The 57,671-nt window shown below is 41.0% G+C and carries 44 protein-coding genes and 2 pseudogenes (1 of these 46 running past the window's edge); 23 read left to right on the forward strand and 23 right to left on the reverse strand.

Features of this window, described 5'->3' with window-relative positions; all coding sequences use genetic code 11:
- Positions 1-32: 32 nt before the first annotated feature.
- Positions 33-887 carry an IS3 family transposase gene (locus tag BMY70_RS18770; protein WP_143072130.1) on the forward strand — a complete coding sequence of 285 codons (855 nt, stop codon included), beginning with the start codon at positions 33-35 and terminating at the stop codon, positions 885-887.
- Between the two features lie 69 nt (positions 888-956).
- Here the strand turns inward: BMY70_RS18770 and BMY70_RS31350 are convergent.
- A pseudogene (locus tag BMY70_RS31350) lies at positions 957-1,277 on the reverse strand (transposase); the annotation flags it as partial.
- Between the two features lie 127 nt (positions 1,278-1,404).
- Here BMY70_RS31350 and BMY70_RS18780 point away from each other — a divergent pair.
- Positions 1,405-1,800 carry an SMI1/KNR4 family protein gene (locus BMY70_RS18780; protein WP_090337851.1) on the forward strand — a complete coding sequence of 132 codons (396 nt, stop codon included), beginning with the start codon at positions 1,405-1,407 and terminating at the stop codon, positions 1,798-1,800.
- A gap of 160 nt (positions 1,801-1,960) precedes the next feature.
- Here the strand turns inward: BMY70_RS18780 and BMY70_RS18785 are convergent, their stop codons facing one another.
- From BMY70_RS18785 to dnaE, 9 genes are all read right to left on the reverse strand, one after another.
- Positions 1,961-2,479, reverse strand: coding sequence for a hypothetical protein (locus BMY70_RS18785; RefSeq protein WP_090337852.1), 519 nt, complete (start codon positions 2,477-2,479; stop codon positions 1,961-1,963).
- A 12-nt stretch (positions 2,480-2,491) separates the two neighbouring features.
- Positions 2,492-3,694 (reverse strand): C10 family peptidase, encoded by a 1,203-nt coding sequence (locus BMY70_RS18790; RefSeq protein WP_090337853.1) that lies wholly within the window; start codon positions 3,692-3,694, stop codon positions 2,492-2,494.
- A gap of 28 nt (positions 3,695-3,722) precedes the next feature.
- A complete protein-coding gene (locus BMY70_RS18795; RefSeq protein WP_090337854.1) occupies positions 3,723-4,334 on the reverse strand; it encodes a hypothetical protein in 612 nt (203 codons plus the stop codon).
- A gap of 295 nt (positions 4,335-4,629) precedes the next feature.
- Positions 4,630-5,022, reverse strand: coding sequence for a hypothetical protein (locus BMY70_RS18800; RefSeq protein WP_090337855.1), 393 nt, complete (start codon positions 5,020-5,022; stop codon positions 4,630-4,632).
- Positions 5,023-5,025: 3 nt separating this feature from the next.
- Positions 5,026-8,310 (reverse strand): DUF6443 domain-containing protein, encoded by a 3,285-nt coding sequence (locus BMY70_RS18805; protein WP_177197069.1) that lies wholly within the window; start codon positions 8,308-8,310, stop codon positions 5,026-5,028.
- Positions 8,311-8,335: 25 nt separating this feature from the next.
- Positions 8,336-12,052: a T9SS type A sorting domain-containing protein gene (locus BMY70_RS18810; protein ID WP_090337857.1), complete on the reverse strand. Its 3,717-nt coding sequence runs from the start codon at positions 12,050-12,052 to the stop codon at positions 8,336-8,338.
- Between the two features lie 419 nt (positions 12,053-12,471).
- Entirely contained in the window at positions 12,472-13,029 is a 558-nt protein-coding gene (locus BMY70_RS18815; RefSeq protein ID WP_090337858.1) for a Crp/Fnr family transcriptional regulator, read from the reverse strand.
- An 854-nt stretch (positions 13,030-13,883) separates the two neighbouring features.
- The gene (locus BMY70_RS18825; RefSeq protein ID WP_090337860.1) at positions 13,884-14,183 is read right to left on the reverse strand and encodes a hypothetical protein; all 300 of its coding nucleotides are present in this window, start codon (positions 14,181-14,183) and stop codon (positions 13,884-13,886) included.
- Between the two features lie 15 nt (positions 14,184-14,198).
- Positions 14,199-16,958, reverse strand: coding sequence for a DNA polymerase III subunit alpha (gene dnaE, locus BMY70_RS18830; protein ID WP_218148648.1), 2,760 nt, complete (start codon positions 16,956-16,958; stop codon positions 14,199-14,201).
- A gap of 275 nt (positions 16,959-17,233) precedes the next feature.
- On the opposite strand from dnaE, the gene BMY70_RS18835 reads away from it, so the two are divergent.
- Positions 17,234-18,031, forward strand: a complete 798-nt coding sequence (locus tag BMY70_RS18835; RefSeq protein ID WP_090337861.1) for an XRE family transcriptional regulator — start codon at positions 17,234-17,236, stop codon at positions 18,029-18,031.
- Positions 18,032-18,987: 956 nt separating this feature from the next.
- On the opposite strand, the gene BMY70_RS18845 is transcribed toward BMY70_RS18835, so the two are convergent.
- Entirely contained in the window at positions 18,988-19,386 is a 399-nt protein-coding gene (locus tag BMY70_RS18845) for a hypothetical protein (protein ID WP_090337863.1), read from the reverse strand.
- The gene (locus BMY70_RS18850; RefSeq protein WP_090337864.1) at positions 19,379-20,695 is read right to left on the reverse strand and encodes a DUF6973 domain-containing protein; all 1,317 of its coding nucleotides are present in this window, start codon (positions 20,693-20,695) and stop codon (positions 19,379-19,381) included. Before BMY70_RS18850 ends, BMY70_RS18845 begins: the two co-directional genes overlap by 8 nt.
- A gap of 261 nt (positions 20,696-20,956) precedes the next feature.
- Between BMY70_RS18850 and BMY70_RS30710 the strand changes: the two are divergent.
- Positions 20,957-21,256, forward strand: a pseudogene (locus BMY70_RS30710) (DUF5712 family protein); the annotation flags it as partial.
- A 269-nt stretch (positions 21,257-21,525) separates the two neighbouring features.
- On the opposite strand, the gene BMY70_RS18855 reads toward BMY70_RS30710, so the two are convergent.
- Positions 21,526-21,750, reverse strand: coding sequence for a hypothetical protein (locus BMY70_RS18855; RefSeq protein WP_090337865.1), 225 nt, complete (start codon positions 21,748-21,750; stop codon positions 21,526-21,528).
- A gap of 777 nt (positions 21,751-22,527) precedes the next feature.
- Between BMY70_RS18855 and BMY70_RS18860 the strand changes: the two genes are divergently transcribed.
- The 8 genes from BMY70_RS18860 (at position 22,528) to BMY70_RS18895 (ending at position 29,351) form a co-directional block, all read left to right on the forward strand.
- Positions 22,528-23,433: an AraC family transcriptional regulator gene (locus BMY70_RS18860; RefSeq protein WP_177197070.1), complete on the forward strand. Its 906-nt coding sequence runs from the start codon at positions 22,528-22,530 to the stop codon at positions 23,431-23,433.
- Positions 23,434-23,905: 472 nt separating this feature from the next.
- The gene (locus tag BMY70_RS31100) at positions 23,906-24,079 is read left to right on the forward strand and encodes a hypothetical protein (RefSeq protein WP_218148649.1); all 174 of its coding nucleotides are present in this window, start codon (positions 23,906-23,908) and stop codon (positions 24,077-24,079) included.
- 222 nt (positions 24,080-24,301) lie between these two features.
- Complete coding sequence (locus BMY70_RS18870; RefSeq protein WP_090337867.1) at positions 24,302-24,697, forward strand: winged helix-turn-helix transcriptional regulator; 396 nt, start codon at positions 24,302-24,304, stop codon at positions 24,695-24,697.
- A gap of 160 nt (positions 24,698-24,857) precedes the next feature.
- Positions 24,858-25,433: a TetR/AcrR family transcriptional regulator gene (locus BMY70_RS18875; protein WP_090337868.1), complete on the forward strand. Its 576-nt coding sequence runs from the start codon at positions 24,858-24,860 to the stop codon at positions 25,431-25,433.
- A gap of 317 nt (positions 25,434-25,750) precedes the next feature.
- On the forward strand, positions 25,751-26,953 hold the full coding sequence (locus BMY70_RS18880) for an MFS transporter (RefSeq protein ID WP_090337869.1): 1,203 nt from the start codon (positions 25,751-25,753) through the stop codon (positions 26,951-26,953).
- 110 nt (positions 26,954-27,063) lie between these two features.
- Positions 27,064-27,900 (forward strand): aldo/keto reductase, encoded by an 837-nt coding sequence (locus BMY70_RS18885; protein WP_090337870.1) that lies wholly within the window; start codon positions 27,064-27,066, stop codon positions 27,898-27,900.
- A gap of 26 nt (positions 27,901-27,926) precedes the next feature.
- Entirely contained in the window at positions 27,927-28,721 is a 795-nt protein-coding gene (locus BMY70_RS18890; RefSeq protein WP_229209682.1) for a 3-oxoacyl-ACP reductase family protein, read from the forward strand.
- Between the two features lie 204 nt (positions 28,722-28,925).
- Complete coding sequence (locus tag BMY70_RS18895; protein ID WP_090337871.1) at positions 28,926-29,351, forward strand: nuclear transport factor 2 family protein; 426 nt, start codon at positions 28,926-28,928, stop codon at positions 29,349-29,351.
- Between the two features lie 351 nt (positions 29,352-29,702).
- On the opposite strand, the gene BMY70_RS18900 is transcribed toward BMY70_RS18895, so the two are convergent.
- A complete protein-coding gene (locus BMY70_RS18900) occupies positions 29,703-29,870 on the reverse strand; it encodes a DUF1348 family protein (protein ID WP_177197071.1) in 168 nt (55 codons plus the stop codon).
- Between the two features lie 283 nt (positions 29,871-30,153).
- On the opposite strand from BMY70_RS18900, the gene BMY70_RS31105 reads away from it, so the two are divergent.
- Positions 30,154-30,303: a hypothetical protein gene (locus BMY70_RS31105; RefSeq protein WP_218148650.1), complete on the forward strand. Its 150-nt coding sequence runs from the start codon at positions 30,154-30,156 to the stop codon at positions 30,301-30,303.
- Between the two features lie 391 nt (positions 30,304-30,694).
- On the opposite strand, the gene BMY70_RS18910 is transcribed toward BMY70_RS31105, so the two are convergent.
- The 6 genes from BMY70_RS18910 to BMY70_RS18935 all read right to left on the reverse strand — a co-directional run bounded on the left by BMY70_RS18910 (position 30,695) and on the right by BMY70_RS18935 (position 39,694).
- A complete protein-coding gene (locus BMY70_RS18910; protein WP_090337873.1) occupies positions 30,695-31,414 on the reverse strand; it encodes a LytR/AlgR family response regulator transcription factor in 720 nt (239 codons plus the stop codon).
- Positions 31,407-32,528, reverse strand: a complete 1,122-nt coding sequence (locus BMY70_RS18915) for a sensor histidine kinase (RefSeq protein ID WP_090337874.1) — start codon at positions 32,526-32,528, stop codon at positions 31,407-31,409. Before BMY70_RS18915 ends, BMY70_RS18910 begins: the two co-directional genes overlap by 8 nt.
- Before the next feature lie 91 nt (positions 32,529-32,619).
- Positions 32,620-33,555: a DUF4249 domain-containing protein gene (locus BMY70_RS18920; protein WP_090337875.1), complete on the reverse strand. Its 936-nt coding sequence runs from the start codon at positions 33,553-33,555 to the stop codon at positions 32,620-32,622.
- Positions 33,556-33,567: 12 nt separating this feature from the next.
- Complete coding sequence (locus BMY70_RS18925; protein WP_229209683.1) at positions 33,568-35,973, reverse strand: TonB-dependent receptor; 2,406 nt, start codon at positions 35,971-35,973, stop codon at positions 33,568-33,570.
- The gene (locus BMY70_RS18930) at positions 35,970-37,220 is read right to left on the reverse strand and encodes a hypothetical protein (RefSeq protein WP_090337876.1); all 1,251 of its coding nucleotides are present in this window, start codon (positions 37,218-37,220) and stop codon (positions 35,970-35,972) included. Before BMY70_RS18930 ends, BMY70_RS18925 begins: the two co-directional genes overlap by 4 nt.
- 731 nt (positions 37,221-37,951) lie before the next feature.
- Positions 37,952-39,694, reverse strand: coding sequence for a serine hydrolase domain-containing protein (locus BMY70_RS18935; RefSeq protein ID WP_177197072.1), 1,743 nt, complete (start codon positions 39,692-39,694; stop codon positions 37,952-37,954).
- A 469-nt stretch (positions 39,695-40,163) separates the two neighbouring features.
- On the opposite strand from BMY70_RS18935, the gene BMY70_RS18940 reads away from it, so the two are divergent.
- Entirely contained in the window at positions 40,164-40,766 is a 603-nt protein-coding gene (locus BMY70_RS18940) for a YdeI/OmpD-associated family protein (RefSeq protein WP_090338305.1), read from the forward strand.
- Positions 40,767-40,807: 41 nt separating this feature from the next.
- Here BMY70_RS18940 and BMY70_RS30955 read toward each other — a convergent pair whose 3' ends face one another.
- Complete coding sequence (locus tag BMY70_RS30955) at positions 40,808-40,951, reverse strand: hypothetical protein (protein WP_177197073.1); 144 nt, start codon at positions 40,949-40,951, stop codon at positions 40,808-40,810.
- A gap of 18 nt (positions 40,952-40,969) precedes the next feature.
- Positions 40,970-41,842 (reverse strand): AraC family transcriptional regulator, encoded by an 873-nt coding sequence (locus BMY70_RS18945; protein ID WP_090337878.1) that lies wholly within the window; start codon positions 41,840-41,842, stop codon positions 40,970-40,972.
- Positions 41,843-42,158: 316 nt separating this feature from the next.
- On the opposite strand from BMY70_RS18945, the gene BMY70_RS18950 reads away from it, so the two are divergent.
- The 6 genes from BMY70_RS18950 (at position 42,159) to BMY70_RS18975 (ending at position 53,203) form a co-directional block, all read left to right on the forward strand.
- Entirely contained in the window at positions 42,159-45,356 is a 3,198-nt protein-coding gene (locus BMY70_RS18950; RefSeq protein WP_229209684.1) for a SusC/RagA family TonB-linked outer membrane protein, read from the forward strand.
- 39 nt (positions 45,357-45,395) lie between these two features.
- Positions 45,396-46,925 carry a RagB/SusD family nutrient uptake outer membrane protein gene (locus BMY70_RS18955; protein ID WP_090337879.1) on the forward strand — a complete coding sequence of 510 codons (1,530 nt, stop codon included), beginning with the start codon at positions 45,396-45,398 and terminating at the stop codon, positions 46,923-46,925.
- 298 nt (positions 46,926-47,223) lie between these two features.
- Positions 47,224-49,731, forward strand: coding sequence for a glycoside hydrolase family 95 protein (locus tag BMY70_RS18960; RefSeq protein WP_090337880.1), 2,508 nt, complete (start codon positions 47,224-47,226; stop codon positions 49,729-49,731).
- A gap of 566 nt (positions 49,732-50,297) precedes the next feature.
- Positions 50,298-51,233: a hypothetical protein gene (locus BMY70_RS18965; protein WP_090337881.1), complete on the forward strand. Its 936-nt coding sequence runs from the start codon at positions 50,298-50,300 to the stop codon at positions 51,231-51,233.
- Between the two features lie 46 nt (positions 51,234-51,279).
- Positions 51,280-51,867 carry an RNA polymerase sigma factor gene (locus BMY70_RS18970; RefSeq protein WP_090337882.1) on the forward strand — a complete coding sequence of 196 codons (588 nt, stop codon included), beginning with the start codon at positions 51,280-51,282 and terminating at the stop codon, positions 51,865-51,867.
- Complete coding sequence (locus BMY70_RS18975) at positions 51,851-53,203, forward strand: hypothetical protein (RefSeq protein ID WP_090337883.1); 1,353 nt, start codon at positions 51,851-51,853, stop codon at positions 53,201-53,203. The genes BMY70_RS18970 and BMY70_RS18975 overlap by 17 nt, the downstream gene beginning before the upstream one ends.
- A gap of 449 nt (positions 53,204-53,652) precedes the next feature.
- Here BMY70_RS18975 and BMY70_RS18980 read toward each other — a convergent pair whose 3' ends face one another.
- Positions 53,653-54,456 carry a DUF4198 domain-containing protein gene (locus BMY70_RS18980; RefSeq protein ID WP_090337884.1) on the reverse strand — a complete coding sequence of 268 codons (804 nt, stop codon included), beginning with the start codon at positions 54,454-54,456 and terminating at the stop codon, positions 53,653-53,655.
- 226 nt (positions 54,457-54,682) lie between these two features.
- Between BMY70_RS18980 and BMY70_RS18985 the strand changes: the two genes are divergently transcribed.
- The 3 genes from BMY70_RS18985 to BMY70_RS18995 all read left to right on the forward strand — a co-directional run.
- Complete coding sequence (locus BMY70_RS18985; RefSeq protein ID WP_090337885.1) at positions 54,683-55,060, forward strand: hypothetical protein; 378 nt, start codon at positions 54,683-54,685, stop codon at positions 55,058-55,060.
- A 139-nt stretch (positions 55,061-55,199) separates the two neighbouring features.
- Positions 55,200-57,569, forward strand: a complete 2,370-nt coding sequence (locus tag BMY70_RS18990) for a TonB-dependent receptor (RefSeq protein WP_090337886.1) — start codon at positions 55,200-55,202, stop codon at positions 57,567-57,569.
- 24 nt (positions 57,570-57,593) lie between these two features.
- On the forward strand, positions 57,594-57,671 hold the beginning of the coding sequence (locus BMY70_RS18995) for a PepSY-associated TM helix domain-containing protein (protein WP_090337887.1). Its footprint extends 1,023 nt past the window's final position; only the first 78 of its 1,101 coding nucleotides appear in the window; the start codon lies at positions 57,594-57,596; its stop codon lies beyond the right edge, outside the window.

Raw genomic sequence — 57,671 nt, forward strand, 5'->3', positions numbered from 1 at the left:
CAGATGCTTCAGGACGTTATTAAAAAAAAATTGTGAAGCCGCCGTATAAGAAGGAAATGGCCAATTGGCTTGTGTCCAACTATCGTGTTTCGATCCAGAGGGCTTGCCGCTGTGTGAAGTTGGTTCGGGCGATGTATTACTATAAGCACCATCGCCGCGACGACACATTACTAACAATGCGAATGAAAGAAATCGCAAATACCAGGGTTAGATACGGATTTCGCAGGATTTTTGTGCTGTTGAAAAGAGAAGGTTTCAGCGACAATCATAAACGAGTATACCGTATCTACAAAGCTTCTGGGCTTAATTTAAGGACAAAAAGGCCACGCAGAAGCCGTAGTGCGGACCACCGTCTTGAACGTCTGGACACTCAAGCCATTAACAAGGTCTGGAGCATGGATTTTGTTCAGGATGCGCTTTTCAATGGAGAAAGATTCCGGGTCTTAACTGTAGTCGATAACTGCAGTAAAATTTGCCACGGTTTGCTGGCTGGAAAATCTTTAAAAGGGATTGATGTTGTTAAGGAATTAAGCCGAATCTGCCTGGTTGAAGGGTGTTTTCCACAGCGAATTCAATGCGATAACGGTAGTGAATTTATTTCGAAGGAAATGGACTTATGGGCGTATTCGAATGGCGTAACGCTCGACTTCTCAAGACCAGGAAAACCAACGGACAACCCATATGTTGAATCATTTAATGGAAAGTTCAGGGATGAATGCCTTTCGGTTAATTGGTTCTTATCTTTGGACGACGTCAGAAGAAAAATCGAAGACTTTCGGTGGGAATATAACCATTTCAGACCGCACAGTACGCTTAACGATTTAACTCCAAAAGAATTTGTTAATTTACATCACGAAACACCCGAAACCCTACTTTCAACCGTCTGAAAACCAGGGAGGACCTCAAAAGTCCGAAATGACAACCTAAAAACTGTCTGAAAAAAGGGGCACATACAAAAGCGTGTCAAAAATCTCGGTCGGGTATAATTGCCTTGTTCGGCTTACAGTAGAGTGCCATGGCAATTGTTCATCGATATCATATCCTAAAAAGTAAAGAATATCCATGCGCATTGAGCAATGCTCAATTAACCGACGGTCCGAAGTGATATTTTCAAGATACCCTGTCAGCATCAATTTAAAGAAGACAACTGGGTCGATGGACGGGTTACCCGTTTTGCCATATAGCTCGCGAGTGTCTTTGTATAAAAACTGTAAATCCAGCGTTTCGCCAAGTCTTCGATAGAAGTTCCCCTTAGAAACGCGTTCTGAAAGTTGAAAGCTGTCAAGCTATATCAGTATAAGACAAAGAGTTTTTCCGAGTAATTTTTCCTTCCTTGCATTCCTGAAGTTACAAAATTTCAGCCTTATAGGGAAATTATTTGTCATCTAGTAACACACATAATTAATGGATTCTTTTCTTGAAAAATACTCCCCAAAAATCGAAAATGAGCCCGCATCATTACAAGATATTGCTCAACTCGAAGCAGAGTTGGGGATACGTCTTCCGTCTGATTTCTCCACTTTCTTGCGCAATGTCAATGGATTTGAAGGGTTTATCGGAAACTCATATGCCATTTTTGCACCCCTCCAAGCAATCTATCAAATGACGCTAGATTATTGCGCGGAATTATATCCATGGGCAGTCTTCATCGGATCAAATGGGGGTCTCGAAATGTTCATTATCGACACCCGTAGCTCTCCATACCAGTTCGGACTATTGCCATTTATTGCCGATGACAGCGACTTTGTCGGTTTTGGTCAAAGCCTTGAACAGTTTTTAGAAATGCTAGCAAATCTGTAAAAGGCAAGCTTTAATAATAGTTGTGCAACAGCCACGGTGGTCTTTTTAGACCAAAATATTGTCTCAAATAGAAGATTTGAAATGATTTAGAACTTATTTTTTATGAAAAAAATTTGAGGCATAGGATTGGTAAGCTTGTTTTTAGTCCAATTTTTACTAATCATTGCTTTGTCAGTTCAAATGAATTTATAACTCCGTTTTTTTCAGAAGTTTCCCAAGCTAATTTACCATTGTATGATGCTTTTTGAACAGCGATATAACCTGGCTTAATATCAAATGAGGCTTGGATTGTATCTGTACTTCCGTCTTCAAATTCAAGGTAGGTAGTCCAGTTGTCATTCGTGGTGCTTTCTGGGGTAGGGCTATTAATGAATATTTGCATATGATAATTGCTGTCAGCCGCAAATTTTTCTATAACATAGCCACTTGGAGCATACATCAGAGACTTGCTGTAAAGCTCTTTCTTTCCATTCAACAAATAATAAATCTTGAATTTTTTTAGAGAATTTGGATTGCTAACATTAAGCATATCAATCCCATTCTTATCTTTAATCATTATATTAAGACTTCCCGAAAAATAACCACCTAACTGTTGAATATTCATCTCGTCCTCATTTTTGTCTGTACAGCTTACAATCCAAATAGCCAGAACTACTGCGTAAAGGAGTATATTTTTCATAATATTTATCGGTTAAGGTCTAATAGATGATACCATTAATAAATTAGTGAAATATATCGATTCGCCCCAAGGATCAAATCCAGTAGAAATTGAATAAAATCCGTTAAAGTAGCCTTCAAAGCCCCAATTCATATATAGCATTGGGGTAAACATTGAACCACAGGGAAGGTATTGGTAAAAACCATCGCAAACCCAAGCATGTGCCCCAAAATTTACTCGTGTCCCCATAAGAAGCACTGGCCGTGCGAAATTTAATATTTCATTTTGGATAGTATTTACATTGTAAGAAGCATAATTGGCAGATGAGTAACCAAAGCCATTGATTAGACCAGGAGCAACATTAGTACTGCTAGCTGTTAGTGTTGCTGTACATTGATAACTCGTAGTGACGCTGTTGGCTGCATCTCTCATCAAACGAGCAGTTTCCGACTGTGTTGCTCCCATTGCTGACCAATTATAGGAATTAGGAAAATGGTGATAATTCATTATTTCTGCCATCGCGGTTGCAACACATCCGGTACGTGCGCGTCCATTTGGTAAACCTGTACACCCGAAGGTTGACTCTAAAGGCATCTGGGAATTCCAGTTAGCTCCTTGTCCCCATGGGGCCGTAAATGGCCCTACATATATTTGAGAATCCTCACATGGGGGATCAACCGGTTCACTGGATGTTTTGGCACCAGCCGATTTTCGTGCTGTTTCGACCCATTTGTTAATGGCATTAGTATTACTTAATCTTTCCCATTCTTTTACAATCCTGGAATCAGCAGCGGCATTGTCAAATCGTGCTTTTTTTATGGATTCACTGTAACTGCTTATCGTTTCTTTAATTCCATTTGGAAGCTCTTTACCAATTGGAAATTCATTGTTATCGGAAAATGCTAATATAGGGAGTGTCTTTTTTTCCGCCGAAACAATTACAAATCCTCCTTCTTTGTAATTAATAACGTAGTACAATGCATTGCCTTGATCATCTTTAAATGGAGTTATATCCCTAATTGTTTTTTCTTTATCTCCAATTCGGGCATTTCTAGCACCATCCTTGTCAGATGCTACCGATGTAAATGCATTGAAATTTCTGGCTACGTTTAAAATTGTTTCGCTTTTGACGGCATCTACTTGTTTTGAATTGTTTAGTGAATCAACTTTTTCCGGTGACTGGCAAGTGATAAAAAACATGGCCAATGCCGGGAAAATCAAATAAATTTTCTTCATAATATAATGTTATAAAAGTGGTAGCTATTTATTTTCGTTCCTCAATATCATATACAAAATATTTACCAGCCTGGCTTCCCTGTACAGAACCGTTGACTCCTAAATTTTTGTTTATTGCTTTAAGTAAATTAGGCACCAAATACTGTTGTAAACCATTGGATAAACGGTAGTGCTTAATGTTATCCTGAGTATCTAAAACTGTTAGGACGGTTTTTTCAGTTATTTCTGCAATGACTTTTGTTGTCTTATAGGTATTGTCTTCCGAATCGGCTTCGTAATCAATATAGATTTGATTTTTTGTTGATTGAATTGGTCCAACCGAAATGAAATCGGGCTGAGATCCGGGTGTTCGAATTTTGGTTTCTGAAAGAATTAAACTGCTACTGTCTATATAAGCGGTAGCATTATAATCAGAAAATGATGCGGCTTTGTTCATTCCTATACTGTACACTTTTTTGTCTTTGGAATCAACTAAATCAAAAGAAAGAAAATCAATCGAGCCAGAATAAATGTTTAACTGCAAATTTTGAACTTCAACCTGTAAGACTACTTTTAAATTTATATCCGGGTTATTCTTTTGGCAATTAAAAAACGTGAAAGATAAAATTAATGCAAGTAGATAATTCCTATATTTTTTCAATTGTTGAGCTGTTTAAGAAAAATTGTATTTCGTTCAATGAATGCAGCACGCCTAATTCAATGAGGCTCTATTTCCATTTTATAGTCTTCCACTGCAATATGTTTGAGGAATTTAGAAACACCATTAAGCGCGCCGAAAACAATGCATTGAGGATAATTTTCATACCCTAGGAAGTTTAATCACAAATTCGAACTAAGAAGCGCCGGGTTTATCCGGCGGTTCTTAAACTCTAAAAAAGACTTAGCACAGGTATCCAATTGGTGATTAGGATTATTTTACCTTACCAATGGGAGGTTCATATCGAAGATGCTAAAATCTCGTCATACTCTAATTCCATATTTGAGATGCGATCTTCAAGTTCCCATTCGTTTTTGCCAATTCTATAACCACCGGCAAGAATATAATATATTTTCGCGTTTGATTTAATCTCATAGATTTTTAATCCACTGCTAGAAGTATACTTGGAAAACTTTTTGGGTATGCGGTCTTTTATTTCATTTATCGAAATCCCTGACAACGACTTTGGAATATCTAAATATTCGACCGCTGAAAATTCAATATCGATATTATAAGGAGCAGATTCGTGCCCATCGACATCTTTATATATCATTGGACTTCGTATTATCAGAAAACTATGACTGACTGTATATGCCCAAATCCTAAAATCTCTATTTAATAGTTCTTTCATATGTCAAAAAGGTTTTGGTATTTCTTGATAACTTCCGTTTATGAATTTGTAAAACTTAGTTCTTTCTAATGCACCTGGTGTATTATAGATGGTGTGCAATTCCCAGTTCGTAATGTTATTAAACGTTACGTGACCGGTGGGGTCAAACTTGCTATATCGATAATGTGAAAAACCTGTTAAGTTAAAATGAAGCTCATTGCTGCCATTTTGTATAGCAGACAAAATTTTATCCTTTTGAAACCCAGAGGAAAAATCTCTATACGTTTGAAATCCTTTGGATTCAGCAAATTTAAATAAATCCTTATCTAGGCCCAAAGCTATTTTTCCTGTTGTTTTGCCCGCTCCTGGGAACGAATCCAAAATTAGTGAAGCCATTCCAATTACTACCTGAGTATTATCTTTTTCAACGTGACCCTGGGCTATATCAGTGATAGCTCCAAAGAATGGAATATATCCGGCTTTTCTTTTTAGGTCTTCTCCATTTTTTACAAGGGAGTTAGTAATTGAATTGAAATTTTCTTGTCTCTTGGTATAAGTTGCGGCTTCCTCGGTAGACTCAGGACTTTTAAAAAATCCCAGATAATCAAGAATAATCTGAACCCAGGATTTTTGCGGATCCTTTGCTGCCATACCGTCAGGATCAATAAACCTAACCGGATTATCAAAACCGTAAACATAGGGGGAAAATCTTCTTGAAATTTCTGCTAGTGGATCTACAGCAGTCCATCTTCCGATTTCTGGCATATACATCCGGGCTCCATAGTCAAGAAAACCTGTTCCATCCTGTAACTCCTTCTCATTATATAGATAACGGTTTGTTGTATTTCTTGAGGCTTGGCTTGTAACAGGATTATCTTTATTGATTTCTAAACCAAACGGGTAAAAATCGGATTTCTGAATTATTTTTCCCGTTTCGTCAAATACTACACGAACATTACCAAGATGATCTTTTACGTAATATTCAAATTTCAAACTTCCATTTCTATAAACTGCCTGCGCATCATTTAATCCTACCCGGTACAGACTATCAACAGCATTTACCCTTTTGTATTCAAACTGGTTGGCGTATTTCAGAGTCATGGCTGCTCCTACATATTTATGTTTGTCTCCGGAAGCATCATAGTCATAAGCCAGTGTTTTACCATTGATCACAACTGTTCTAGGTAGGTTTAGGTAATTATAAGTAATGACAGCACCTCTATTTCCGTCGGTGAGCATATTCCCGTTTGCGTCATAAGTATAACTATACGTGCCGTTTTTTACCCCAGTGTCATTCCCTGAGTTATCTGAAATTGAAAAAAGCTTATTTCCTGTACCGGTATATTGGTAAGTAAGGTTATCGACTGATGCTCCGGATCTGGTTAAGTTTGTAATATTCCCATTTTCATCGTATAAGATGTTACTTTCTTTATTTGGGTATGGAACATTCGCATAACTTATTCCTGTGGAACCTGATAATCGACTTGCTCCGTCATATTCAAAAGTTAAACCTGCGGTGAAGTCACTTTCATCTTTACTTTGCCATTGAACCTTACTTATACTTCCATTCGTATAATTTCCATCATCTTTTTTATATTCCATGCCAAATGCAAATATTGACTTGTCAGGAGAATTTGCAAGAGTTTTATAAACAGTCTTCCCATCAGTTACCCAGCCACGAATGTTGTTGGTATAATCGGTGCGATGTCGATATTTAGTATTATCGGTTGAATGGAACCATTTGCTTTGAATCTGGCCAAGTGTATTATAGCGCTGCGCAATTGTAAATGCTTCTTTTGAAGTCGAATTTAATCCATTGGTAACTTTTTCCTTTACTTCTAAAAGTCGATCTGCGTGATCGTAAGTATAAGTTGCAAGATGTGTATTTGTAACCGAAGCCGATAAAATCTGTTCTGTTTTTTGTTCCGCTACAACTCCGGCCAAATCATAAAGATATTTCATTGAAATCCTCTCTACCGCATTTGACCCGAGATCATATAATTCACGGACACTTTGAATAGTGCGATACTCCGAGTCATAATAAACCACGTTTGTTAACCAATCTCCCATACTTCCGCTGCTTAGCAGAACTCTCGAACGTCCGCCAGTCGAATACGTCTTTGGCGAGGTAACAGGAGTTGTTCCATAACCCGATGCTGTATTATAGCTCATACTGGAACCTTTTGAAAAGGCATAATCATCATAGAAGGTAATTGTACGTAAATTATCAAGTGTAGCGTTTGTTGGAGCGGTTTTGTTTAACGTATATCCCTCAGTCGCGGCATTGTTTCTGATTTCGTGATGCTCAGTGCCAGTGTCTACTGATCCCGCGAGCGTAACTCTATCGCTGCTTAATTGAATTTCACCCGTTATAACGGGGCGGTTCAATGCATCATATTTTGTAAATCCCCAGAATCCACGTGCTGTTTGATTTGCATCGCGGGACATTACAGGACGGTCATATTTATCATATACAATTTCCGTTATACCTGAACCAGGAATTTTTTTAACAATAACCCTTCCCCTGGAATCATAATCATACTGAAACGCGTAGTTGGTAAGATTGGCATCAATCTGGTACTTAGGCTGAAGAACAACACGTAGCCATCCGTTGTCATCGTAGACATAGTAGGTTGAGAGTGTCTGCGAAGGTGAAACAACAACCTGCTTACAAATCATTTGGCCCAGCATGTCTGTGTATTGCCGTACCACTTTTCCATATTCATCCGTATTTTGCAAAACAGTGAGTTGTCCTGGCCCATAACTTCCGTTTGAAGTTAAGGAACTGGAAAAGTCATAACGTTTTATGTTTTCATTTGTGGTATTCACTTTATATTCAAGTGAAGAATTAGCACTCTTGCCGCCGGGAGCCTTTTGACCGGTGAGACGACCAAGCGGTGTTGATTCGTAGAAAGTTTCACTAAATGGCCTGGTTAGATCGTCTGCTTTTAAAAGAGCGGAGTTTGTAGTGTACCAGATAGGAGCAGCTGTCGCGGCATCCTGAAAGGCTCCGTTTGCGGATGCTACATAAGGCAAATATTGCTTTGCTTGCCTTCCGAGGGCGTCATACTCGACAGATTGTATAATATCAGACCCCGTTGGGCTTTGTTTTACGCCCAAAGTTTGGATAATACGGCCAAGTCCATCCATGTACTGTACCTGGATATTCACCTTATCTACTTGGTTGGCATTGGTTCCTGCTTGTTTATAAATCCGTGAAATAATATAATTCTGGCTATTAGTCTGCTGCCCATATACCGATTGCAACAAGGAAACTAAGACCAATATATAGGATGGGATATGTTTCATTTTGATAAAGAAAATGGTGAATAGATTATTGTTTAACCACCCGGTGTGTTGATATACTTCCATCCATATACGTGATTTGAATCATGTATAACCCTGCGGAAATCTTGTTCGCTGCGATCTTTCTTTGCGGGCTTGACTGGTGGACAAGTGTTCCTGTACTATCATATATCTTGATATTCAGAACCGTTGAAATATCATCAATTAATAGATTAATATTTTCCCCGATTGTAATTGGGTTTGGATAAATCGACACCTTAGAATCAGTTCCAAAAATTAAGCTTTGGATACGGCTATATGCAAAAGTGCCATCTGAATCAATCATTTTTATCCGGTAGAGATTTTCTCCGTGGGATTGCGCCCCAATCACTGGTAGGCTATCTGTAAATGAGTATCTCTGAGTACCGTTGTTTTCGCCTTGTGATGGGACTGAACCAAGTTTCAACCACTGTTTACCATTTATACTCCTTTCAATTTCAAACCTGTCACTGTTTGTTTCCATTGTCGTTTTCCAGCTGAGCAATGCAGATTGTTCGTACTTGACAGCATTAAATTCAGTTAAAGTTACCGGAAGCGGAGGTTCTTCTGAAATTAATGCTAATGTGGATGCCGCGATACTGCCAGTTGGAGCTAGTGCTGTACAAGGCACTGCCTGCCCTGCATAATTATAACAGTATGAGACTCTGACATTACCGGACGCGTCATTGTTATGGAGGCTTTTTAACCGGCTGAATATATCATATTCATAATGTATTACTTTGCCGGCTGGATCTGTAATGCTGCTATTGCCGACAAGTGCATTGTAAGTATAAGTTGTCACCATAGCCTGACCCGCCAGGGCAGTTCTTATTTTATTAAGCTCTGTACGTATATTGGCGTCCGTAGCAGTAGCAGCATTATCTAATATAGGTTGTGATATCTGTGACTGCACTGTACTAAAGTCACTCCCTAATACTTTTGCCACAATATATTGCCCTTGGTATCCCCACAGATAAGTTTCTTTAACATCGCCTGGCTTTTGTTGTTCCAAAAGATTCCCCTGATTATCATACTGATTAAAGTTTTGCCTTGTTTCAATAGGATTTGTTCCATTTTTGACCTGTATGTTTTGAGGTACGTAGATACCGGTAAATGGCGCGTAGTAGTTGGTATGAACCAAATTAACCTGAACACCACTAACCGATGTTGTAGTTTCAATTACCGGAGCAATGATGTGTTTATTTGCCATTGCCAGGTTTACTGGGTCTGACGGGTAGTCATGAGGATATTTATTGCTTACCAATACAGTTTGGGCCTTGCTATTTAAAAAGCTTTGGGTTGACATTAATCTGTTTGCGGCATAGGTATAACTTGTCGCTTTAGCTATTGATCCACCTTGATCGTAGTTAGTTACCGTTTTAGTTTTAAGGTATGGATAGTAAACATAAATTAAAGTAGCAGTGTAACGAAGCGAAGGATAATTAACAGAGAATATGGGATTAGGGATAAATTTTATTCTTCTGACATTATTGTTAAAGCGGCCGGCGTCGTCATTGTAATTGTACACCGAATTTTGAACAAGTGTGTTCGTACTATTATACGCCCCTTCGCTCAAAAGCTGCCCTCTTTCTAACTCAAGACTATTCATTTCATCTTCTTTCCAAAATTCTCCTACATTGGAATTATCAGAAACGTAGTTTTCGGCAGGATTATCATGATATCCATTATCGAAATTTTTAAATTTAAAAACTGTGTAACTGCCATCCAGGTTTAGCTCAGTTACTTCCGAATAAGAAATGTGGCTGCCTTTATTGTAGGTTACAGCATTCATAGGGTCTGTACTATATTGCCTGTACGTCATTGTACCTGTGAAATTGGGTTGACTTGACGTTCCAACATATCTTGCGGGGGCAGTTACAGTTCCGCTAAAAAAAGCATAATGAAGGGGTTGAAAACTTAACACTCCACTCGAAGAGCTGCCGCCGGTTGCATAATCTTTTTTGTAATAATATTTTTTTTCGGTGGCTTTATGATTTGCAAAATCATAATCGGAGATCCTTTTTATGCGCAATCCACCAGTGTATTGAATACCGCCCGTATTTTCCAGAATGGATGCAGGCCAATATTTTGCTTCACGGCCATAGTCATTATTTTCATATTCGTATTCGGTATATCCACCGGTTGGATAAGTAATTTTTGTTAAAATTTCTGCTTGTGTATAATTGACATCCGGTTTTCGCGAGTTAAGGTACAATTGCCGTTCCGTTGCACTATTAAAAAGATTATAATAGTATATAGGGTCGGTTGAGCTCATATATAAATCGCCTTTATTATTGTAAAAGCCCCAATCATCGGTTTTAAATGAAAGGTATGCAGGCAATGGTACAGCGGTATTATATCCAAACTGATAAGGTGGCATACTTTCAGTCCCTGCTTTTGTAGTAAGCGTAAGTAGTTTCAGACGGGTTGACGTTGAATTGGTATAACCAAATTCAACGGTCTTTTTTAAGGTACCTGCTGTTGTTGATACTTCTACCTTGTCAAGCTTATTAGGAAATCTTCCGGACAGAGTGGCATCCTTAACTTGTGGATATGCGTAAAAGTAAATTTGACTGTTTAAATCTGTTGGTGAACTACAATTTACCGAGAAATTATAACCTAGCTGCGAACTGGCTGTGCTCCAGGTAAACTTAACTTTACTGGCAGGTGTAATGATTTCATCCAGATAGCAGGGATGGAAAAGTGTACTTTTAATTACTTTTCCTTTCGGAAAATTATCATTGTCTGCCCAGGAATTAGGTGCTATAATGCGGTCACTTACAGATATTTCATTGGTAATATAAAACTTATCTCTAATGTAATTTAAATCAATTTTATATCCGTTTGGAGACAAAATTGAAGTTAAGTACCAGCTAGTAGCAACCGTATTCTGGTTATTAACATCGAATACACCATAGCCCATTCCAGGTCTTGTAAATTCAATGGATGGATCAGTCCCACCAAATGTGTATTTTACACCTTTGCTATCTGTCAGGGTGAACTTATATATAAAATTAGCTTGGGTAATAATATTGCTGTATGGTGTTGTTGTACATCCACTAGGCGTTTGAGTTTCTGCGGGGATGGTGAAACTTTTGCTGACTAGAACCTCTTTTTCCACCAGTATGTCTTCTCCCTGCGCAGTCTTGATCCGAAATCCATCGTTTTGGTCAATATAAAATTTGCCCGAAGTCCCCCCGAAATTATAAGCATATTCATCATATCTTCCATTATTATTAGTAAATATGGTCTGTGTCTTTATATGATTTTGCATTTTTGCATTTGAACTCCAATCAGCATCAGCCGTAGGATTAAAATCGACTGGTATAGGAGTACCGGAAGGGAAATTATTTTGGGTTACACCTCTGGATATACGCGTAATTACACCTCCATTATTTAGTGAAAACCCATTCCCAACAGGTCCAGGAAACACGTCGGGCTTACTTCCGTTAGCGTGATGGTATTGAAGTGAGATATTAACGGATAAGTCCTTAAAAGATACTTGATGAATAGGTACGTTGATATCAGGTGTTCCTGTATATTGGCTAACCGGAGTGTTGCCATATACAAGAACAGATGAAGCCACGGGCGATGAAGTGAGAATACTTTGACTAGCATATTTGTTGTTTTCTACTTTTTGTTGTCCATATAAAAAATATGGGAACAAGAGTAAGAAGCCCGTCAGAATCTGCACGGACAGACTATCTGTCTTAGGGATAAAAATCATTTGATAGAGAATTTGTTAAAAATTTAACGGGTTTAATTTAATTTTGGCAAGGCTCCGCTGCTGAACAAAATCTGGTTCGTTCAGAACTAGCAGAAAATTTTCTGTGGTACATACTGATCGATATGTGATCGAGTCAGTTGATTAATTTTAAACTTGCTAAAAGCCTGAGGGAAAAGATTAAAGAAGATTGCTATATAATAAGTGCTTTATAGCGTAGAAAAGTTCGTAGAAGTAAAGATTTCATACATTTAAGAAATTTTTGTTGAGTAGATAAGAACTATAAGAAGTCCCGGCAAAGTGCCAACTAGGAGCGGGGCTTTTTTTTATAAACTTAGGTTATAATCGGTCACAAAGTCAATTAATATATATTAACTAATGATTTAATATATATTAAGTCGTATCACTATTTCAAGATTAGCTTACCTGTTTTGTGACCGGAGTTTAGAGAGATATTCTTTCGTTATTCCTAAGAAGCGAGCAAGGTGATGGAGTTTTATGTGATTTAGAGCATACTTGTGATTTGTGGCAAACCAGTCATATGAATTAATCCTAGGATTTGTGATTACTCTTTGATACTCCCTTTTTCCAGAAATATATTTCTTGTACAGCCGATTGACCAGTTGTTTAAATTCGGGAGAGTTATTTATAAGATTGAGATAATCAGCTTTTTTTATTTCAATAAGAAGAGAGGGCCCAGTTGTTTCCAAGTATTCTTCGGAAGCTTCGTCAAGAAAGAAACTATCTTCACTGATTGCAAAGTCACCTTTTGAAAAAAACCAGTTTGTATTTTCTTCTCCATCGACAATGGAATACCGTCTGATAACACCTTCCCTGATGAAATATATTCTGTCTTGAATTTGCAGGGTAGATAATAAAATCCTAGGAGAAGCAACATTTATTAGTGTTGAGACTGATCGAATATCGTTAATATTTTTAAGGTCGATCGATGGTTTTAATAATTTGATAAATTCATCCATTTGGGTACGTTCTCTCTCAGATCAATCTCACAAGTTAGTAGAATAAATATGACTTTATATAGAAGTAGTTTAGGTTAATTTTGGAAAGTAATAATAAAAAAATGAAAAACGTGAGTTATTTCAATGATTATAACCACGATCCGATTGAGAATCCCAAGCACAATACAAAGGAACGGCCACATTTAACGCTGGGGCTTCTAAAAGAATATAGTTCAAGCACAAGCTTTTTGTGAAATCATTAGTATTTAACGACCCATCTATGTTAAGTGAAAAAACAAAGAAGAAGTGGGTAGCAGCCGTTCCGTGAAAATTCTTAGATTAGTCCAAGGAGAACGCACTTTCTAGACTGCGGATTTTGACCAACGCTTAATGTCCTTTCTCAACATTATCCTGATGGTGTAAAAATTATGGTTAATAAAATTGGAGTGGTTATCGTGATTGATATTATAAGTGCCTTTCAAACTTTCTTATATTCATAATTGTCATCAGGGAAACATTTAAAAAAAATACTCAGATAAGATCGTTCGTCCTACAATATTTAATACATACGAAAACGAGTCGCTTCTTGTATGAAATCTCAGATCACAAATCTACTTTTCTCTATTTTAAGTGTTTACCAATGATTGCTGAGAAGGGCTGGGGTTTGTTATAATTTTTTCTTTTAGAGAGTTTAAAAATATTGAAAAAAAGGAAGTGTATTTAACCTGTGCATACATTTCTGTTCCGCAAATAAAAGTTGAAACCCACGGATGGATTTTTCCTATCAGCACATTTACTATGATATGAAAACTATCGTGATTACAGCAGGCACCGCGCATTTATGGAATAAACTTGTTTCGTGGATATTTCCCATGTTAGCTTTTCGGCCTGTTTGGAAACTTCGGCTTCCAAACAGGCTGGCTTTGAATCTCCTTTTCATGAGGGGCCAGCGTTGCCAGAAACAATTCGGCTGCATTGTGGTAATCGTTTCGCCCGGCTTTGTAATTGTGAAAAGTATCAACCGATTGCGCGACCATATCAAAGTATTTTTTATTTAAGGTAATAAGCTCCTGAGGGCTCATATCGGGCGAAGCGTCTATTTTATTTTTGATCAGCTGAAGGCGGCTATGTAGGGCGTGCGCGAAAATGGAGTAGTTTTTGCTTATTTGTTGCATGGTGTATATTGTTTTTTAATCGGTGATTTTGGGATTTGGTTTCAAAGGCATTTTAAAAAAAGAAATTACATTAATGCTGTGGTGACCGTACTCATTGGTAATTTTTCCTTCGATCTGATAAACCCCCATTCCTTTAAAATCACTGGTTTCTAGGCTTTTGGGGAAGTGAACCGTATCAAAAAAGGTATTGGCACGGTCCAGAAACGAGCCGAACTTCATGATTTTTCCGCTTTGTGTGGGAACAGTCTTATAGGTCACAAGCTCACCCAGAACAGTAATGGTCCTTCCTGTGTAAAACTTCATATGTGCAGCCATAATGTCCCTTTGACAATCTGCCTGGATCAGATCAAAAAATGATCCGGAAACAGGTAGCTCCAAAAGTTCCAATTCATCATAAAGGTGCTCTACTAGGGTATATTCAAATTTAGGAAGCATATGCATTTTTGCAGGCGCATCAAAAAGTTGGGGCTGCCTGGATTTATTTTCTACCCTGCCACAGATGTAGTGCGCTTCCCAATGCATAGCCGTTTTAACGCTCCCTGTGAAATTCAGAGCTCCTGCCCGGATTAGAATACTGACCTGAATCACCGGCAGCGCTGTTCTTAAAATAAAGTTTTCAAGGCTTTTATATTCCCCCTTTTTTTCTCTTTCTTCCAAGAGGATTTTGATCGTATTTTCTTCCAAAGACTTGATCGCCGTGAAACCCAGATAAATGTCTTTTCCGTAAAGGGAGGTTCGCAGCTGGCTTTTGTTTACACAGGGGACGTGGATGGTAGCACCTGCATTGCGGGCCTCATTGACATAAGTCCGGCGGTTATAAAAGCCTCCTTCGTTGTTAAGCACACTGACCATGAACTCGATGGGAAAATAGGTTTTCAAATACAAACTCTGAAAGCTTTCGACTGCAAAGCTGGCCGAGTGAGCCTTGGAAAAACTGTAAGCAGCAAAACTTTCCATCTGGCGCCAGACTTCTTTGGCTACGTCTAGCGGGCGTTCCAATGCTACGCAATTCGCGAAAAACTTAGCCTGGATTTCTTGTAGATGCGAAGAGCCGCGGTGTTTGCCTGACATCGCCCGGCGCAGCACATCGGCATCACCTAAATCCAGGCCCGCAAAATAATGGCCGACTTTGATAACATCCTCCTGATAAACCATCACGCCATATGTTTCTTTCAGTTGCTGCTCCATGACCGGGTGAAGATATACGGTGGTTTCAGAAGCGCGGTGCCGGGCAACAAACTGTTCAAGCATGCCTGAGGATGCAACGCCCGGCCGGATTACAGAGCTAGCCGCAACCAGCGTTCGGTAGTCATCGCATTCAAGTTTTTTAATCAACTGGCGCATTGCCGGCGATTCAATATAAAAGCATCCGATCGTATTGGTTGTTTTTAGCTGAGCGCGGATGTTAGGATCGGTAAAGAACCGGCTCGGCGTAGAGACATCAATCTTTTCACCCGTATTTTCAAGGATGATCTGCTCGCATTCCTTGATGTGGCCAAGTCCCCGCTGGCTTAATATGTCGAACTTTTCAAAGCGAAGGTCTTCTGCTACATACATATCAAACTGGGCGGTTGGCATGCCTTTGGGCGGAAAATCAAGAGCCGTGTAATTCGCTATCGGCTCTTCGCTGATCAGGATTCCGCACGCATGAATGGTGCGTTGGTTTGGAAAATCTGCCAGCTGCTCAAAATGCTTCATAATTACCGCTGCGGCTTCGCGGTGGATATAGGGTGAGCCCGGGTCGTGGATCAAAAGATCGATCTCGGTTTTAGATAAACCGTATACCTTTCCCAATTCTCTAATGATGCTTCGGTCCTGAAAAGTGCTCATGGCCCCCATCAGAGAGGTGTGTTTGGTCTGATAGCGGGTAAAGATGTAGGTAAATATTTCATCACGATCTTTCCAGGAAAAATCAATATCGAAATCGGGAGGCGTTTGGCGCTTTGGATTTAAGAACCGTTCGAAGTAAAGATCCAGCTCAATGGGGCAAACATCGGTAATGCCCAAACAGTAGGCTACAATACTATTTGCGCCCGAGCCCCTTCCGACATGCCGAAATTCGCGTGAGGCCGCATAGCGTATAATATCGTAAGTAATAAGAAAGTAAGAAGAAAACTTCAGCTCGTCGATGATACGCAGCTCTTTAAGTACCCGGGCTTTGGCTTCCGTGTTGTTTTTGCCATACCTACGGATCATGCCCGAGGTAGTGAGCTTTTCCAGCAGCAGCTTGTCATCATAAGCATTTCCGGTAAAATGCTTTTTGTTTCGAACGATCGTAAAATCAAATTCAAAGCTGCAGCTGTCAAGCAGCCGCTCCGTCGTTTTTATAATCTCAGGGTAGTATTCATACGTTTTTAAAAGCATTTCTTTGGTGGGCATCTTTTCAGCCGGGTGCGCGAGCATATCGATTGTTAGATAACCATACAGAATGTTGTGGTCGATCTCGCGCAGCTGCTGATGCAGCGCGTAATCTTCGCCGCTTCGTACCGTGACCGGCCAGAGCATGACATATTTTTCAAAGTTACTTCTGGGTTCACGGGCGATCCTGGTCAACTGCCCGGGTTTGATACCGATAAACTCGTTTTCCCGCAGCTCATTGATCTTTTTTGATCCATAACTGTAAATGGCATAAGCATGATGAAAAGCAGGAGCCGTTTCGGATAATGGATGTTTATCAAAATTGGCACTGGTCATATGCTGGTTGAGTTCAGCAAAGCCCGCCGGATTTTTAGCAATTCCGATGTATAGAAATTTATCCTTATTTCGGTATTCCATACCTACTAAACCTTTGATCCCATTGGCCTGGCACTTTTTAATGAAAGGGAAAATCCCTGAGCTGTTATTGATATCGGTGAGTACTGCCGTGTCATTCCTTTACTTAAAAGCAGTGTGCTCAGATCCTCTATACTGATGGTTCCGTAACGTAGACTGTAATAAGAATGGATGTTGAGCAGCATTTTATTTTTATTCAGTTGTTGATAATCAATTTAGTTTTTTATTTTTGGTATTTATAATACCGAAAAGATGGTTCTTATAATACCAAAAAGAAAATGAATGCGCAAGAAATATTTTTATCCCAAAACTTGAAATTTCTCAGAAAGAGGAAAAAAAAGACCCAGGAGCAGCTGGCTGAACATTTAGGAATGTCACGAGATAAACTCAAAGCAATCGAGACAGGTAAGACTATCAATCCCACGCTCGATGATCTGATCCGTTTCTCGCGGTACTTTAAAATGGCAGCGGATACGCTATTGACGGTCAGCCTTTCTAAGCTGGGTGAGCTTAAAATCCGAGAGCTGGAAAATGGCAGTGATGTCTACCAGACCGGCAGTAAGCTTCGGGTCCTTGCCATTACGACAGGCCCGGAAGACCGAGAGAATGTGGAATATGTTTCACTGAAAGCTAAGGCCGGTTACCGGGCCGGCTTCTCCGATCCTGAGTATCTGGCCAGTCTTCCCAAATTCAATGTACCGAACCTTCCGTCAGGATCCTTCCGAATGTTTCCGACTGTCGGCGATTCGATGCTACCCATTCCGGAGGGAAGTGAAATTCTGGCGCGGTATGTTCAGGACTGGCGAGGCATCAAGGCAGGCACGTTATGTGTCGTCATTTTGAGCTCGGAGCAGGATCTTGTTTTCAAACAGGTAACGATGCTGGGCCCGCAGGTGCTTTTAACATCTCTGAACAAACTTTATCAGGAGTATACCGTCGAGCTTTCAGAGGTAATCGAAATTTGGGAATATTATGCGTTTTTTAGCCGTGACGTTCCTGAGGCTGTGAGCGATTTGGGGCAGGTGATTCGTGAGATAAGAATGCTTGGCGAGAAGGTTGAAGCAAAAGGATTTTAAACAAATCCAGCCTCAATGAGAGATTGACATAATTGTTTTAGTCCTTTGGAATAGATCAGAAAATTGGATAGATTACAAAGGACCTGTAGTATGGCGTGCAGAGTATGTCGTTATTTATTCATGATGCAGACGTTTAACAATTCTTAAAACCCACTCAGCGAGGTGACTATTTTGATAAACCTCTTGCATATCAGCAATTGGCTTCTGATAGAACGTATCAGATTCGAAAATCGAGTCCCAGTCTAAAGAATTTGGGTCGGCTTTGTTTACATTGACTTGCTTATCCAGACTTTTAAAAAAAGAAACTGTTCCAAATCTTCGAGGAGCATTTCTTCGAGGACTAAATTCTTTCGGAGGAAACACGTCAGATATTTCATCTGAAATATTTAATCAAAAATTTGATGTTGAAGTCAGGCAAGTAGGAAGTGTACAAAATGGCTCTACTAAAATGCCAAATAATAGATTTGTTGCAACAATTGAAGGAAGTAGTCACAAACATAGCATAACAGCTACCGATTGTCATCAGTAGCTAGAATTTGCAAAAGTTAATAGTGGTCAGAATAACGGCTGGACTACCGAAGAAATCAATGTAAATGGTAGTGGAGAACATACCCATAAAATAGATGGCGGCGATGCGGAAACAAGGTCTATCAATGTTGCCGTTTTTTACTATATAAGAATAAATTATTAATTAATCATAAAAGAACAAGCTTTTCCAACTGGAAAGCTTGTTCTTTTATGTGTGAGTTATGTAAAAGGTATAGCTTTATGATTTATTAACTTGAAAGGTTATTTAATCACAAAGTTTTAAATTTAATGATTGAATCGATACCTCGATATAAGCCTTTGGATATGCGCTTCGGTTCATAAGAAAGTTCTTAATTGGCCAGTTCAATTAAGGAGCTATTTAATGAGACGCCCTTTCTTGTTGTAATTATAAAATTAACGACTGAATATTACCAGCCTCCAGTTTTGCTTTCCGTAAACTTAACATGAATTATTCCTTTGCTACCTTTTTCAGGAACAAACACGAAACATAGTTGTTTACCTGCTTTAATACCTTCAAAAAGACCAGTGTTGGATGCAATAGAAAATTTGCCAGAAAGGATTTGAACTTGGGGGCAATTGATAGTAAATTTTTCTTCTACAATTATTGAACATTCCGATATACAAACTCCGACTTTTCCTTCAATCTCTCCCTGGTAAGTCCAACTTAAATTACCGCGGGTAAGGTGGTAAGCGTATGGAAGATTTACAGGTTTGCCCTCTATTTTTACCGTAATAGTTTCTGAACGATCTCTTTCGCAACTAATTTGAGAAAGCATAATTATAAGAAGAAAAATAAGTCTAGTCATTGTCTATGTTGGCTGATGTTGTGTTAATCAAAGTACTACTAAATTGAAGTGCTCCAAAAACATATCTTTTTCCTTTACCAGTATCAATTAATCTTTGAATACCTTCCCTTAAGACATCACCTTCATCATTAGTTAAGTCCTGATAATCAATCCCTAATTTATTATTATGATAATCCATTTGGCTATTCAGGGGCAAATTGGCTGTGCCTGTTACAGGAGGCGGACCGCCCTCATGGTTATTCATGATCTGATAAGCTACCGCTTTTCCCCATGACTTAGCGTGCTTGGCAGCAGCTAAGGCGTGCTTGTAGGCATTTTGATTGGTTCCATCTTGGTCTTTATCTTCTTCTTTTGCGCCACCATATCGCTGCCTAGATGAAGCTTCTGCCTGTTTAAAATTTAGATAGCATTGATAGGCCTTACCTGGATTTGTCAGTAACCAATTTACTTCCAAACCATTGATATCGTAATCAAACCAATCCCAAAATCCTGGGTCATCAATATTCAAGCTAGTTCCTGAAGGATGACCACTGGATGATGTTCCATCGTCCCAGCAACTTGCCCACACCACGCTACTTGTGGAACTGGTACTGCTATACATAAATTGAGGTTGCCCACACGTTACATTTGATCCATTCATATAACAGGATATGGAATAGAAATTAGTAGTCGTTGTCACCGTTTCCGTAGTCCAGCTACATGTATATGCAACTCTTGCATTTTTTTTATTTGGATCGTTTACAGTCTGGATACCAATGGTTTTGCCATCTTTATAAAAGAAACCTCTAAGAAAGTTATCTTCAAAATCCTCAAACCATATTTTTCCTGAAAAGTCCGAGTCTTCGTAACGAAATTTCTTTCTTTTGGCATAATCTAAATCGCCCTTTATATACATCCGTTCAACATGTTCCTTTCCCTTTTCGTCTTTGTAAACTAACAGCTTAACTGATGTAAATAATTCCTCAAATGATTTTACAGAATTTGTATCCTTGTCAAATGAAACTAGGGTAAGTGCGTCTTGATCTTCTTCAATGACAACAACCATTCCTTCTTTTCCATCACTTAGGGTTAAGTTTTTTCCGCTCTCCCAAACTGGTCTTTCTTTTCGTTTCCTTTTAGAAGTTCTAGCCGTTCGATTCAGATTAACATATTTTTCATATAGTACCTTTGCTTCTTCAATGGTTACACTCTTAGAAGATAGTTCACTGGTGGGAGTTACAGTATCTTTGGGATGACAAGAATAAATTATAATAAGAAATAAAGCAGGGAATGCTGCCTTCAATAAACCAAAATTTAAAATCTTAAACATGAGAGGTGAATATTAATAAGATAATTAATTTATAAGAATAATAATTGCACTGTTTAACTACTATGAATTCCAATTGGAAAAAATTTCGTAAGAGTCATTAAGGAATCATTTGCTTGTTTTTATCATAGGCTGCTAATTATGTACAACTAGTTTTATAAGTGTTTCAAATAAATATTACATTAATCTATTAATTTTCATTTAGTTTGGTAAAACTTGTAACCAGAATTTATTTAACGGTAAAATCAATATAAAGGCAACAGCCAGAAATTCGGACAATTTGACCGGCTGGATTTTACAGAACACTGTGAAAAAGCCTTTGACCGAACGCTCAGCTATGGACGTCAGGTGACTGAAACCTTTAAGTACCGGAAATCCAAGGTTAGTGGCAGCGCATATGAACGTGCTGATATGATTGTGGCCGAGCTGAATTTGCAAGTCAAACCGGTCAAAGAACAGTCCCAGATTATAGCACAAACCATATGCGAAAAGAAAGAGGTCAGCCAGGAGCAGGAGATTAAGCCCAAGCAGGAGCAAAAGCAAAGTTTTAGGCTTGGCTGGTAATTAGGACATTAATATGTTATGAACCATTACAGATTATGAGTAGAACTATTTTGATTTTATTTAATTTCACTGCCACATTGTAAGATGTCAACTTCGGTGCCCCAATTTTATCAAATCGCTAGGCTCTTGGTAGGAAACTAATGCTCCTGAAAGAGGGCTGCAAGCTTCCTTAAATCTTGCAATAAAGTGTTCGAGTTTAGTACCGCTGGGTGCACCATACGAGCCAAGTCGTTTTTTTGACGATTTGGCTCTTTTTTTGGGTTTCTAACTCACTTTTTCTGATAGATAGAAACCTTTTTAAGGGCACTTTGGAAAAAGTTGTTGATTTCAGAGTGTTTGTCAGACAAATCGCTCAGTTTGTTTTCTAAGTCCTGTATTTTAGCATTAGAAATCGATTTGAGGCTCTGGAAATCCTCATCTGCCAGGCTACCATCTACCTTCGTCATTCTCGCATTTTGCATTCTCTTGTTTAGGGTCTCAAGTTCAACAATCATTTTTTTACGTTCCTGATCCGGAGCCTTGTTTTTTCTTTAAAATCCTGTTGTATTGCTAAGGAGTAGAGTTCGAGTCTGCCGGATCTGGGAATATACTTTCTCAATTCCTGCACAAACAGAGCGTTAGTTTTCTCCGCGTTAAACCTCACCCCACAGTGGCCTTTGCAATGTTAATAGTAGTAGGCATATTTCCCTTTAGATGTGGAGAATTCGGAGCCACTGTTCACACCAATTCGGAAATTGAGGGCTGGCCGTTTCGGTTGGAATTAACCAGTGTAAGCAAAGGATTGATAATTATTTAGCATACGTTGAGTAATAGTCTTTTGATGGTCAGTCTGTCACGTAATCATATGGTCAACGCGTCCGGATTCTCCAGTCCGGGAGGCTGAAACTATAATCAGCCTCCACTTATTTCCTCTGCATGATGTACTGCTTACCCAGGTGAAACATTCGCACCAGCAAAAAAAGACATAAAAAGACGGACAACTTCGAACAGCCGACTTTCATTCTGATTTTCGGTTATGGCGGGCAATTAGGATGTAAATTCGGCTCCAGGATTAAATTTATGCTCTACAGCTAAATTAATCTCTCAAACCAAAAATGAACTTCAATCGTTAAAAAAAAATAGCTCGAAGGCGTTTTGATGGGACGAAAATATGTCTCAATTGTATCCTGAAATGGTCGTTCATTTTATGGTTTGTTTAACCAAAAATCATTATCTTTTCATTCTAATTTCAATATCTTAAAAGTATGAGGCCGGCGGTAAGCCCGGTCGTTATGATGAAAAAAAGTAAACAGCCAATAGAGAAATTAACAATAGATCTTTTAAGGTCGCGATTAGATCTAAACAATACTTCTAATGGGCTTTACATCTTCGATACGGATGCCCAGGAGATGGATCTTTCATATCTATCCCCTTATCGTTCCGATCACAATTCAATCCATTTAATTACCGATGGGGAAGTAAATGTAAAGATCAATCTGCTTCCTTATAAGTTGAGGAAAAATAATATGGTTTTATTTACCTCAAATACCATCCGGCATTTCGAAACTGTAACACCAAACTGCAGGGCGACCAATTTGCTATTTTCAAACGACTATTTGTTCGAATCTGGGATTCCTTCAAAAACCGCAGGGGCCTTTGATTACCTTTCAGGTATCATTGAACCAGTGCTGACGCTTCGGGAATATCAGCGAGATTTGATCCTTGCACAACTTGCTGCGCTACGATTAAAAACCGAACAAGTATCAAAAAATACTTCTTACACCGAAGATATCTTAAGGCATCTTTTTTCCGCTTTGATATTGGAAATTGGGGCGTTATATCAAAAAGAAGAAAAACCGTACGTGGTCTCGGGCACTAGAAAGGAATCTGTTGCGCATCAGTTTCTTAAGCTTGTTGTCCAGCGGTTCAAGGAGGAAAAAAGTGTTCAGGCTTACGCCGACATGTTGAATATCACTCCCAAATATTTGTCCACTGCTACGCGGGAACTTACTGGTAAAACAGCTGGTGATCTTATTGATGAAATGCTGATCTTAGAGGCGAAAGTGCTTTTGAGCACTTCAGGAATGCCAATTGCCCATATCGCAGAATTCTTGAATTTCAGTGATCAGTTCGTATTTAGCAAGTTTTTCAAGAAACATGCAGGTCTAAACCCAAGTACATTTCGAAGATCAGTTTAATTGAATATATGAACAGCATTAACTTGCAGCCAGCGGTTCATATTTCCCGACAAAGTAATTCGGTGCATAAATCTCATTCTTTTTCGCGAGTATTGCCACTGCCTCAGGCTGTATCTATCGTTGACATGCCACTCAATATCGCAGTCAATTTATGTGTCAATTCAAAAGGATCATATAACGATTATTCATTTAATAACAGCAAATGGCGGCTATTTTGATAGTTATCATTTTTTGCTTTGAGCTTATCCGAACACAGTATGGATTGGATGCTCAGGTGCACTTCCGGTAATGGTTATTGTTTTTTTTGCGGGGATAAATGGACATATTTTGCCCCGTTCGGACTATTAAATAAGTCGTCTAAGAATGCCAACTTTGTTATGTACTCTGAACTTGTAGATGTTTATGTTCATTACTGAAAAACATAGATTTCTCTTACAATCTTGAACTGGCTAAAATTGATAGGGAAAAAACGGTGATTCAGTTTCGCCCATCGGTGATTAATGCAGTAGGAGAGGTTTCTGATGAGTTAACGAAGGTAGAGAAGCTGAAAAACCAATACAGCATCGCCGAAAAAAGGGCACAAACTTTACAACAGGCTTCGAAAAATGCCAGTATGCTATTCAAAAGTGGCAGGCAAACTACCTGAAGTGATTAGCGCCCAGGGAAATTTACTACAAAGCGAACTGGAATTAACCACCATTAAAACAGAGTAATTAAATGCGGTTGTTGGTTTGTATCGTTCTTTAGGCGGGAGGGAATTAAGCAACTTTCATGATGTGAGTTAATTACGGTGTATCCAAGCCGGTATTAATTGGTAAGCTTCAAATTAACATAAATAATAGTATATCACCCATAAACAACTAAAAATATGTACGAGAAAAAAATTCCCTTTTCAGTTTCATGCGGGTTAGAAATGTCGCGAGAAGTCTTGTTTGGTAAGTGGAAAATGCATTTATTATATTACATTTCTACAGGAGTAAAGCGTTCAGGTGAGCTGCAGAGAAAAATTCCGGCTGCGAGCCGCAGGGTTTTGAATATTCAGCTCAACGAATTGGAGCACCAAGGTATTGTGCGTAAAAAAGTTTATATCCAGTTACCGGTAAAAGTGGAGTATTTTATTACACCAATAGGAGAACAGCTATTGCCAATCATCAATCTCATAGGGGAATTTGGTGACAAAAATTTTCATCATCTACAACAAGTTTTTATTAATGATCCGAGGGTTCCTGTTGATGATAGCATACTCCAGGTTAGAGCAGTGTAGATACAGGAGTCATCGTAATATTTTAACGACTGCTCTTAATCTGAATGACTAAGAATTTTGATGATGAATGTTTCAAATTATAAAATGAATATCAAAAAAAACATATTGATGATGAAACAATTTGGAACGATCGGTTGAAATTCTTTATCTTTGTTCCACTATGCCAAGACAGAAGGAATTTGATTACGACGAAAAGCTGATAGAAGCGAGAGAGCTTTTTTGGAAAAAGGGTTATAATGTAACTTCATTAAACGATTTGGTTGATGCCCTCAAAATCAATCGGAGCAGCCTCTACTTAACCTATGGATCCAAGCACGACCTTTTCATCAAATGTCTGAACAGCTACAATGTGCTGAGAAAGAAGGAATACAACGCAGCTGCTAAAAGCAGCGAAAATCCTTTAAAGGCTCTGGAAAATATAATTATGTCTGTACTTGATACTCTTAAAGATAGTAAGACCTGCTTAGTCGTAAATTCGTCTTTTGAACTTGGTCGTGTTGACAGTGAAGTCAGAAATATGCTCCGAAGTCAAATGTCTTGGGGTATAAAAGTGATGGAAGAATTGATGGTAAAAGCGCAGAAAAATGGGCAGATTCCACCTGAAAAGGATGTTAAAGCATTGGCTCATTTTACATTTATGAGTCTAACGTCTATTTGGCACACAGATCTGTTATACTCAGATGAAAAGCTTGCTCGCCAAATGGCCCAAATGTTAATAGATAATATAAGCAAGTAAAAAAATTTACCCCGTATTAAACCGAATGGTTTAATACGGGGTGCAATAAGTCAAAATTCAGAAATATAATGAATTATCAAAAACAGCCTTAACAACGAATGTCAGCAAAGAGATTGAAGACGCGGAATAAATGCGTCACTTTTTATAGGCTGATTTAAACCGAACGGTTTAAATAGACTTACTTGATTCTTTAAGTTTTTGGATTCAATTATTGAATCTGTGAATAACCCCGATCTTAAGATCTGCGGTATGCGAAAATGTAAGATGTAATAAAAATAAAAAGTACATAATCAAACTGATACACTTAACTCAGAACAATGAAAACAACAAATAAAAGAGCCGCTTATGTCGGTTGTTTAGGTATGATCTCCATAATAAGTACAGAATTTGGAGTAATTGGTATACTTCCCCAGCTTGCAGAATTTTATGGGATAAATATAGATACGGCGGGCTACTTACTAAGTGCGTTTGCATTAATTATCGCATTAACGGGACCGTTTATTGTTTTATATACTTCAAGATTCGACAGAAAAAAAATGATGTTATTAGCGATCCTTATTTTTGTCGCAAGCAATTTTTTATCAGCGTTAGCTCCACCATATTGGGTTTTAATACTGCTACGTGTATTACCATCGTTTTTACATCCGGTGTTTATTTCGATATCCATTGCAACAGCAATTGATAATGCTGCAAAAGAGTTTCAACCCCGCTTGATGAGCATAGTAATTGGGGGTATTGCGGTGGCACAAGTCACAATTATTCCACTATCAACATACATTTCAGGAACTTTCAACTGGACAGCATCATATATTGTTCAAGGCACAATCAGTTTGATCGCCACAGTAGCAGTCTACTTTTTACTTCCAAGCACTTCATTAAAGGTGGAAAAGTCCATCGGTCTGCAGACGAGTATTCTTAAGTATAAGCCCTTCATTTTAAGTATTATAACCAATTGCCTGATAATTGCCGCATGGTTCAGTACATACGGGTATTTTGCAGAATATCTGTCAAAAACCAGGGGACTAAATGAGCGTGAGATCAGCTACATGCTGTTCTTATTCGGAGTGATGGGTGTAATTTCCAATTTTCTTGCTGGAAAACTACTCAGTAAGAATTTGACAAATACAACAGTATTGTTCCTGTTCGGAACCATTTTACTGCCATTACTTTTCACGTTTAGCGATAAGTCGATCTACACTACCGCAGGCATAGTTTGCATTTGGGGTATTATGTATGGGCCATGTTTTCTTACTACGCTGGCTTACGTTCTATCAGCAGCTCCAGATGCCAAAGAATTCGCTAATAGCATACAAATATCTAGCGGAAACTTAGGCGTAACACTTGGTACAGTTGTAAGCGGATTGTTTATAGGGCAATACACCGCCACTATGGCTCCCTGGATCGGGGCAGCATTTGGCGTTACTGCCATGGGTTTTATTTTCTGGCGTAGTTTAATAGAGAAAAGATCGGCAACCATAAATATATCCGAGACTTTAAATGACACAACAATTCATAATTAAAATTTTTCACGCATTCATTGATCTAAACAAACATAGGCCTCAATTTTCTACGTGGTATCAATAACATGATCCATAAATGTCGCAGGAATTAAAGACAGAATTATAATAAAATGGAAAACACATTAAACTATAAAATTGGAGGCATCGAAATCAACCGTTTAGGATACGGTGCGATGCAGCTGACAGGCAAAGACGTCTTTGGGGAAGTCGCTGATCGTGAAAACGCTAAAAAGGTATTACAATCTGCTGTTGAAGCGGGCGTAAGCTTTATTGACACAGCGGAAGCCTATGGTCCAAAATTGAATGAGACCTTAATTGCAGAAGCACTGTATCCCTACAAAGCAGGACTCCTGATCGCCACCAAAGGTGGATTTAACAGACCCGGGCCTGGACAATGGATTCCTAATGGTTCACCAGATCATATTACCCAAAACATCGAAGGAAGTTTAAAACGGTTAAAAGTGGACACGATCGACCTATGGCAATTACATCGGATTGATCCCAACGTAGATGTTGAAGAAACGCTGGCTCCTGTTGCTGATGCAGTAAAGGCAGGAAAAATACGTTATGTAGGGCTTTCAGAAGTTACCGTTGATCAGATCAAACAAGTACAACAAATATTGCCGATCGTTTCTGTGCAAAATTTGTATAATCTGGCAGACAGGCGATGGGAAAATGTCTTGGACTACACCGAGCAGCAAGGTTTAGCCTTTATTCCATGGTTTCCTCTTGCATCAGGTCCAGATAAATTGGAGGCGAAGATCAGATCTATAGCTGCGACGCATCAAGCTACAACAGCACAAATTGCTTTAGCCTGGCTTTTAAAACGTTCATCAAATATCTTGTTGATCCCCGGAACAAAATCGATCACTCACCTGCACGACAATCTTAAAGCAGCAGACATCATTTTGTCAGATGAGGAATTGGCAACTCTTTCCGCTCAATAGATCAGGTAGATCAAAACCATACTTCAATGAAAACAACATCAAATATTGAAAATCCCCGATCTGGCGATGACCGCTTCATCCCGATGACGCTCGTAGGTAAGAAGGCACTCGTGACCGGCGGCAGCCGTGGTATTGGCGCGGCGATCGCAAAGACACTTGCAGCAGAAGGCGCTGCCGTTGCGATCACGTATGAAAAGTCAAAGGACCAGGCCGACGCGGTTGTTCTAGAAATTAAGGCCCTTGGCCGCATCGCCGTAGCGATTCAGGCCGACAGCGCGGATACCGGAGCAATCCAGGCTTCGGTCGACAAAGCGGTTGCTGAACTTGGTGGCCTTGACATCCTTGTTAACAACGCCGGGATCATCCGGATGAATGATCTCGCCAATATGGCGATCGAGGATATTCAGGCTCTTCTCGATGTCAACGTGCGCGGGCCGATAGTTACGAGCAAGGCTGCGCTGCCCCATCTAAAAGAGGGCGGCAGCATCATCACAATCGGTAGCTACTTCGCAGATCGCGTGCCGTATGGTGTCTTGGGCATCTACGTGGCGACGAAGTCTGCTCTTACTGGATTTAACCAAGGACTTGCTCGCGAACTTGGGCCTAAAGGCATAACCGCGAACATTGTCCAGCCTGGCTCGATCGACACGGATATGAACCCGGCCAACGGGCCCTTTGGCGATCCAATGCGCCAGCTGACCGCTTTGGGCCGCTTTGGTTCAGGTGCCGAGATCGGGCGCGCGGTCGCATATCTGTCCAGCGACAAAGCTCGATACATTACCGGCACTACGCTGACAGTTGACGGTGGCGCTAACGCCTAAGTAGGATTAGAACGTCCGGCGGTCTTCGTCGACTACCTCGAGCGAGAGAGGGAAGGTTTGGAAGCTCGCCGAAGCGGCAGTGGTGGATTTTGGGTTGCGGGCGTTGCTTTCCATCCCTCGGCAATCGGAAGGCTTAGCTCACATTAAAATGAAATAAAAATTAATAAACAATAATTACTAACAATTAAAATAAAAGGAAAAATCATGGAAAAAGAGAAAATTATGGCTGATCAGAGCAGTTTCGCCGTAGTGAAACATTTTTACGACAGTTTCGTGCGGGGCGATATCGAGGCGGTTGTCGCAACCCTGAGTGATGACTTATATTGGCGTGAATCTGAAAACTTCTTACTTGGTGATCGCAATCCCTACTTGTCTCCAGATGCAGTCGTTGAAGGCGTTTTTGGCCGCATCGCCAAAGAGTTTCAGAATTATATAGCGGGGCCTGACGAGTTGATCGACGGCGGCGATGCTATCGTGGCCGTTGGCCGATCGAAAGGCATCATGGCTACGACTGGAAAGCCATTCGATGCGCAATACATGCATGTCGTGCGTGTTGCTAACGGCAAGATTATAAGTTTTCATCAGGTGATCGATACACTTGAAGTGTGGCGTTCACAGCAAGTCGACTAAGCGTAAATAAGAAGCGGAAACTTAGGCCTGTGATGTTCATCCTTCTCGCTGCCGCTCTTACTTTATCACATTCCTCGCACTTTTGCCGTTGTTCATTTGGGGATACGCACTAATAAGCAAACGACTTGGAGAAATGGGTATACCGACTACTTATCTGATCATTTCCGTAATCGAAAATACTTTGCAAGATTGGTCTTTTGGTTTAGTCAAGACGCATTTTCTAGCAGGTGATTTATCTTTGGGCATGAAATTAAGTTAGTTGTGCTCATCCTCTTTACTTATTCGTTTGATATTAACTTTTTAAGGCGCTAACAATATCTTAGCGCCTTTTTAAATTAATGGTTAGCTATATTACAGCCTTCGGAACCATGATCCATGCTGGTCATGCCATTCATATTCAAAGCCGACTGCTATACGGTTTTCAGTAAATGCCCAAAGTTCTTTTTTAAGCTTGTAGCCAAGTTCATTCTTCCATTTGTTCGTTAAAAATACTTTTACTTCTTCACGGCCGGAAATCAACTCCGACCGATTGCTCTATTCTGTGTTAGGGTGTCTTATACTGATACAGCTTGACAGTTTTGACTAAAAAACAGTTAAGACGAACAGTCACATACAGTCGTTACTCCAAAGCAGGGAGTACAGCGAAGAATTAAAGGAAGAGGTGACCATTCGAATTCTTTTCGGAGGAGCAGATCCGGTCAATGTCATGGAATGTCTAAATATTTCCAGCATTTATGTCTTTAATAATTTCGTGAGTATTTGTCGAAAGAAAATAGAAAACGGATTAATTACATTGTATCCAATGGATGAAAAACAAAAACATAGCCTTCATGCAATTCAACAACTAAACAAGGAATTAGAACGGGCAGTTAAGGATGCGAATCTGATGATTCTTGCATTAAACAATATGATAGACATCGCTGAAGCTGAGGGGACCGCCCCCCACGGCTGAAAATTAGTATCCGAAAAAGGCGTGGCCGCGGTGGCGAACCACCCAAACGGTGATAAGTTTACGTGAAAATCGTAATGCAGATGCAGGAGTCGAATGCCTTTGCAGACTAGCCGCCGGCGCCCCGGTTGGTTATAGCCGGCAATCATTTTATTCAAAACAACAATATCTTGCGCAGCAAAATCATGATCAACTACTGGTCCTGGACCTGGTAGCGGCAATACATCGTGATATTCCTGGACTGGGTTCACACAAATTGTACTGATTATTGGAACCGAGCCTGTGCGGCCCATTGTACGGTTGAGCGGAATTAAGCTGGGTAGAGATAAACTTCATTCCTTATTGCAAGCTTACAAATTGCTGGTACGATCAGCCAGGACAATACCTGAAACGACTAATCTTTTTTGAACTCATAAATAGCTTTCAGATTATCGGAAAACTGGCTTCCAATGGGTAGTTCTTTTTGAGCTACCCATATTTTCCTTTTTTGAAATGCCTCTATTTTTTCAATGGAAACGATGTAGGACTGGTGAACCCTGCAGAACCGGTCTGTTGGCAAAAGAGCGTATATCCCCTTAACGTTCATCCGGGTTAGCACAGGGCCCTGTCTTGAGATCGTAAATATTTTAACATAGTCTTTCAGGCCTTCGATATACAGAATATCAGAGTATAGGATTTTAACCGTCTGATACTCGGACTTTACATATAGTGCGGCCAGCTGCTGATATGCTGATTTTCGCAGCGGCATTCTCAGCTGATGAAACGATAGTGCTTTACCGGCTGCGGCAAGAAGCCTTTCAAAAGAAATTGGTTTTAACAAATAATCGATCACATTCAGCTCGAATGCGCGGATAGCATACTGTTCGAAAGCCGTCGTAAGAATGACCATAGGCGGATTCTGCATTTGTGATAACAGCTGTAAACCTGAGAGCCCTGGCATGTGTATGTCTAAGAAAATCAGGTCGAAATCCTGATATTCGAGGACTCTCCGTGCATCCAATGCACTCCGGCAAATTTTGACCATTTCAAGGGTTTCAATTTTACCGATGTCGTCTGCCAAAATTTCCAGGGCAAATGGTTCGTCATCCACTATCAGGCATTTGATCTTATCCATGCTTTAGGTTCAGTCTTAGTAGGACGGAAAACAACTTTTGGTCATTACGTATTATAAGCGTATGTGTCTGCGGGTAGTAAAGTTCAAGTCTTCTTTGCACATTCAGCAGTCCCTGACCTGTTCCTTTTATAAGTTCGTCATCTGCGAAATCAAAACACTGGTTTGTACAAGTAAATATTAGCTCACGATCTTTCACGCTTAAATTGATCGCTACCTTAGAAGGTTCCTCGGAATGGACTCCAAATTTGAATGCGTTTTCGACAAAAGGCATGAACAAAAGCGGTTCAATTTTGATGTCCTGATCAAAGTCAACGCAAATCAACTGAACTTCTGCCTTCGGGTGAAGTCTTAGCTTCTGCAAGTTTACATATCTTTTTAAATTCTTTACCTCATCCAGGAGCGCTACCTGATGATGCACCACATGGTAAAGCATATATCTTAAAATCTCGGATAGTTCCATCACTGAGGTTTCAGCCTGATCGGATTTGATTCTGGCCAGCCAACGAATATTATTAAGTGTATTAAAGAGAAAATGAGGGCTAATTTGCAGGCGCAGAACAGCTAGCTCTGCACTGGTCTTTTCATAAAGAATCTGTTGATTGAACTGCTGCTGATCAAGTCTGTCCGTTAATACAGCCCAAAGAGAACTTGATAGAAAGATTAATGCAAATAAGACCAGATTGGCCAAAAGCTGCTGCGGTGCCAGAAAATCACCTGCCAATACTTCTTGTAAAAAAGGATCGTTTCCTTCGGTTTTGGAAAGGTACATCCGCAGATCTGCCCTGACCGCCTGCAGCAATAAATAATCAAGCAGCAGTACCATCAGAAACAGTAGCGGAAGGCACAGAAAGAACCGTAATGTATTTTTTGTCGATAATAACTGCGGCGTTAAATAGTGCAGGTTAAGATAAAACACCCCAATCAGTATCAGGTTGACAAAGGTCCTGGTAATGAACAGATAATTGACATAATACTGAGGAAGCTGTTTGAAAATAGGAAGAGGCAAAATAAGAGGAGAAGCGAAAAAAGCCAGCCACCCGGTGACATGCAGCCAAAACCGGTAGTTCAACAAAAAGCGTGGAGATGTAGGTTTTGGTATGGGCGGGGTGAACATATTAGTATTTTTATTTTATTGTCGATACCCGTTGACAGTCTGTTTTGTTGCATAATGCCAATGAAACTTAGCAGCTTCCAATTTGAATTCGTCAAAAGTAAAATTTCTTTCCCAGGCCCGATACAGCAGCCACGTTGAAATATCCGACAGCGGCTGACCCATTCTTGTTTGCATTGACGATGTTTGTTGAGACGTTAGCCAGGGGAGCAGAGGTGAAAAGTTCAGAGATGCCGCCCATCCGGTCGGCCTGCGAGACAACCTCAGCAAGATAATTATAAGCCGAGAGATTGATGGAATGGATCTCGACGTAGATTGAATCACCGTTTACCAAAGGAGAAACAGGTCTGTCATCCTCGTCCAAATCGTTCGCATTAACGCCCAGTCTGATTGGGGAAATAAATGTTACCCCATCAAAACCGCTGCCAGAGGAGACCCCGGCATCATAGGCTGTTGTAATTTCGCTGGCTTTGTTGAGCAGTTTTCCGTTTTTATAACCTCGCATCCAGTAGGTATCCCCCTTACCCGCCGGATCAGTTGCCCAAAATTCCGCACTGTAAGTATCATCCATCATTCCCTGTCCTTCCCGGTAGGATAAGGTAAGACTGTCCACTGGTGGAACGCGGTGCACCTCAGATGTTGCGGTAAATGTTTCTCCCTTGTAGATTACCATTAAGGTATAACTTCTGCCGACAACGCCGAGTACTTCTCCTTTCGCAGGATACCAGCTATAAGCACCAGTCACACTGGTTCTGTCCTCGGCGAATTCATATACGCGCCCCTCGTTGTCTGTTACCGTTACCAAAGCCCCGGAAACAACCGGAGGTAGATTTTTATTGTCAAAATAGTCTTGTGAAAGCGTCAGGTAAATGTGCTGTGTTTCAGATTTATTATTGATCCAGGCATCAATATTCAGTATAGGGTCGGCTGAGGAAGTTTTTACGGTTATTTCATCATCACAAGCCCACAGAAGGAGAATACTCAGCATGCATAGTTGTCTTGCCCAGGTGCGGATGGCTGTTAATATCATACAGGTTGTTTATTAGAATTTAAAATTATAGGAGACCGATGGTACCATAGATCCAATGATCGATACCCGGTGCGCCTGTGTTTGGATGGGCTGATAGGAAGTTACACGGTCTGTAGATTGGGAGAAATAAGTGGAAAAAGCATTCTTACGGCCATATGTGTTGTAAATCGAGAAGACCCAGAAGTCATGGTTTTTTCTTGCCAGGCCCTTTTTATTAATGGTTTTGCCTTCCATTCTCAGCGACAGGTCAAGCCGGTGGTAAGGTGTTAACCGGGCATCATTGCGCGCGTTAGTCGTATTGTAGGGTATGAGGATACCCTGCGAAAGATAACGCTGATTGGGGTAAGTAGTAGGCGTACCTGTTGTAAACGCAAAATCTGCTGTCGTCGACCATTTCTGATTAATCGTGTAGGAGGCTATCACTTTTAAATTATGGGTTTGATCGAAGCGGGTTGGGTACCATTTCCCGTTGTTGATCCCATCTACTTTTAATTCCGAACGGCTCAGTGTGTAACTGACCCAGCCTGTTATGACCCCTTTTTTCTTTTGAAGGTATAGCTCCAGTCCATAGGCTCTTCCGTTGCCACTCAGCAAATCACCTTCCAGACGGTCATTATTGAGCAGTTCAGCCCCATTGATGTAATCAATCTCGTTGGTGGTAGTTCGGTAAAAGGTTTCGGCAGAAAATTCGTACTCGGCATGCTGTCCAAGATCCGTGAAATAGCCCAGTGTATACTGATTGCCCACAGCCGGCTTTATATTGTTGGTACTCGGCGTCCAGATATTTAGTGGATTAGAGGCGCTGGTATTGGAAATAAAATGCACGTACTGTGCCGTGCGGCTGAAACTTGCTTTGATCGATGCCTGGTCAGTGATCTGATATTTGGCAGACATCCTGGGCTCGGGGTTACTGTAAGATGCGATGGACTGCCCGCTTTTGTATTGGCGCTGGGCAATAGCTGTCCGCTTTCTGCCGGCAATGGTGTCGTTGTAGATATAGGCAGTTCCTGGTCCCAGATAGTTAAAATAAGAGAAGCGGATCCCATATTGGAATTCCAGTTTTGAGCCCACCTTTAAGCGGTGACTGATATAACCGGCCATTTCCAGTGCATATTTTTTGGGCTGGCTGCTATCGACAGTTTCTCCATTGGTTGTCCCCACCGTTTTGGATGGGTTGAACTGATAGTAAGAACTTTCAAGCCCGAATTTCACTTCTGAATTGCTGTTAATGAAATAGCTGAAATCGGGTTTTACCACGTAATTGCTGATCGCGGAGCTCCAGCTGTATTTGTTGTTCTCATCTTGGTTGAAACCAAGGTTATAATTGTAATTGCTGAATACCGCCGAAACGTTGGCAAACAATTTACTGCTCAGCACCGTGTTCCAACGAAGTGTTCCAGACTTGTTGCCCCAGTTGAATTTGGCATCATCGGAAAGACCAAAGTTATCACGACCGAAAAAACCCGAGAGGTACAAGCGGTTCTTTTGGTTTAATGTGTAATTGGTTTTTAGCGTGATATCATAGAAATTTAATCCAAAGTTGTTGCTGGTCAAAAGGGTGGAAAGACCATCAATGTAGGATCTTCGTACAGCGATCAGATAAGAAGATTTATCTTTGACAAGTGGCCCCTGAACGGCGAGTCTGCTGAAAATAAAACCCACGCCGCCATCGACTTCGGTCTTCTTGTTGTTACCCTCTTTCAAGCGCACATCAAGAACCGAGCTGATCCGCCCCCCATACTCAGCCGGGATGGCTCCCTTGTAGAGTTTTACATCCTTGACCGCATCTGGATTAAACACCGAAAAAAAGCCCAGCATATGAGAAGAATTATAAACCGGTGCTTCGTCAAGCAGCACGAGATTCTGGCCGACACTGCCACCTCTCACATTGAAACCTGATGAGCCTTCACCGACCTGACTAACGCCGGGTAAAAATTGCAGGCTCTTGACAATATCTACTTCACCCATCAACGCCGGAAGTTTCTGGATGGTTTTGATATCGAGCTTATTAACGCTCATTTCGAAGTTGCGTGAAGTGGAAATCCGGCTTTCATCTACAATCTTGACTTCATCCAGAACCCTTGACAGAACGGGCAGTTCAACGTTAACGGTAGCATTGCCATCTAGATCGATGTCTTTTACAATCTTCTCATAACCAATGTAGGAATATTCAATCGTATACAAACCTTGTGGCAGGGTGATGGAATAAAATCCGTAAGCATTTGTGACAGCGCCTGATGAGGGGCTTTGCTTCACATAAATGCTCGCGCCAATCAGTGTCTCTCCGTTGCTTTTATCTTTCATGGTTCCACTGATGGTAAATTTATTTTGTCCCATAGCCGTAGCCGCCGCAGCCAGTACAAGCAGAAAAATGCCGCAGTAAGCACCTGGGGAAAAGGAAATAAAATACTTGCTCATTTTTTGTTAATAAGGGGAAAAGGTAGTTTTTTAAGACTGTTAGCGTTCAGGATATAACCTAAGCCGACATTAAGATTAAATCCTCGTATTGCGTCGACTTTACCCGCACTTTCGAAATTGGCGGAATGGATGTACCGAAGGTGGGCACCAAGCGTAAATCGCTTGGCAAATCGCAGATCAATACCAGTGCCAATTGTGGTATGGAAGACCATTCTGACTTCTGAATTCAGGTTAGGCCTCGTGCCCGAACTCATCGCGCCTGGATTCATCTTACCTCCAAAGACCAGTACCTGGACTATCCCTGATCCCAGCAAAAAATAGGGGTGGACCCTGACTCTCGGAAGCGCATATTTGAAGCCGATGGTCAGCGGCATAACCATGCCTCCCCCGGTTCTCAAACTTCCACCTGTCGTCGTTTCCTGGGTTTGTGGAACCTTTATTCTTCCGATATCGATAAACCAGGCGATCGAATCGTTCATCCATTTGGTAAGGTGTATATCCAGAAAGGAGTGGGCATTATATAATTTCGCGTATGTTCCGTCTGTGACGCCCGTATGAACCGAGCCAAGCATTGCGAACCCACCGTATCTTACTTCCAATATCACACGGTTATGTAACCTGTATTCCTTTAGAGAATCGATCGGGTCCATCTTTTTTCGTACCGCAGGATTGTCCCACAAAGAGTATGTCGTATCGGCTTGGATGGTTTTTTTTAGCAGGTTTTGGACGCTGCCGAGTGCGGATAGGCTGTCATTGTTATTTGTCTGTATCCAGGTTTGGTAATCGTTTAGAAGTTTGGGATACTTTTGCCGGAACTTTTGCGCAATACATTCACTACTCTTGTCGCTGAAAATAAATACGCGGTTTCTATCATGGTGAAAATTGTTATAAGTATCGTCAAGAATGAATTTTAAAAACTCCATATCGTTATCCAGTGAAGCATCGCCATTGCAATTCCAGACATTTTTAACTGCATTAGGGAAAATAAAGATGGTTGGTTCTTTCACTGATTTCCATAGAATTTTTGCAAATGCGTCCCGGGCAGTTTCCCCATTTTTATGTAAAATGATCACAACGGGTTTATCACTGTGATAATCATTATTGCTGCTATTAGTATAATAAAGAAAACTCCTGTTTACACCTTCAATAGTATTTACAAAAACACGCTGTGCAGAGGATTTATATGAAAAAAGAATAAGTGAAAATATAAATATTCCGACTTGGTGCTTGTTTAGAAATGACGCCATAATAAAAGGGTATAGTACTGCTTGTTCGATGCAAACAGGTACTTGCTTTTAAATAGAATTTGTGAAAAGTGTAGATAATTATGGGTCTTTTGTAGATAAGAGAGACGAATGAGCAATCGCCGCCCGTGAGAGTCGGTCTGTTGTCTTCTATTGATATGGCTTGACAATTTGAGTAAAACAGTCAGCAAGTCACATTCACACTTTACTGCAAAATGCAGGATATAGTGAAGAATTAAATGGAGAAGCAGACATTCAATTTCGGCTTGTTAATCTGGTAATCAGGATCGTTTTTTGAGTACCAGGAAATAGTGATAGATCAATACATACAGTTTTAATAGCTTAGGGTAGAACTGTCCGGGCTGGGTATGGGGTTGCTGCATTAAGGTTTGGATTGATGCTCATTCAGCTGACAATTTTTGCAATTTGCTGTCAGGTAATTGGCGTTGAGGGTTCCCTCTTAGTTCGATATCCGAAATCGAATTCTTTCACGTTTTTCAAATGCGCTGATTTATGATATTTTATCCCGAACGTAAATTGCCATCGAGCTTCCTCTAACTGTTCAAGGTTTTTTCTTATTTCTGGAGTCGTTTTGATAAAAAAAAATCCTGTGTTTTCGGTGGTGTCCTCTAAAACCTTGATTTTCTTTTCTTAAATCGTTATGAAGCAAATAGGTGCCTGTATTTCACAATCCTTTAATTAACCTAACCTGCATAAATCGCCCTAAATAGCTATTATTTTTCGACAAGATCGCAGTCGGTAACCAAGCCGTCGGAGGTCAGATGGACGAGTATATAGGTATCCGGCTGATTGGACTTCAATTGGTAAGTTACGATTTCGGTTACGTCGCTTTCATGGCGTTTAATTCCACGGCCTGCGACGTTTTCTGAATGAATAAACGACAATGATTTCAAGGTTTGCGGCTCTGGCATTCCTCCTGCAAAATCGCGTCTGGCTCCCGAAGTGAGGCCTGATGCTTCTTCTAATATTTTGCCACCTTTTACCATAGCCTGCAAAGCCGCCATGATTTTGGGTGTGCGTGACGGATCAGGATCGGCATTGGTTTTATGTCGATCAGCGAGCGGCCCTATACGCGGTACAGTTCGCTCATAGTGTTGATCATTGTCTTGAAGTGTGAAGCCAGTCACATTTCCTTTGGCGTCGGGATTGAAGGTCACAGAAACATTACGATCAGTCGATGTAAACTTATTACTGCCGACAGGCACAAATTCTTCATCAATAAAACCATCTTCTATCGTAAAAAGTCGCTGATTTTCAGCATCAAAAGTGACGATTCGGTTATTAAATAATTCATATCGACCTTCGAAAGCCTGTAAGGTTTCGGAATTCACATCTACCGCCGCCGGTTTAGTCTTTACGGGAAATCCATCCCACTTGTAATATTCAGCGATAAAATCAACAATTCTACCCATCATATGCGAGTTATCATTCGTATTGATCATGATCACAATGCCTTGTCCTTTATCCACACTAGCGGTAAGTAACGCATCAAAACCTTCATCGCGCCCGTTATGACCGAAGCGGAGTGTAGTGCTGTCGCCCTGCAAAAAAACACCAAGTCCATCCATGTTTTTCTGATCTGTCAACATTTGGCGGGCCATAGATTGAGATAATACACTTCCTGCTTTTCCGGCATAAGCATTCTGAATATCAATCGCGAATCGAGCCAGGTCTGACGGCGTGGTCCACAATCCCGCTGCTGCCATCTCAGGATAAATGTGCCAGCGACCTTCCACGACACTTCGATTGTTGATGTGCCCGGTTGCCGTCAATTTTGCCAGTTCCGGAGGTAGAGGTTGTTGGTAGGTACTATTTTTCATACCAAGTGGCGAAAGCACATTATTTTTCATAAAGCCCGGAAAAGCAGTACCAGTCGCATCTTCCATCAGCTGTTGCATAACAGTATAACCGCCACCTGAATACCTCCATCGGGAGCCGGGAACAAAGTCTACGCGAACCGGTGATGTGTTGGCGGGAGCTTCCCCATCCAGAATCTGGACTGCCGAGGGAATCTTTGTGTCCACAGTGTATCCCGGAAATCCGTGCACGGTCAGCCCGGCAGTATGACTGAGTATTCCACGCAGTGTAACTTTTTTGTCATTTGTAAATTCATTATCAGGAACTTTCCAACTTTTAAGCTTGACGTTAACATTCTCATCCAGAAAAAGTTTATTATGTTCAACAAGATAAAGAGCGCCCATAGCCGCAACCGATTTACTAACCGAGCCTGCCTGAAACAATGTGTTCGTCGTGACAGGTATCTTTTTATTCTTATCAATAAATCCATATGACTGGGCCTTCAGGATTTTTCCGTCCTGAATAATAGCCAGGGACAAACCGGGAATACCCCGTTTCTGCATCTGGCTCCGGATGAAATTGTCCAGATCATCGGCCTGTACTTGTAATACAAAAAATAATATAAAGGAAAGAATTAGAAAGAGCTGTTTGTTTTTCATGGGTGGTTTGGTCGGAATGGTCATTTATCTCGAATATTGGATTAGAATTTCACAGAAATCATCGGCTGTCCGAAAGAGCCTCTTATAGCAAAACCGGAGCAGTGGCACGAACAGTTCTTTTATTTTCTTTTCTGGGATTTTGTCAAAGCTAAAAATTATCATCCTCGCGTTTGCCAGGCATTCGGTAAAAGAAGGTTAACGAAACGTAAAAGAAGGTTAACCAAACGTAAATTCTGCTTTTACGGACTACTATGGATTTCGCCACTAAGAAATTGGATATCCTTAACATAAAACATGGCATGAAGCAAGCGATGACACCTGATGGAAGTACAACGTCTGTTGGTAGGTTTATCCGTGAAATTAAGAGAACGGTGGTTAAGTAAATGATTTTTTAAAGCGGATAACAGGAACCTGATTTCAGGCTTCTACTTTTTTTAAATATTTGTAACTTTCGCCTTTCTAAATGAATATGGTCGACAAAGAAGTAACTACATTTACTCCATCGAACCGGCAGGAATGGCGGACGTGGTTAGAGCAAAACCACTCCCATAAGCAAGCTGTCTGGCTGATCTACCATAAAAAAAGCGCTCAGATACCCTCCATAACCTGGAGTGAAGCTGTCGATGAGGCACTCTGTTTTGGTTGGATAGACAGCCTGGCAAAGCCAGTTGATAGTCAGCGATATATGCAATTTTTTTCTAAAAGAAAACCCAAAAGTGGTTGGTCAAAGATAAATAAGGATAAAGTAGAAAAACTTATTGAAGACGGACTGATGGCATCCGCGGGATTCGCAGTCATTGAAACTGCAAAACAAAATGGATCCTGGCCTCTTTTAGACGAAGTAGAAAACATTGTAGTTCCTGCGGACCTTGATGAAGCACTCGCGGACAATCCGGCTGCCTATGAGTTCTTTCAAACGCTAAGCAGGTCTGATAAACGGAATTTGCTACAATGGCTGGTTTTAGCAAAAAAGATTGAAACCCGCGAAAAACGGATTAAGGAAATTATCGAATTTGCGGCTCAAAAACTGAAACCGGGTATCCTTAAATGGACAAAAAAACCTAAGCCATGACAGATTCCGAAGTTTCTAGACTTTTGTGTACGGAAGCTTGCTTACAGTGCGCCAAGTAAAACGGATAATTTCTGCAACAGAGCTGAATGGCGGCATGTTGTCACATGCGCCAGGTATTCCGGAATTTCCTGTCTGATCGTATCAGCAGCCTTGTCATAGCTGATGAGTCTTTCACGGCACGTCACAAATTCGTCGTTCTCATTCTATTTGTTTGAGAATGCCAAAACATAGCTGGCTGGCGTTTTTCCTGTAATTTGCTTGAACTGTTTGTGAAAACAGGTTGTATTTTGAAAACCACTTTCATAGCAAATTTGCTTTATGCTCCGGTTATTGTTTATAAGCATTTTACAAGCATAACCAACCCTGATTTCAGTTACAAATTGAGAGAACTGCTTGCCAGTCCGAGACTTAAAATATCGACAAAAGGAATTTGGAGAAAGTCCGGCAATAGAGGCAATAGTTTCCAACTTTATCTTTTCGGTGAAGTTGTTGAGGGTGTATTTGTAAATCGCGTTAATCCTCTCGTTTTCCTGTTCGAGACTGTCATTTCGAAAACCCAGAGAGGCGAGCCAATCATTTTCATCCGCCAGATTCGCTGCGATTAAGCATTCGATCAGCAAAAGTACGCGACGTGGTCCTTCCGCAGAATGTAGTTTTTCCATAAGAGAAATTACAGTACTGCCGGTTTCTCCTTTCAGGGATATTCCCCTTTTAGCTTTCTCAAGAACATTTTTTAAGACTGCGTTTTCCGCCAAACATAAAAATTGTTCGCCCCAAAAAGTTTCGGTGAAATGGATAACCGTAGAATAAGGTTTCTCAACACTTCCTGTCTCTGCTGAATCTTCTAAATCATAATGCCAATAATGAGGTAGATTAGCTCCTACCAAAACTACATCACCGGCGTAGAATGGACGTATGTCATCCCCGACGAACTGCGTGCCACTCCCTTTGTGGAAACAAATCAACTCAACTTCCTGATGGCAATGCCAACGGCTATTAATATTGGGAATCAGCTCCTTTCTAACGCTGAAAGATCTATTTGGGCTCGTTGCTACCTGGAGTTTATGTGGCCTCATAATGTTATTTGAGCTTAGGGAAAATAGTAAATCTATGCTGGTAGTCTATGAGAAAGGTAAAAAGTTAGTTTTTAATTGTACTAACCTGGTGACTTTCAGTGTAATGTTGAAAAAACACAAATAAAAATGAAAAATATTATTAAATGGTAAAATAACTTAATAACTGGATAATATTACAAATTTTGTTCTTGCTTTATATATTTTCTTTGTATTCTCCAATGACTGCTGATTTTGACCATTTCTAAACTTGGAGCAAGTCAAACAGTAGCCGGCAGATTTTAGTCTTATCACAAGAATTAAACTAAACAATTTCCATATGAACCAAATTTACAAACTTAACATGAGGACAGATCGAGACCGGCATAGTGCCGGGCGTCTCTTTGTCCAAGAGGGAAAGCATTTATTCAGAGCTGCATGTTTCAACCGTACTTCGTCCAAGCCGTTTTTATTGATGATAACGGTTTTAATCATGACCAGTCAGATGCTGCTGGCGCAGGGGCGCCGGATTTCAGGGACTGTATTGGACAATGGCGGTACTGCCTTGCCGGGTGCAAGTGTTCAATTGAAGGGCATCAATACAGGAACCATCACCGATGCAAGTGGAAAGTACAGTATCGAAGCATCAAGCGATGCGATTCTGGTTTTTAGCTACATCGGCTATGTTAAACAGGAAGTACTGGTTGGCTCCAAAGCAACGATAGATATCAGCTTGGTTTCTGAGGCATCCGCACTGTCTGAGGTGGTCGTTGTCGGATATGGAACCCGGACCAAAGCTAACCTGACAGGTTCCGTAACAACGGTATCTGGTAAAGAACTCACCGAGCGCCCGGTACCCAATGTGCAGAATCTTTTGCAAGGGAGGGTTTCCGGTTTGGATGTTACCCAGTCAACCGGGGAGCCTGGCCGGGATGATGCATCGTACCAGTTGAGAGGTTTTGGGTCTTTTGGTGCATCCAACGGGCCGCTGATTCTTGTGGATGGGATCATAGGTACCATTAAAAACTTATCGCCGCAGGATATTGAGAGTGTCACAGTGTTAAAGGATGCTGCTTCCGCTTCAATTTATGGCGCACGTGCGGCGAATGGCGTTATTTTGGTAACAACTAAAAAGGGAAAGGCTGGCTCATCTGAAATTGAATATAGCGGAAGCTACGGGCTTAGCCAGGCAACACGGAAACCGGAACTCATCACGAATTCGGCGCAGTATATGGAAATGTACAATTCAGCACGAGCCAGAAGTGGGCAAACCCCGCTTTACACGCAGGCGCAGATTGACTTGTACAAAAATAATCCTAACAGTTCCCAATATCCCAACTTCGACTGGTTGGACTACGTTTTGGATAAAGGGCCGATCAAAAACCACCACCTTGGGTTCAGCGGCGGCAGCGAGAAAACTTTGTACAACGTTTCATTCAATTATCTGGATCAGAACAGTATTACGAAGGGCTATATATATAAACGTTACAATGGTCTGATCGATTTATCTTCACAGGTACATAAAAGAGTACGTGTAGGGACAAATTTGAACTTGTCTTTTCAGGATGCAAAAGCCCCTTGGCTTGTCAACGATGACCTATTGCTGCTGGCTTATGCATCGGCACCTACTTTTATGCCTTTTCTGCCTGACGGAAGCGGCAGGGTTGCGAACAGGGATTTCGCAACCAATGGTTCTGGTAACCGCAGTGTGGAAGAGGTATATGCAACGGGAGGTCAGTTTACAAAAACATACAACATCAACGCCCAGGCATTTGCCGAGATCGAGATATTAAAGGGCTTGAAATGGCTGAACAAAGTTGGCGTAACGTTTTTGAGCAGCCAGCTTAAAAACAGGCAGTTTGCTTCACCCTCATACGCCTACCAGCCAGATGCAACAGGGGCATATGTACAGGTTGCTAACGGAAACCCAACCTTCTCCGGACTTCGTCAGGAGGAGGGCAGAGCGGTCACCAAAACTTTTTTCAGTACACTGAACTACACCAAACAGTTTGGGCAGGATCATAATCTGGGACTTCTGGCGGGATTTGAACAGCAAAATAATCTAACGGAAAACATGATCGGTCAGCGTTATGACTTCCCCAACAACACCCTCATGGTTTTGGATGGCAGTGGAGCGACCAATCAGGTAACCGGCGGTACAGCTTCGGAATGGGCATTAAGATCGACTTTTGGACGCGCCACCTACGACTACAAAGGCAAATATTTCGTGGAAGGTAACATTCGCCATGATGGAAGTTCGCGATTTGGTCCCGACTACCGGTATGGTACATTTGGAGGAGGCTCTGCGGGATGGAGAATGTCAGAAGAAGGGTTTATCAAAAATTCCCTGTCCTGGGTTGACAATCTCAAGCTCAGAGCGTCGTATGGTGTATTAGGTAACCAGGAACTGGGAAATACGCTTGTAAACGGGACTAGCATTAATGGAACCTACCCTTATCAGGATGTACTGAGTCTTACAGCTTACCCATATACGACACTGGCTTCGGGTGCACAACTGACCCGCTTGGTGACGAAAGATTTGAGATGGGAAAAAACTTCCATGCTGGATTTTGGTCTGGATCTGGATATCTTCAAAGGATTATTCGGTGCAACCATAGACTGGTATAAGCGTAATACCTCAGATATTCTTTCCACACGTGCTGATTTGCCGAGCAGTGTCGGATTATTGGCCCCAATTGTCAACGCGGGAGCTATGCAAAATAAGGGTCTTGAAATTGAGCTGCGGCACAGGAAGAATTTCGGTGATTTCAATTATGGTGCAAGTGTGTTGTTTCACAAGTACAATAATAAAGTTACGAAACTGCTGGCTCCTACACTTGGTACAATAGAAGTTGGTCAGCCTTATAATAACTTTTTCGTCCACGAATGGATAGGCATATTCCAAAGCCAGGCAGAGATCGATGCTTCCCCGAAACAGCCATCGTCAGGTACTTTGAAGCCCGGTGATCTTAAAATTAAGGATGTAGACGGCAATGGTACTGTCGGGCCTGAAGATAGAGTGAGGATCAGCAGGTTGCCAAATTACAACTACTCCTTCAGCTTGAATGCAGGATGGAAAGGTTTTAGTCTTACCGCGTTCTTTCAGGGCGTTCAGGGCGTAAAGGCTCAGGTTGGCGGCTGGGGTTATGAGCCATTTCAACAAAACTCGGCACCTCCGAAGAGATTCCTTGACGCATGGTCTCCAACGAATCCCAGCAACACTGTGCCTGCTACTTACGTGACAGGTTACGCCGGTGTGGCTGGCTACACTTCCACCTATTTTATTCAGGACGCCTCTTACCTGCGTTTAAAGAACCTGTACCTCTCTTATGCATTCAATCAGAAGATCCTGAGTAAAATCCGTTCGAAGGGATTAACGATCTACATCTCTGGCGACAACCTTGTTACCTGGACAAAATATGAAGGCAATGATCCCGAACGTGCCAGCGCAGGTAATCCTACGAATGGTACCTCCACAAGGTTTGCCCAATTTCCTCAATTGAAAATTTATACTGCCGGATTAAGTATCAAGTTCTAAATGTGAATCTGATTCACGCCAATTAAACCTGTAAAAAAAATGAACTTCAGACATAAATTTATATTTTCTGCATTGCTGGCGACTTTGGTACTTGGTGGTACAAGTTCCTGCGATGATAGCTATTTGGACAAAAACCCGTTGAACGCTATATCGGGTGAAACTTTCTGGAAAACCCAGGCGGACGTGGACATGGCACTGGTTGGTGTTTATCGTAGGCTTCAAAGTGTGGTTTTTGGGCACCGCAGGTCAATATTGGATAGTTATTCGGACAATTCCTACGACAGACACAACCAAATAGGTTTTCAGAACCCGAGTATTGGTATTATCAACGCGTCCAACGTTCCTACCTCGTTGTACAATGAGCCTTATGCAGGTATAGCTGCTGCCAATTATTTTCTTGAAAATGTAGGAAGTGTAGCGGCTGTGCCTCAGGCAACTAAGGACGTTTATATAGCAGAAGCCAGGTTTCTGCGTGCATTGTTTTATTTTGAGCTGGTGCAATATTTCGGAGATGTAATCCTTTATAAAACAGCTCCAAAAACTGCCGAAGAAGCCAAGGTAGCGAAAACTCCAAAGGCGGAAGTAATCGCTTTCATCGTTGAAGACCTTGACAATGCAATTTCCAAATTGCCAGCCACCGCTTATGCAGGACACGCTGTTAAGGCAAGTGCGCAGATGCTGAAGGCTCGGGTAAGGCTCTATCAGCAGGATTGGACTGATGCCGTCGCACTAACCAGTGCGATTATGGCCGATAATAAGTTTTCAATTTATCAGGGGGGCTATTCCAATCTGTTTTTACAAACGACGCAACAGGGAAATCCGGAGATCATTTTTTCAACCAAATATCTTGCACCAAATAATCCTCAGGGAAATGAAGGAATGCTTGTAGAAATCGGCTGGTACGGCGGAAATCAGCCGTACAAAAATCTCGTGGATGATTATGAGACAATTTCAGGTAAACCGATTACAGATCCGACTTCAGGTTATGATCCTGCCAATCCGTACGTAAACAGAGATCCCAGATTAAAAATGACCGTACTGGTACCAGGCGATCCCTACATTAACCCGGACGGCTCAACATTTGTGACTACCGATCCCGTTCTTACAGGTTTTACCCAGAAGAAATACATGGACGCATCGAAGCTGCCGTGGGACAGATCTAAAACTCCCGTCACAGATATGAATGTTATTCACATGCGCTACGCAGAAGTTTTATTAGCCTACGCAGAAGCCAAAAACGAGCTATCGGGGCCCGACGCCACGATCTATGACGCGCTGGACAAGATTCGTACCAGGGCAAGTGTTGGACTGCCTAAAGTAGATCAGACCTCGTATGCTACAAAAGATGCATTGCGGGAGTTTATCCGTCACGAAAGAAGAATTGAACTGGCCATGGAAGGGCATCGTTATTTTGATCTGAAACGCTGGAATATTGCTGCCGCGAAATTTGCAGCGGTAAAAAATCCCGCAGGCGTGTCTCTGGTTTTTGGAGAAAAAAATAATGTACTTCCTTATCCGCAAGGGGAAATTGACAAGAATACGTTGTTAATACAAAATCCTGGTTATTAAAACAAAATCAGCCTTTTTTGGTTTCAGGGGTGTCTCCGTTTCGCAACAGAGGCACCCTGTTTTACCAACGAAGGCAGTCGACTTCCCTTTGATCGTGAGCTAATTTGGAATGGTCTTGGGTTAAAATTTGGAAAAGATTTTGATAGACTTCTGATATCTTGGTAATACAAAGCAAATCATTAAACAAAGCTGCTTTGATGTTTGTACCAATTGGTGTCGTCTGCTGGTCCGACTGAAAAGAAAAAAACTCGATGTAGGGGAAGGTTCCTTTCATCACTAACAATAACAAAAAAATCTGATGGTGAATGCAATTTGTAAGGTCATAGGGGCTTCTATATTTTCCCTTTTATGTTTTAGCGCGCACGCTCAAAAACCGGTTAATCTAAAATTATGGTATAAGCAGCCAGCCACTCAATGGGTAGAAGCTTTGCCAATTGGTAACGGGCACATTGGTGCTATGGTGTTTGGAGGTGTTGAGCAGGAGCTTTTACAACTTAATGAAAGTTCACTCTGGTCTGGCGGGCCGGTGAAAACAAACGTTAATCCGGGATCAGCATCCTATCTTCCACAAGTCAGAGATGCGCTATTTAAAGAAGGAGATTATCAGAAAGCAAATCAATTGCTGAAAAAAATGCAGGGGCTTTATACTGAGTCATATATGCCCATGGGCGACTTAAAAATTGTTCACGATTTCAAAGGTGAGAAGTCAACCAATTATTACCGGGATCTCGATATCGCAAATTCCATCGCGACAACAAGCTTCACAGTTGACGGGGTAGTTTACAAAAGGGAGATTTTAAGTTCTGCTCCTGATAATATTCTGGTGGTCAGGATAACAGCATCAAAACCTAAGCAGCTGAACTTCATCGTTTCGGCAAACAGCCAGATAAAGTACAAACTTCAAACAACTGCCTCAAAGGAACTGTTGGTAAATGGAAAAGCACCTGCCCATGTTAACCCCAATTATTATAATCCTGCGGGTCAGAAACCTATTATTTACGATGATTCCAGCGGCTGCAATGGAACACGATTTCAATTCAGATTAAAAGCTGTAAGCAAAGACGGAACGGTTTTAACGGATACTTCGGGAATTCATGTAACGGGGGCAACCGAGGTATTTGTCTATTTATCTGCAGCAACAAGCTTTAACGGTTTTGACAAATGTCCAGATAAGGATGGAAAAGATGAAAAATTGCTGGCCAGGGGTTATCTCGACAAAGCTATAATTAAAGGTTATCCTGTTTTGTTGAAACGTCATCTGGACGACTATCACACTTATTTTAATCGTGTCGTTTTCGACGTAACAGATAGTACAAAGAACAATCCAAACACAAATTTACCTTCCGACGAGCGCTTAATTGCTTACTCGAAAGGAGCTTATGATCCCAAACTTGAAACGCTTTATTACCAATATGGCCGCTACTTGTTAATTTCATCATCAAGAGCAGCATTGCCCGGCGTCCCTGCCGGCCCTCCGGCCAACCTGCAGGGAATTTGGAACAAAGAAATGAGACCACCATGGAGTTCTAATTACACGATTAACATCAATACCCAGATGAATTACTGGCCTGTTGAAGTTGCGAACCTTTCAGAAATGCATCTGCCTCTGCTTTCTTGGATCAAGGATCTTGCCATGACAGGAAAAGTAACAGCCAGGGAATTTTATGGGGCCAAGGGTTGGGTAGCTCATCACAATGCTGATATTTGGGGGCAGTCTAACCCGGTTGGAAATGTGGGCGACGGAGATCCGCTTTGGGCAAATTGGTATATGGGTGCCAACTGGCTAACCCAACATTTGTGGGAGCACTACCGATTTTCAGGTGACAAAACATTCTTGAAGGAAAGGGGATATCCCCTTATGAAGGAAGCGGCATTATTTACGTTGGATTGGCTGGTAGAAGACAAAGATGGATACCTGGTTACGGCTCCGTCTACTTCGCCTGAGAATAAATTTAAAGATCCAAAAGGCGGCGAGGCAGCTGTTTCAATAGCCACAACGATGGATATGTCCATCATTTATGATTTGTTTTCAAATCTGATCGAGGCCGCGGATGTACTTGGGAATGATCAGGAATTTAAGAGATTACTTATTGAAAAACGTGCTAAACTTTACCCGCTAAAAATTGACAGCAGAGGCAGAATTCAGGAATGGTATAAGGATTTCGAGGAAACTGATACGCTTCACCGCCATGTCTCGCATTTGTTCGGCCTCCATCCAGGTCACAGCATATCACAGGATACCCCCGAATTTTTTGAGGCTGCAAAAAAGACATTGGAGGTCCGAGGAGATGCGGGAACCGGATGGAGTAAAGGCTGGAAAATTAATTTTTGGGCAAGATTACTGGATGGCGATCATGCTTATACGCTCATTAGGCAGCTTATGAAATATACCAATGAAGGAAAAGGATATTCTCGGAGCGGCGGTACTTATCCTAACTTTTTTGATGCACATCCGCCATTCCAGATTGATGGAAATTTTGCAGGAACAGCCGGTATGTCAGAAATGTTGATTCAAAGTCACTTGAAAGAAATCTATCTTTTGCCTGCGTTACCGTCTGCCTGGAAAGATGGCCGGATAAAAGGACTACGTGCCCGTTCTGGTTTTGAGATTGATATAAACTGGAAAGATGGAAAGCTCTCTGAGTCGGTGATAAAATCATTGAACGGTGAATTGTGTACTATCAAAACAAAAGTTCCTGTAAAAGTGAGTGGGGCCGTCGCAATTACTGAAAAAACCGAGTCAGGTTACATCAATAGATTTAAAACAAAAAAAGGGAAAACGTATAAGGTTCTGGTTGCAAATTAAAACGTTCCCAAATCAATCCAAAAAAGTTGCTGATTGCCCTGGAATAGTAGCTTCCAGGCTATTGCCTTACGAAGCAATTATCTGGGGCAATCAGTATCAATGCTTCATAAGACTGTCAGGGAGCATTTCCCGGCATTGCATTTGATTTTTGTCCGGATGAGATACGAATCTGGTGAACGGGTAGCTGAACTATTTAATTGCTTTGACAGATCGGAATAGGGGTAGGCATTTTGTGTGTTTTAACACATAATATTTTTCGATCGAGGCATAACGGATATTTGCTAGTGAGCCTATTTGCTGCCCGGTCGCTTCCATATGCCTTATATGGATCCATGGTGGCAAAGGATCGGGAAGGTCGAAGATTTTAACCCCGGGATTTTTCTTCGTGTCAATTTCTTCAAGCAAAGTAACATTCAGGTGGCGTAATTAATTGCAGTCTTTCGGGATTTGATCCCAAAGTTATTTTCTTAGGTCATGCAACGGTTTTGTAGAGATTCGGTGTCCAGAGGTTATGTTCGATGCCATAGTTTCAGGGAATCTCGAAAGAATTAAACCGACCGTATCCAATGAAAACACAATTACGAAATCAACGTCTCTTCTTTTTTGTACTTTTTATATTTTCCCTTTCGTCTTGCAGCAAAGTTAAAGACGAACAGCCCACGCCAGTTAATCCGGTTCCTGATGCGGTTGCGAGAATTTTGACGGATGCTTATCCGGAGGCCAAAGAAATTACTTTAAAGACTGTGGAAGAAGACAAAGAATGGGAGGCCCGGTTTTCGCAAGGAGAGGTGCAATATTATGTAACATTAAACCCTTCAAAGATTTTAGCGGCTCACCAATTGATCAGCGAAACTGTTCCGGATTCCATCAAGCAATATTTTGAGACGATCCCTGTCTTGTCACCTAACAAAGGCGTACTTTCCGATTTTAGAAAAATTATTAATGCTACCGCGAGTGATCTAAACTACACTGCTAAATTTTCAGTGGACCAGAAGACTTATCTGTTAACATTCAGAACCTATAATCAGCCATCCGGTGATTATGATGTTACCGTTACTGATTATTATAAATTCAGCTATTATGACCTGAATGATCAAATATCGACTTACCTCACAGATAATCGTTATGCCAACGGATTCGCAAAAATCAGGGTTCTTGCAGATAATAAAAAGCAGTACACAGTATGGACGAATCATGTGAATGGAGAAACCGGAGATATGGTTTTTAATGATCAGAAGCAATTAATTGTCTCTTTCAGAAGATTTGAAGTCATTTCCAAGTTGACGGATTTTCCGGAAAACATCCAAAAATTTGCCAAAAATACGGGTCTCTTGCTAGGGGAAGGGAATTACAAGTTTGTGGAAAACAATATTTCAGGCTTCCATATTTTTATGTTGGGAATTGCCGGAATCAGAGGGTACCGCTATTCCCTCGACTTTGATTCGGATGGCAATCTGCTTACATCTCAGCTAAATATTTCAGTAGTTCATAACAGAAAGTGAGATTTGTATGCTTATCTGATTTCTTTGTTTTCATTACCCCTAATCAATGAAGTTTTTTCGTAGCAAGAAATACAGGACTCTGAGCGAACTTGTACTGGGCTGTCAAAGACTTGAAGCCAGTGCCCAAACTGAGTTTTACAAAAGATATAAGGCAAAGCTTATAGGTGTTTGTATTCGTTATGCAAGAACACGTTCGGAGGGCGAGGATATCTTTCAGGAAGCATTTATAAAGGTCTTCAGGAATATAACCGAAATCAGGGAAGTAGAATCCGTTGATAGCTGGGTCAAATCCGTAGTAATACGCACCGCTATTAATTATTATAACAGAACGACCCGGCAACAGCTGCTGCATGAAGATCTGACTCATTCAGACATAATTTTACAGTCCGAGGATTATGAATCAATTATTGACCGAATGGAAACCGAGTTGGTAATTGACATTATATCCCAGTTGCCGGATGGATATAGGATGATTGTAAATCTGTACTTGATCGATGGGTATACGCATGCGGAGATTGCCGCCTTGTTGTCCATAACCGACGGGACGGTACGCTCCCAATATCACAGAGCACGAAACGTATTAATGAAAAAGTTACAGAAAATTGGAATAGATCGGTATGAACTCCCAGGATAATGCTATTGACAGAGCACTCAAGGAGGCGCTCAAACGAAAATTCGATGATTTTGAAACCGACTCAGGCAATGCTTCGGAAGAAGTTATTTTTAGTAAGTTAAAACGTGATTCGCGGCAATTTGCCCAGAAGAAAGTCCTGCTGACAGCAGGATTTATAATCTTTTTGGTTTCGTGTTACTTATATTTTTCCATTATTGGAATCAAAAACAAACCGATTGTAAGCGTTTTTACAAAGGAGACGGGCGATATTCCGGCAAAAATACATACTACCCGGGCAAAGATCGATTCCCGCGTTACCCCACAAGCGTCACTGAGAAATAATAGCAGCGTATTACAAACTTCCGCGTACGGAACAAAGGATAAACTTCCGGATACATTTAAGACAACTAAGAAATTTACAAATGCAGAAAGGATTGCAACAAAAAAAATTGCACGAGTTAAAATCATCGGCTCGACTGCGAAAAATAAACGAAATTTACCCAAAATAAATGAGGTAGCCGAGGTAGCAATGGGACCTCTCATTCAAACGGCGGGAAGAGATCAAAATTCGATAGGCCGTGGAAAGTTAGCCCCTGATTTTTCCTCGGCACCAAAGCCATTTTCAGTAGACTATGATAATCTGGAAATAATCGATAAAAGGCCCATGACAAACAATTCGGTATCACCTGTAAAGATTACTTTTAATACCGATACGTTAGAAAAAGCAGGTATTCTCAGCTACAAAGCTGGCAAGAGGTTTTCATTTATAATAAACGTGCTACCCCTGAGCCCCCTTCAGATGCTAACAGTAAGAGCAATACCGGGAATAACGTATCAAAATATAAATATTCCTTCAGAACTGTCTTTGAGTCAGCTCGGCTACAAATTTACAGGTGGGATAAAAAAAGGAGACTTTGCGTTTATTTTTAGTTATGGTCAATTGAAACAGTCATTCGATTATGAAATTGCCTCGGAAGAATTCGAACTCAAAAGAACCTCGAAGGACTACAATTTTACACCGGTTGGAATTCCCTACAAGCAGAATAACAAACTCAAATTTATTGGCCTGGGCATAAAACGACGTGGTGTTGTAAAAAATGCATCCGTATTTCGGGGTTATTTTGGTGAGATTGGTTTAGAGTTTTCGCGTGAGCTGACAACAAAAAAAAATTTGATGTGGTCAAATCTGGCAATCGGCAAACAAGTCATAGTGGGCAAAAATTCGTTACTTAACATCGGCCCATATGTGGAATACAGTTTTACAAAGATGGTAAATCCGGAAACCAGATTTCAGATCCGGCCTTACCAGGTTGGTATTTTAATTGGACTTACGTTACCTGATTTGCAGAATGATTAACTTTCAATCTGAACTAATTGCTTCACTATTTTTTGGATCTTACAATATGTAAATCGATACAGGTGTAATTCCCTCATTTACTTTACAACCGAATAGAATCTACCAGCGGTATGCCGGTAATTCCACGCTTTGTTGTTTTTCCACTATTCAGAAAGGGTATTGGGTCAAATTTGTAAGGTAATAAAGTGTAAATATGAGCACTATGGTGTTTACCTTTTTCTCTTTCTGTAATGTTTTTCGTTGTCTTGGAAGGAAATCAATAGTGCTTCGCTAGGATCAAGCTGAACATTGACCGAGGATTACATATATTTGGTGACGCCAGTTTAACTTGTTTATAATTAACAAATTATCGGCGTTCTTGGTTTGAATATCTGCGTATGAAAACTTCTTCAGAGATAAGTTTCCAAATTAATTTTAGAAACTTAATGCGAGCACAGAAGTTTTGTAGATCAGTAAAAACCAAACGTGTAACTTCCCCAGAAGCTCTGCCAGTCGGCTTCCTTACTATTGCCGTTTGGAATCATGTGAACCGTACTGATCATCCATTTGCCGGTTTGGTCAATAGGAAATTCAACATGGCCTGTATTATCACTTCTTAATTTTTCATGCGTTGTTTTGCCATCAACCATATGCCAGGCCAATACCAATGCATTGGTAAGAGGCTTATCGTCAAAAAGGACTTGGAAAGTAATAGGGCCTTTTGATTTTTGATCGTAAGGATTTTTTGCCGGTATAATTTCAAGTCGCATACCCGTATTGATCGCAAATGAATTATCCGTTTTACTTCCTGCCTGCACAAGTGTTTTGACACATCGTTGGTACAATTCTCTTCCTGCTTTTAACGTGTCCCTGTTTTGTAAGCGCAGTTTGCCGATACGGTCCAGACCTTCTGTGCGAAGATATTCATTGAACTGTAAAGCTTCAAGTTTAATGAATTTGCTGGTATTGTTAAATGCTAAAAGATGACTGCCTTCCGTCTCAAATGAGATGCTGATGCTACTCAGACTATCTCCGAAAACTTTGTTTCGAACATCAGTTTTCCGGCCATTACCGTAATGATCCAGTTTCGAAATTTTATATTTGTGTCCGTTTGAATGTTCTCCCTGGTAATCTTCCCCTACCATCAAATCAATTCGGATTTTTTCATTTTTTTTTACCCAGAACCTGATAGGTTCTAACCAGAATTCATGTGCAAAGGATAGTGTGCCTGCCAACAATAAACCACCTAAAAGTATTGATTTTTTAATTTTCATAATGTAATCCGCATGAGTTGAGATACGAGACTTTCGTTTTTTGAATTAAGAATAACTTTCCCTGAAACGCTGCAAAATTCAAGATTTAGAAACAGAAAACAAGGGATAATGACACTGATGATGTCAAAAAAGTGTGTTTAAGTGTGAAATTTTGCCTTTTGGATTAATCTTTTGGTTTGCTATGTTAAGCTAACGCAATCCGTTATTATATTTGCGGCTGAATACGATGCGTACGACTATAATTTACATATGGCTTATTACGACAATTCTGCCGACGTTTAGTCAGTGGGGCACCATTGCATATTATCAAGTCAACAAAGCGTATATCACGCGGGTACTTTGCGAGAATCGTGATAAACCGCAGCTTCATTGCGATGGCAAATGTTATTTGGCCAAAAAACTTAAAGAGCAAGAGGAAAAGCAAGATCAAAGAACCAGCGAACGGATTCAAGGCATTCCCGTGCTGCAGCTATTCGCTTCACCACTCGCTACATTTGAGTTTCTGTCCAGGCCACTTTTACAATCCTCCGGTGGTAGTTTTCCGTATCACCTCGCAACTTATCAGGCTCCCTTTTCAATCCTGGTTCCGCCTCCCTGTTTGTAGTTTTTTTTCCCTTTTTTCATACAGCCTATAACCTGTTGAACGTAAAGTTTCGATAGGGGAAATGCTTTTTTTACATCAAGACCTATTATCGCTCTCTTTCCAAATCCGGAATGAGCTGATTTCTAATTGCATTATTCGAATGAAGATCAAATATTTATTTTTGCTTTTTTTTATTTTCCCGATTTGTCTCGGCTCCTATGCCCAATCCGGTTTTGGAATGCTCAGTGGCCGGATTGTCAACGCGGATCAGCAGCCGGTAACCGGTGCGTCTGTTTCACTGGAAAAGACAAAACTTGGAACTGTAACTGCTAGTGACGGCCAGTTCAGCTTGAAAGGGATAACGCCCGGATCATACATTATTTCAATTTCCAACGTAGGATATACCGCATTTAGCCAAAACATCCTGATATCGAAAGGAAAAAATCCTTTTCTGGACTTACAGCTTTCCGAAAGTAAGCAGCAGCTTGATGAAGTTGTTGTTAGTACAACAAAAAACCGCTATCAGGTGCTTACGTCCAGTGCATCCACGCGAACAGGAACTCCTTTGCTTTCTACGCCGCAATCGGTACAGGTCATGTCTTCACAGGTTCTGCGTGACCGCCAGGCATTTACTCTTAATGAGATTGCCGGCTCCTTTACGGGCATGAAAGCAAACAATGGAAATGGGAATTTTCAGATACGTGGTTTCAGTGCCTATTCGCCCAATGACGCCAGTTTTTTGTTGTATAATGGAATTCGTGGTAATTTATTTTTATGGAGCCAGCAGCCGTTACTTTACAATATAGAATCAGTGGAATTGCTCCGGGGTCCTTCGGGAGCGTTGTTCAGTGAGGGTTCTCCTGGTGGCGTGATCAATTTTGTGACAAAAAAACCGTTACAAGAACGACAGGCCAGTGTGGATCTTTCTCTGGGTAGCTGGGGTTTTGGGCGTGCCTCTGTGGATTTTACTGGTCCGGTTTCTAGTCAGAAAAAGCTTCTTTACCGGGCCATTATAGGATTTGACCGGACCGAAAGTTTTCGAGATTATCAGAAAAAGAAAAACTTGTTTTTGGCTCCTTCGCTAACATACCTTATCAGTAAAAATACCTCATTAAATCTTGAATTAAATTATGCCTATCAGAAAGCTGTTCAGCAGTATGATAATGGGAGTTACATTTATACAAGAACTGACGGTACATTCGACTTCCAGCGTTACCCTAACAATCTGACAATTCAGAGTCCGACTGATTATGGTAAAACACATAATGCATCCGCCACCCTGACTTTTGAGCATCAGATTAATAATCAGCTTAAGCTTACGGTTGTTGAGCGGGCAGTCCGAAATGTGCTGGATTTCACGGACCATATTCCAGTGGGAAGGATCCGCAATGACTCTATCAGCCGTGGATTTCAGGATTGGGAGACCGACCGTTTCAGTCTTCAGACTACTGCTTTTGCTACTTATACCACAAAGACAGGGCCTCTGGGACATCAAATCGTTGCTGGCGCAGATTATAACCGTTACGGTTGGACTCAAAATGATTATCAGTATAAACCCTCAACTCGGATTTCAATTCTAAACCCGGATTATTCCGGCAGTATACCTGATGCCTCTGTACCCTCGGACGAATCTGACGACAACAAGCGTGTGACGAATCTTATTGGTGCATATATTCAGGATCAGGTTAGTGTTGGCAGTAAATTTAAAGTTTTGCTCTCATTGCGCCACGACAGATACGATGGTAAGGAGACTCCTTTGTCGGACAGAGATAATAAACAAGGTGACGAGCTTCAGGCATCAGGCTGGATTCCAAGAGTTGGGCTGGTATATCTACCGGTAAGAAATGTCTCGGTTTATGGCACTTACCTAAAATCCTTTAATCCCCAAACCTCTAACAATGTGCTGTCCGGTGGCCCGTTTCCAACCCGGAAAGCGACGCAGTACGAAGTAGGTTCGAAGGCAGAATTATTCAGTAGCCGTCTGTCGGCCACTTTGTCGATTTATCAGATTAATTATGCCAACATTCTTACGGCAGCTCCAACAGAGGAAAACTCTCATCGCCAGGCAGCGATCGATGGCACCCGCAGCAGGGGCGGAGAATTTTCAGTTGTTGGTAACCTGAATAATGTTAGTCTGATAGCTGGTTATGCTTTTAACGAACATGAACTTGTAAGTACCAGTACATACGGTAAAAAGGGCGATCGCTTTGCCAACGCTCCCAAACATCAAGTCAATTTTTGGGGTAAATATTCTCTTCCTTTCCGGGGTCTTAAAGGCCTGGGAATTGCTGCCGGAATTCGATATGTTAGCGATCAGGTCGGCTTGCTCACCAATCAAAACTTTATTTTTCCTTCTTATACAGTTATGGATGCCGCACTTTCGTATCAGCGAGGCAGGTATCAATTGCAAATTAATGCGTATAACCTTGCAAATAAGCACTATTTCACCGGAAGTCGGTCTGGTGTGACGCTGGCCGGGTTGGGTGATCCGTTGAATGTAAGGGTAGGGTTAAGATATCAGCTTTGGTAGTACTGGCTTGAATGATCAGACCTTATGAAAAAAGTACCTTTGGCACGAACAATTTTTAAGCTTCACAGCTGGCTTGGTTTAGTGACCGGCATCTTTCTTATT

Origin of the sequence: Dyadobacter koreensis (assembly GCF_900108855.1) — a bacterium.
Lineage (GTDB): Bacteria > Bacteroidota > Bacteroidia > Cytophagales > Spirosomataceae > Dyadobacter > Dyadobacter koreensis.

Coding starts and splice junctions, on each gene's coding strand:
- BMY70_RS18780 (WP_090337851.1), top strand. CDS start 1,405: ATGGATTCTTTTCTTGAAAAATACTCCCCAAAAATCGAAAATGAGCCC.
- BMY70_RS18785 (WP_090337852.1), bottom strand. CDS start 2,479: ATGAAAAATATACTCCTTTACGCAGTAGTTCTGGCTATTTGGATTGTA.
- BMY70_RS18790 (WP_090337853.1), bottom strand. CDS start 3,694: ATGAAGAAAATTTATTTGATTTTCCCGGCATTGGCCATGTTTTTTATC.
- BMY70_RS18800 (WP_090337855.1), bottom strand. CDS start 5,022: ATGAAAGAACTATTAAATAGAGATTTTAGGATTTGGGCATATACAGTC.
- BMY70_RS18805 (WP_177197069.1), bottom strand. CDS start 8,310: ATGAAACATATCCCATCCTATATATTGGTCTTAGTTTCCTTGTTGCAA.
- BMY70_RS18810 (WP_090337857.1), bottom strand. CDS start 12,052: ATGATTTTTATCCCTAAGACAGATAGTCTGTCCGTGCAGATTCTGACG.
- BMY70_RS18815 (WP_090337858.1), bottom strand. CDS start 13,029: ATGGATGAATTTATCAAATTATTAAAACCATCGATCGACCTTAAAAAT.
- BMY70_RS18825 (WP_090337860.1), bottom strand. CDS start 14,183: ATGCAACAAATAAGCAAAAACTACTCCATTTTCGCGCACGCCCTACAT.
- dnaE (WP_218148648.1), bottom strand. CDS start 16,958: ATGGAATACCGAAATAAGGATAAATTTCTATACATCGGAATTGCTAAA.
- BMY70_RS18835 (WP_090337861.1), top strand. CDS start 17,234: ATGAATGCGCAAGAAATATTTTTATCCCAAAACTTGAAATTTCTCAGA.
- BMY70_RS18845 (WP_090337863.1), bottom strand. CDS start 19,386: ATGACTAGACTTATTTTTCTTCTTATAATTATGCTTTCTCAAATTAGT.
- BMY70_RS18850 (WP_090337864.1), bottom strand. CDS start 20,695: ATGTTTAAGATTTTAAATTTTGGTTTATTGAAGGCAGCATTCCCTGCT.
- BMY70_RS18855 (WP_090337865.1), bottom strand. CDS start 21,750: ATGATTGTTGAACTTGAGACCCTAAACAAGAGAATGCAAAATGCGAGA.
- BMY70_RS18860 (WP_177197070.1), top strand. CDS start 22,528: ATGATGAAAAAAAGTAAACAGCCAATAGAGAAATTAACAATAGATCTT.
- BMY70_RS18870 (WP_090337867.1), top strand. CDS start 24,302: ATGTACGAGAAAAAAATTCCCTTTTCAGTTTCATGCGGGTTAGAAATG.
- BMY70_RS18875 (WP_090337868.1), top strand. CDS start 24,858: ATGCCAAGACAGAAGGAATTTGATTACGACGAAAAGCTGATAGAAGCG.
- BMY70_RS18880 (WP_090337869.1), top strand. CDS start 25,751: ATGAAAACAACAAATAAAAGAGCCGCTTATGTCGGTTGTTTAGGTATG.
- BMY70_RS18885 (WP_090337870.1), top strand. CDS start 27,064: ATGGAAAACACATTAAACTATAAAATTGGAGGCATCGAAATCAACCGT.
- BMY70_RS18890 (WP_229209682.1), top strand. CDS start 27,927: ATGAAAACAACATCAAATATTGAAAATCCCCGATCTGGCGATGACCGC.
- BMY70_RS18895 (WP_090337871.1), top strand. CDS start 28,926: ATGGAAAAAGAGAAAATTATGGCTGATCAGAGCAGTTTCGCCGTAGTG.
- BMY70_RS31105 (WP_218148650.1), top strand. CDS start 30,154: ATGGATGAAAAACAAAAACATAGCCTTCATGCAATTCAACAACTAAAC.
- BMY70_RS18910 (WP_090337873.1), bottom strand. CDS start 31,414: ATGGATAAGATCAAATGCCTGATAGTGGATGACGAACCATTTGCCCTG.
- BMY70_RS18915 (WP_090337874.1), bottom strand. CDS start 32,528: ATGTTCACCCCGCCCATACCAAAACCTACATCTCCACGCTTTTTGTTG.
- BMY70_RS18920 (WP_090337875.1), bottom strand. CDS start 33,555: ATGATATTAACAGCCATCCGCACCTGGGCAAGACAACTATGCATGCTG.
- BMY70_RS18925 (WP_229209683.1), bottom strand. CDS start 35,973: ATGAGCAAGTATTTTATTTCCTTTTCCCCAGGTGCTTACTGCGGCATT.
- BMY70_RS18930 (WP_090337876.1), bottom strand. CDS start 37,220: ATGGCGTCATTTCTAAACAAGCACCAAGTCGGAATATTTATATTTTCA.
- BMY70_RS18935 (WP_177197072.1), bottom strand. CDS start 39,694: ATGAAAAACAAACAGCTCTTTCTAATTCTTTCCTTTATATTATTTTTT.
- BMY70_RS18940 (WP_090338305.1), top strand. CDS start 40,164: ATGGTCGACAAAGAAGTAACTACATTTACTCCATCGAACCGGCAGGAA.
- BMY70_RS18945 (WP_090337878.1), bottom strand. CDS start 41,842: ATGAGGCCACATAAACTCCAGGTAGCAACGAGCCCAAATAGATCTTTC.
- BMY70_RS18950 (WP_229209684.1), top strand. CDS start 42,159: ATGAACCAAATTTACAAACTTAACATGAGGACAGATCGAGACCGGCAT.
- BMY70_RS18955 (WP_090337879.1), top strand. CDS start 45,396: ATGAACTTCAGACATAAATTTATATTTTCTGCATTGCTGGCGACTTTG.
- BMY70_RS18960 (WP_090337880.1), top strand. CDS start 47,224: ATGGTGAATGCAATTTGTAAGGTCATAGGGGCTTCTATATTTTCCCTT.
- BMY70_RS18965 (WP_090337881.1), top strand. CDS start 50,298: ATGAAAACACAATTACGAAATCAACGTCTCTTCTTTTTTGTACTTTTT.
- BMY70_RS18970 (WP_090337882.1), top strand. CDS start 51,280: ATGAAGTTTTTTCGTAGCAAGAAATACAGGACTCTGAGCGAACTTGTA.
- BMY70_RS18975 (WP_090337883.1), top strand. CDS start 51,851: ATGAACTCCCAGGATAATGCTATTGACAGAGCACTCAAGGAGGCGCTC.
- BMY70_RS18980 (WP_090337884.1), bottom strand. CDS start 54,456: ATGAAAATTAAAAAATCAATACTTTTAGGTGGTTTATTGTTGGCAGGC.
- BMY70_RS18985 (WP_090337885.1), top strand. CDS start 54,683: ATGCGTACGACTATAATTTACATATGGCTTATTACGACAATTCTGCCG.
- BMY70_RS18990 (WP_090337886.1), top strand. CDS start 55,200: ATGAAGATCAAATATTTATTTTTGCTTTTTTTTATTTTCCCGATTTGT.